Raw genomic sequence first — 41,745 nt, 5'->3', positions numbered from 1 at the left:
CCGCTCCAGTTGCTCGCTTTCCGCGGGGCTGGCGGTGAGCCTCCTCGGCTGCGCCTGCGGGGTCTCACCTGTCCAGCGTTTCCCGCAGGAGTCGAGCAACTTCCGCTACAATCAACTTTCGAAGCGTAAGTGTTTAACTATTATATTGTAGTGTCCACCATTGCATACACCAACTCTTATTCTATTAGTTGCAGTGATCGATTACCTTTACTTATAAAATAATCTTACTTACCTTATGCGAAAGACTCATTTACCTCTGACACACCCCAAATGACCCAACTTTCGAAAACTGTAGTCTGGGTATGAACAACAATCTTGGTGTTTTGCAAAAGCATATTCAAGGTATATAGCAGAATCTAGCTATTGATTGGAGTGCAAGACGAAGACTCCTACGGGAAAAGCTGAATAGGTAAGACCCCGCAGGAGCGAAAGCTGTGAGGAGGCTAGCCGAACGCCCGAGGAAAGCGAAGTCTTGCACGGAAATCAATAGCGGTGTATTAAGTGATCCTAACTAGTTACTTGATTGTTTTTCTTTAGAGGAGTTGGATTTACTTTTGTTACTGCCTCGTTTTTTATTCAATAAGCAACCACTTAAAGTGCTATTACTGTACGTGCCCCCTTTCACAGAGTAAAATGAGCTTGAAAGAAAATATGAGGAGGATCTGGCATGGAGAAAGAAATAAAGATCATTGAAGATATTCGTTCTGAATTATTAAATAGTGTGAATGACCTAACAGACGAGGAGTGTAACAAAGAGTTAGAAGAAGGTCGTTGGACGATCATGCAAGTATTGGATCATCTTTATTTAATGGAGAGATCTCTTACAAAAACGATCCAATTGACGCTCGAAAAAGGAAAAGAACAGCAAGTGGACTCGAAGCCGATTCACTATACGGTAAATCGATCGACCAAGGTAGACGCCCCTCCTTTTGTCGTCCCTTCAGAAGAAAAGCAGACCCTTCAACAAATGAACGATAAATTGGAAGCGTCACGAAAAGACCTTCTGATTTTCCTTGAAAAAACGAGTAAAGAAGCTCTACAGAAAAAAGCGTATCCTCACCCTATTTTCGGAGATATTCGATTAGATGAGTGGGTGCCGTTTATTGGTTATCATGAGAAGAGACATTTAGAACAGATCGAAGAGTTGAAAGCTAAATTATAAACCTGCTTGAATAGGATCTGTTTCTGATCGAAACAGATCCTTCTTTCATCAAACCAACCCTACACTTTCAGATCCCGTTTATCATAAAGTAAAAACGTCGCAACGGCCAAAACCCCTATCAACACGATTGAAATCCCTACAAAGGTGGACTCCAGTCCTCCCCCATACATCACATTTTCAGCTTCAAAATACTTGAATGGTGTGAGATATTTCATTGCCTCGATTTTTTCGTTCAAGTCAATGGCGAAAGACAGAATGAATGTAAGTAATAATACGCCAGTTGCGACTGCAGCTGACTTTCCAGGCTTATTACTATAGGCTGCCACGGCCGTGCCGATCATTAAAAATAGTACTTGTAAAATAATCATTCCGACTACCGTTAATCCAATATCCACGGCTACCGGCACATCACTATAATGACCAACAATCAACAAGGAGGAGGTCCAGGTAATCAAAGCGAGTATCCCAATTTGAGTCAAGGCAGCTGAAAGCTTAACCCCTATGATTTTCTTCCTTGTAAGGGGTTTGACAAATAGAAACTCGGCGGTTTTATCCCTTTCTTCCTTAGAAATGATGGTTGCACCGGTCAATGCCGCATGTATGGTTGCTAGTAAAACGATATATAGAAAGAGCACTCCGTAATATCCACTCGCTGTCGCCATATCAAGAGTACCGATTCCGAGAATGGCTTGCATAGACTTAGGCATCCCCTCCATCAACTCATTCATGGATTGACCTGACGATGAGAAGCCTGCATATTTCCCCATTCCAGATCCAATCAATGCAATCATTCCGATGGACCAGATGATAAGGGATTTACAATGGGCCCTCATTTCTCTTACATATACATTCATGTCATCCCCTCCTTCTATACCGTATGAACGTCTTTTTTATTATAAATGATAAAGCTTAAGGCGATTGCGACAGTGATCAGTGTGAACCCTACCACCAGGAATGACCACTCATATGCAGCGTGATCTATAATATATGTGTAGTCAAAGTACTTAAACGGTGTGAAATAACGCCCCGCTTCTTCATTTGCAGCCACCATCCCAATCATGAAGAAGGCAAACACGACACCAAGTGAGAGTGCAAGGACAGATTTCACCTTTGACCATACGACAGCGATGATCATTCCTATGGCAAACATGGTGAATTGTGTGATTATGAGAGTGGTTGAAATCAATAGGAATATATTCAGACTGAACGATTCCACCTTTACCAGGTTGGCGACAATGATTGCTGAAATCACGTAGACAATATTCGTAAGCAGGAGAGAAACTAGAGCTGCCAATACCTTCGAGGAAAGAATCTTCGTCCGGGTCACAGGTTTGGTTAGAAGAAAGTCCGCCGTCTTTTCCCTGATTTCCTTCGAACCGATCGAAATGGCCAGATTCATTGCCTGTATGGCACCGCATAATGTTATATAAAGGAAGAAATAAGAATAATAACCGTTTAGGGATCCTATGCTATCAATCTGTATTCCCAATGCTTTCCGAACCCCCTCCGGAAACCCTTCCAGGAGCTTTTTGAATTCGTCGATTTCTTTAGAAATGGACGGAAACATAGACATGAACAGAATCATCAATGAAACAAGGGCGAAAGTCCAAATTAGAGTCGACTTTCGATAGGACTTTAGCTCATAAAGAAAGATGTTCATAGAGCATCAAGCCTCCTTTTCATAATAGTGCATAAAGATTTCTTCCAGATCGGGCTCCTCGATCCATAGATTCATTATTTCGATATCAGCAATCTTCTTCATCACCTTATTGATATCCCCCCTGAACAAGAAGCTGACTTGGCGGTCTTTTATTTCCAGTTTGCTTACGCCTTCCATCTCAAAGTAAGAGGGTTCGACATTCCCTTTCGTCTCTACCTTGAATTTTTTATGATTATTTTCTTTTAACGTACTGATTTTCTCAACTTGAACGATCCTTCCTTCTTTGATGATTGCGACCCGATCACACATTCTCTGAACTTCACTTAATATATGTGATGAAAACAAGATGGTAGCTCCTTTCTTATTTTCAGCTTGAAGCAATTCAAAGAATTTCTGCTGCATGAGCGGATCCAAGCCTGAAGTAGGCTCATCCAATATAATCAGCTTAGGTTCATGAAGCAACCCCTGTATGATGCCGACCTTCTTCTTATTACCAAGGGAAAGATCATCAATCTTCTTCGATACGTCCAGATTTAACATATCGGCCAATTCCTTGATTCTTTTTGTACAATCCTTTTTATAAAAGCTTGCAGAATACGTAAGAAGATCCATCACTTTCATATTGTCATAATAAAACACTTCAGAAGGCAGGTAGCCCACTTCCTTGGCAATTTCAGGGGCAGATTCAATGCAATCCTTTCCGAAGATCGTTGCGCTGCCGCTCGTTGGACGAATCAATGAAAGAAGGGTCCGGATGGTCGTCGATTTCCCCGCACCGTTTGGACCGATAAATCCAAAGATTTCCCCTTCTTCTACATTAAAACTGATGTCGCTGATCCCCCTGGATTTTCCATAGTTTTTAGTCAATGAATGAATCTCGATCACATTCATCAAATGTTCCTCCCTTTTTCTTTCTATTTATAAAACGAAATCTTTAACAATTCGATATAGGCGTCAATTTCCGCCAGCACTTCTTCTTGATTAATTTCATCTACAGACAGTGACTTCGCTTTCTGCTGTTGTTGATTGGCCATGCCTTCGAAGGTCCAATAAATAACCTGTATCGATTTATTTACGTCAATCCCCTCTTTGAATTTGGAGGTATCGATGTTTGAGAATAAAGTGGCAAAGCTACTCTCCACCATTCTCGTTTTATACTTCTCAATTTCGTCTTTTACTTCTTGAGCTTCTTCTGAGAAGGCACTTGTAAGAAAATTGATCAGATCAGGATAGACATAAAATAATTCAAACTTGATCAATGTCACTGAGCGGATCGTAACGAAGATATCTTGCTCATTCCAGTCGAGTCTTTCATATATTTTTTCTGTAAACAAATTCGAGAGATGTTCATAAAGAGAAACATATAATTCCTTTTTGCTATTAAAATAATGAAAAAGAATACCCTTTGAAATCTTTGCTTCCTTTACGATGGCATTTGTCGAGGCTTTTTCATAACCATTTTCGGCGAAAACCCGGGTTGCGGCTCTAATGATTCGATCTTCTTTCTCTGGGTCGATGTTTAATGACTTAAACAATCTTTTTTGACCTCCTTTTAAAGGACAAGCGTTTGACCACTGTGGTCAATTCTATTTTAAACTTTTTGACCAGTGTGGTCAATATTATTTTTATATAATGGCTGACTCCACTAATTTTCTTCTTCTCCATTAGACAATATATATTCTTGGATTAAAAAAAGAAGCTGGGACAAAAGTGTTTAGTTAAAAAGAAAATCCGAACGATTATTCGAAAATCTTTTTGAAATTCGAGATCGTTCGGATTAATCATTTGGCTGTTTACGTACATATTTATGCTTAGGATTAGTGAGTAGTGGTTGATTCCCAAGCGTAAGGTCTCCCTATAACATAGTAATGTCTGCTGCACCATTGCATATGCCAACTCTTATTCTATTAGTAGCAGTGAAGGATTACAGTTAATCAACAAATACTCTTTCTTACCTGATGTGAATGATCTATACTGCTCCGACATACCGGGCTTATATTATTCTTGCTAAAGCAGTACGTGTATATAGCAGGTTCCAGCTGTTGATTGAAGTGCAGGATGAGGACTCCTACGGGGAAACGGAATGGAACGAAAAGCGGAGGCGGCTTGCTCAGCCCCGACAAGCATAAGATGAATGGGCTAAGAAGGCGTTATTTGACTTCTTGGACCATTTAGCTTATAACCGCGAGGGGCTAGCCGCCGGAGCTAGACAGGTATAATAGCCCCGCATGCGAAAGCTGTGAGGAGGATTGTCTTCCGCCCGAGGAAATCGAAGTCTTGAACGGAAATCGGGCAGCGGTGTAACAAGTGATCCTAACTAATTGTTTGATTGTTCGTTTTTAGAGGAACTGGAACTAGTTATGTCCCATCCTCTTCTTATTGATTCACCCATGCATTGCGTCTCTTTTATACCCTGCCTAAAGCCATCCCCAAAAATGCGAATAATATACCAATCGTGTAGCTGAGCAGTAAATAAGTAATCAGGGGCTTCCATTTTTTATTTGCATGAAGCTGAATGTTTTCCAATTTAAAAGTGGAAAAAGTCGTAAAGGATCCAAGAAAACCAGTCCCAATTAGTAGAATTCCTGGTTCTGGGATGTCCGAGCCGATTACGTATCCAAGAAGAAATGAACCTGCAAGATTGACAAATAAGGTGGCATATGGAAAATCAGACAGATAATATTTCTTGAATAAACGGCTGATCCCAAAGCGTGACATTGCCCCAAAGAACCCTCCGATTGCAACCATCATACCATGCATCATCATTAGACCCCCTTTCGTTTATACAGATCAAATTGTAGCTTACCTAGCCTAAAGCCCGCCCATGACAGGAATAGACCTCCGAACACACTTCCTAATACATAAATAAGTGCCAGAAACAAATGGGAATGAGTAAGAAGGTCGACGGTTTCGACACTGAATGTGGAAAAGGTTGTGAAAGATCCAATCATCCCTGTCCCAATGGCTGTGGCTGCCATTGAATGGATCTTCTTCATTTGAAATATGTACGTTGTGACATATCCCAACGTGAAGCTTCCAATCATATTGGCGAGAAATGTCCCCATAGGAAATGTATAATCCCACCATCCTCCTGCAAATATCCCAAGATAATATCGCAACAGGGCACCCACCATACCGGCTGCACCAACTAATATATATATCATATTTTTCACCTCTGTCATGCTATTTCTTTCATGAAAGAGACTCCTACTGATACATGTGTATCAGTAGGAGTCTTTCACTTTCAAATAATAAAGCTAACTCCCTTGACGATCACTGACCATTTTATCACAGGAAATAGTATCGCCAAATCCTTTACATCAATTTCGTAATAAACATGGTGGCAATTCCAAAATAGATCAGAAGGGAAAGGATATCATTGATTGTTGTGATCAACGGACCGGAAGCAACGGCAGGATCTACGTTAAACTTATAAAGGATGAGGGGGATGATGGTTCCTGCCAATGTCCCGATAATTAACGTAATCAGTAAGGAGCTTCCCACCACGAATCCAAGAATAATATTACCCTGCCACACAAAAGCGATCAGTGCAATCATGATGGCACAGGTCACACCGATGATGATACCTACCCATAATTCCCGGAAAACCAGCTTTATGACTTGTTTTACATCCAAATCATTCGAGACCAGTCCCCTGACGACGACGGCCAATGATTGCGTACCCGTGTTTCCGGTCATCCCCGCTATCATCGGCATAAAGAAAGCAAGTGCCACAACCTGTTCCAAGGTTGCAGAGAATCTGTCAATGATACTTCCAGAAACGAGTCCGATAAACAGTAATAGAACAAGCCATGGAAGTCGTCGATAAGCAGCAACAAAGGGTTTGGTCGTAAAGTCGATGGATTTACCCGATGCAGATAACTTCTCAATATCTTCATTAGCTTCCTGAATGACAACATCAATGATGTCATCGACGGTGATGACCCCGACAAGTCTTCCATCTTCCTCAATGACCGGCAGTGTGATGAAATCATAGCGGCTGATGAGTTTGGCCACTTCTTCCTGATCTGTATGAACATCCACTTTTACCACACGGCTGTACATGATATCTTCAATTTTATCAACTAACTCACTAAGTAATAAATCCTTGTAGGAAATGACCCCTAACAATTTCTTCTCTTCATCAATGACATAGAGATAGTTCAAATATTCGGCGAGTTCTGCGAAATGCTTAAGTTTATCCACTGCTTCACGGACCGTATAATGCTTAGGTATCCAGACGTAACGGTTGTTCATGATCCGGCCGGCCGTTTCCGGTCGGTAGGTCATGAGATTTTGAACCACCTGTGATTCTGCCTGATTCATCTCTGATAGCAATTCCTCTATCTTCTCGGGCTCTAAATCCGTCAATAATGTGGCCAGGTTGTCATTTTCCATCAAATCGAGGACCTTTGTTGATTTCTCTATCCCCAGCTTTTCTAATACGAGCAGCTGGTCTTCTCTTTCTATCTCCTGAATGAATTCCGTTAGTTCTTCAAGAGGCAAATACAGAAGGAATTTATTTCGGTGCTTGGGCGGGAGATGCAGATATTGCTGAGCGATATCGTACGGCTGAAGCTCTTCGATGATAGCTAAAAAAGTGCTTTTCTTCCCATCTTTCAAGCTTTGGATGATGGCAAGAGTGATTTCATTTTCCGTCATGGCTAATGTCATAGAGGGTGCTCCTTATAATATGTTTCTTTTTAGGATGACATGAGGAGATACCGAGAAGGGTACTCATCACCCTACTAGTATCTCCTGAATACTGTGTTAATGCTAATTTCTATTGTACTGTTTGTTGATCTAAAGATAAGATTTCTTTCAATTCCTCTTGGGTTAATGTTTGGACAATCTTTTCCCCAGGGTCCATGATATCCCGGATCAGATTTCGCTTTTTATCCTGTAGCTCATTCATCTTTTCTTCGATTGTTCCTTTGGCAATCAGCTTGATCACTTTTACCTTATTTTCCTGTCCCATCCGGTGGGCCCGGTCCGCTGCTTGTTCCTCTACTGCAGGGTTCCACCAAGTATCAAATAGGATGACCGTATCGGCACTCGTTAAATTTAGACCTGTCCCCCCTGCCTTGAGGGAGATGAGAAATAGGTTCCGTTCCCCTTCATTAAAGCTACTGCACATCTTTACCCTCTCTTCTGAAGGGGTCGCTCCATTCAGGTAAAAGTAGGATTGCCCTTTGAATGCCAGTTCTCTCCCTATCATCTCGAGCATTTTGGTAAATTGTGAAAAGACGAGTACCCTTCTGCCAGACAACCTGGACTCCTCCAATAACTCCATTAGTTTTATGAATTTTGCTGATGAACCCTGATAGCCATCTACAAATAATCCCGGATGGCAGCAGATTTGTCTTAAACGGGTCAATCCGGCAAGAATTTTTATTTTGTTTTTCCTCAGCGTGTTCTTATCCAAGTGTTTCATCGTATCGTGCTTCAGCTTGGCGAGATAAGCTGCATACAATTCTTTTTGCTGGGGGAGGAGCTCAGAAAAATCGATGATTTCTTCTTTTCCGGGAAGTTCAGTCAACACGTCTTCTTTCATTCTGCGAAGAACGAACGGCCTGATTCTCTTCGCTATATCTTTTCTCGTTAAACGACTGTAATCCTTAAGTCCATTGAATAATCCGGGAAATACAACGTGGAAGATGGACCACAATTCTTCAAGTGAATTCTCCACAGGTGTTCCTGTCAAGGCGAAACGATTATCCGCTTCTATATTCTTAACACTTCTTGCCGTTTGGGTGAGTGGATTTTTAAAGGCCTGTGCCTCATCAAAAAAGACCGTATGGAATTCCTGTAGTTCATACCATTTACTGTCGCTTCGCAGTAAAGGATAGGAAGTGATGATTACATCCGCATCCTTCATACCTTTCTGTTTTTTCTTTCGTACAGCCTGGTTACCGTCCATGATGAGGACATTCAGGTCCGGCGCGAATTTCCCACATTCGTTTTTCCAGTTATAAGTGAGGGAAGAGGGACAGACAATCAGGACCGGAAGCTTCTTTGCCCTGATTTCTTCCAGTTCCGATACGATAAACGCGATACTCTGAACCGTTTTCCCAAGTCCCATATCATCAGCCAAGATCCCTCCTAAACCATAATGGGAAAGTGTCTTCATCCAGCGAAAGCCTGACTTCTGGTAGTTTCTCAGCCGATCGTTTAATATGGCAGGCACTGAAATCCCACTCCTGTCGGGGTTCATGAGATGCCCGTAAAATTCATGGAAGGAATGTTCCAAAGTGAAAGAATGCCCACCATCAACTGTATCCAGGAGGTGCAGGCTTTGATGCAAAGGCAGTTCGAGCCCCTTCACGAGATCATTCTTCTCTGCTTGTGAGGTATGCATGAAGCGCTGAATATCTTGAAATTCCTTTGTTTCCAGTGACAACAGTGAACCGTTCCGCATCCTGTAATACTTCCGTTTTTCGTCCAGTGCCCCGAGGATGTCCATTACCTGTCTATCCGGGATGCCATCCATTTCAAATGTAAACTCCAGCCAGTTCATTCGTTCCTTTTTTACTTTGACCTTTATTTTGGGATGATGATTCCCTTTGGAAATCCTGTTTCTTACGGCGGTGGTGGCATAAATTTGAACATCCTTTTGAAGCTTGGTCACACCATAAGTTAAAAACTCATATTCCAAATCTTCATTGTGTAAGTAGTAACCACCTTCTGTTTTCCCGAAAGAAAACTCGTCCATCCATTCCAGAATGGTATTTTCTTTCTCTACATTTCGAATAAGCAAAGAACCTGATGGCGCCTCTCGGTTTTCAAGGGGATGAATAACGATTTGATCATAATGGAATTCAAGTCCAGCTAACAATCGATTCTTAACCCGGTCAAGGTATAGCTTCGCAACAAGAGGTGCCGTTTCCAGCCTTTGGGCAATGCCTTCTGATATTTGTACCTCCCCTAATTTCTTCAATCCAAGAGCCACTTTTTCAAGGAAAAAGCCGATCTGATCTGGTGAAATGGGGATGAACTGAGCCCTTGAATGGTCTAACAGTCTCTTTAATTCAGTAAGTCTTTTACCATTCATGCTGTCAAGCTCTGTAAAAATGCCATTATGAATAACGGTTTGATACTCTTCCATGACCTTCATCTCATCTAGTCCCGAGATGTATAACCTGTAACCCCCTGCGTCGGCCTGCTTAAAATGGAACTTTAATGGAAGAGGCAGTTCTCCTTGCCGAAAGCCTTCACAGACTCTTGCGCTATGTTGCACTTTGACATCTTTAGCACGTTTAAGCAATGGTATGAGGTTCTCCCATGATGAAGGAGGGATAAGCAAATAGTCATCGTCGTTTTTCTCCAATACAGACCCCTTTGACACTTTCACAAGATATTGAATGACAGCTGCCGTATCATTTTCAAAACAATGAAACTCAGGGTTGAATATGAATGAGTCTGAAATATGAAAGGGTTTCCCTTCATTTATATATTCCAAAAAAGATCGAACCGGGTTTACCTTACTTCCCTCTATTGTACATTCAATTCCAATCATGTCTCCCCCGTAATGCGTGGATATGGATTTAATCTGAAATTCACAGGGCACAATCTGCCTGTTTTCAAAATGACGAAGCTTGGCGGGGGAACGAAAGGATTCTTCCTGGAACAATGTGAAAAATTCCTCTGCCACGTCTTCTTCATTCCTTTTCATCTTTCGCTCTTCATTCTCCATTTTCAAAAGTACAGCAGCTATATGCTGACAATCCTTATCAAATGATGCGAGCTTGGGACAGCTGCAATAGGCTTCGATTTCACCTTTTGCATCCTCTTGAATGGTAACGTGGAATTCTTCTTCCCCCATTACAGTCCCTCGACAAGAATGTCTCGTATATTCCTTTAATTTCACCTTATTGGAGCGATAATATGTCTCTCCCCGTTTGAAAGAAACGGTACCGCAGCGATCTTTTATGAGTGTTTGATTTATAGCCTTCAAGGGTCTGATTCCTTCCATGAATATGTATAGTCCTGACCGATCAATTTTTTATGTTTAACATTCTAATGATAACAACAATTTCGGGATTTAGAAACATCCTGAGAGGATTAGTATTTTCATAGAAACGTATAATAAAGAGTAAAGCGACATAGAATATAAGGGAAACAGAAAAAAATCCGCACTATGAGGCCAGTCATAGTCCGGAATACCTTCATGTCTTTTTCTACTTATCAAGGTGGTTCAATAATGAGATGAAGAAACTGCCGGCTTGAAAAATGAGCATGAAAATGAAATATTGTTCCATCAGTGTCACCTCCTGCAGAGAGAAGAAATTTGTCCCCACTTGATATCTATGTAAGATTGACTCAGTTCATGCGTTTTTTGGTTGTGAATTGGATATTCTGATAGGGGAAATCGAAATCCTGGATGATCTTTTAGAGATTATCCGGGAGTTTTTGTTTTGAGGTGGTGCGGTGTTTTTAATGATAGAGGGATAAAATGGAGGATACATTTTTTGTTGATATTTTCGTTTTATCAACTAAATTCCGGATTTATCGACGAATAACTATTTCAGGGCCAGATACCGATTATTTATGAAAGTTTCGCTTACATGATATTTTCTATTGCATACCCACACTTTTTTATGTAAATTAGTCAAGTATGTTTAATAGGAGGTATCATCATGAATCACACACAAACCACTCAACGGATTCAGATTACGACAGCTGATCCATCTGCACTTGGACTTTTCGGTCTGGCTATGGTCACACTCGTCGCTTCTTCTGCCAAACTCGGATGGACAGACGGCGTGTCGTTCGTCCTGCCTTGGGCGATTTTCCTCGGAGGCATCGCTCAATTGATGGCAAGCTTTGGAGATGCAAAGCACAATAATACATTTGGTATGACGGCATTCGGTGCGTTCGGATTATTCTGGCTGGGGGTTGGGACTTCCTGGTTGATTTCATTCGGGGCCTTAGGAGAAGCCGCGGCGGCTGCAGTTGATCCAAGTCAGCTAGGCATTGCCTATATCGGCTATCTGATATTCAGTATCTTCATGACAGTCGGTGCCATGGAGACTCATAAGGTCTTATTCATCATTTTTGTCCTGATCGATTTCTTATTCATCGGCCTTTCCCTGTCTACACTGGGAGTCGCTCCAGAAGCCACGCACAAATTAGCAGCGATCTCTGAATTATTCATTGCCATTTTCAGCTTTTACGGTTCAGCTGCTAGCGTATTGAATACACACTTCGGGAAAGAAACGCTCCCGGTCGGAAAACCATTCGGGATTTTCAAATAAGCACAAAGAAGAGATAGATGAGCGACTCATCTATCTCTTCTATTTCTTTACATTGTTATACTGTACTTCTTATACTTATTAGATATCGGGGCTTTATCATCTTGCTAATCCTCTCTCAAATGCAGATAAATGGTTCTGTGAAGCACTTCTCAATTGTGTGAAGACACTCCTGACATCTTGAGGAAGATTAAATGTCAGAAACCGATCATACATAGCAATATTATCAATCTCCCCCTGGACCCCTGCTGCATAGGCACTTTTTAGTGAATCCGGTGTGGTTGTATACGATTGTGATTGATCAACGGGAAGCGGCAATCCGTAACGTTGGAACAAAGTCTGCAATGCGTTAATATGACGCAACTCTGCTTCTTTAACTTGTAAAAAAGTGCGGACATTCCCGAAACTTTCTAAGATCCGATCGTATCGTGCCTGGGCAAGGTATTCGTCCTGCATGGCATAATTGAGCATCTGGGGAACGGAAAGTGTTGATGCAGTAAGTGCTCCTTTTGCACCGTAATCCACTTGTCTTGATGCTCGCCTGCTTCCGTTATTCTGCATTTTATAATATAAAAACCATACGGCGTGATTCTGTTCATCAACAGCTGCCCGACGAAATGTATCCTTTATGAAGGGATCCTGTACCCCATCAGAAACACTATAATAAAAATCCACCGTCTCCTGCTCATCCCGAAAGGCAAATTTCAATCCTTTTTTGTACGAGTTTGGACAACCTTCCTGCAATTGAGGGCTAGGCTCCATCCCTGTCAAATTTCGATAGATGTCAGTGAATGACTTCAAATGTCTTTTTTCGTCACTGCGAATTTCAAGTATCCGTTGTCTTTCATCCTCTGTAGGTGCCAATTTCGCAAGTTTTTCATAACAGATTATGGCACTATATTCACCATTAATGGCTTTTTGAAGATTCGACTCCAAAGATTGATTCCCTGGAGTCCGGGAATAGCCATCAAGATAAAACGGTTTAAATTGACGGTAAAATTGATATGGGTTCATTCTAAGTAACACCTCTTTTATTCAGTCAATACATATGATATGACTGACTTAAAGATGGGTGTCTGTATAGTTTATTCCTCCCTTTTACCCTGCACTGAATTGTATGCTTCCATAAGATCTTCCACCGAAATGCCATTGATCTTCATACCTGTTACATTACTGTTTGAGATTTCAACATGATTCAAGTCGCAGTTTTCAAACTTACTACCATGAAAGTCGCTTCGTTCAAACATGATCGGCTCATTTTTTTCACCGAGGTTTGTGTCATGAACATGTAAGCCACCCAAAGTGACATGTCCCATTTCACTTTGGGACAAATCTAGGTCTGCGATCAACGCTTTTTGTAGATTGATATTTTGAAAGCGGGATTCACTGAGTTTGCAATTGTTAAACTGAACGCCACTCAGGTTGCTGTTGCTGAAAGTGGAGTAGCTTCCATTGATTCCATAGAAATCGATGTTTTTCAGGTTGCTGTATTCCACCTGTAGTTCAGAAAGGTCTCCGTCTTTTAATGTATCACCATGAATGGTAATCTCCCTTGACTCCCAATCAACAATAGACTCTTCTTTCAATTTTTTCTCATAGCAGAATTCATCATCCGATTCGAAGATTTTTTTATAACCCATTTTCTCATAAAAATAATGATTATCCAGCTGTCGACTTGAGGTCTCAAGCTCCCATGTCATCACTTCGGGATACTCACATTCCATTAATCTCATTACCTTAGAGCCGATTCCCTTTCCTTGATATAAGGGATCAACGAATATCCGGTCGACTCTTCCGTGGCGTTTGCCGACCACTGTTAGAATCAATCCCCCTACAAGCAATCCTTCATAGAGGATATTAAAATAATTCAATTCCCTGATCATGTATCTAGTCTTTTCGATTGAATCGTAGCCTGGTGGCTGGATATTATGATCCACGATATCTGCCTGCCCACGTAGCCATTTCTCTTTTTCCGTGTCGAAAACGTTCTTTTTTAGTCCGGTAAGGATGAAAGCATCTTCTATATTAGCCTTTTCTATTTTAACAGTACCCATTGAGGTTCCCCTTTTTATCTTTTGAAATAACTTTCTATCAATTTCATTACTGCGAAAGCACCTGAGCTTTCGTTTGAAAGGATAACAGTCTTTATATTCTCTTCCGGATAATAGGCAGAATGGAAGCTCACCCCGGGATCATACCCCATCACGTGATGCTTATAGGGTGGATTCAACCACATTCCATACCCATAGTTCACTCCTTCTTTGACTTTAACATGGGGTTGTGAAATGAGCCTTGTACTCTCTTCATTAAGGAACTTATTTGTTAAAAGAGCTTCCCAAAATGAAAGCATATCAGGACCTGTAACATATGCCCCGCCGTCCGCCCCACCCTGTATGGGTATGGAATACATATTGGTTCTCCATGAGCGATCTGGCTCATCAATGTACCCGTAAGCCGTATACTCAGGTAATCGATCCAGTCGAAAATACCCAGAAGCGCTCATATTCGCAGGTTCAAAGATATGCTTTTTGATGTACTCTTGTACCGTCATCCCTGTAAGCTTCTCGATCACCAACCCCAGAATGATGTATCCGGCGTTGTTATAATGAAACCTTTCACCGGGAGAAAACTTCATATGGCCATTTTGAAATAAAGGAAGAAAATCTTCCCCTTTTCTCATTAAATACATTGGGGTCTGCTTCCATAAATCTTCAAAATCGTCCATCACTTCCTCATCAAAATAATCTGGAATTCCCGAGGTGTGGGTAAGTAAATGATGGATAGTCACACTCTCATCAAAAAGTGGGAATGTGCCTTCAAAATATTCTTTTATGGGCGTATGAAATGAAACTTCTCCCTTTTCTATAAGTTGACAGATGGCAACAGCAGTAAACAATTTACACCCAGATGCAATTCCAAATCGTGTATCTGGGGTGTTTTCTCTTCCTTCACTGCGATCGGCAAACCCAAATGCCGATTCTAAGAGGCTCTCACCGCCTCTCTTTACCAAAACCGTCCCAGAAAAATGCTCTGTTTTTGCATGTTCTATGATCATGTTATGTAATTCGTTCATCTTAAACACCCATTCTATTATTTGTCTATGTGGAAAATTATAGCATAACTGATTAGTCATGAAGAGTCCCTATCTTACTCCCCATGACCATGTTTCCAGCTGGGTCTGATTATTTCAATCTTACATTTTGTTTTGAACTCTTACCCTTATGAACTTCCTCTTCCCTACCTGCAAAACCATCCCATCGTTAATCTCCACGTTAGACTGCACATCCAGAACCTTTTCTGAATTGATCCTGATGCCTCCATTCAGGATCATCCGGCGTGCCTCACTCTTAGAGCTTTGCATGTTTAGGGCTACAAGTAGATCGACTATCGAAATGTTCTCTTCTCCTGTCCACTCTTCCTCAGGAATATCTTCAGGAAGTGCCCCCTTCTGAAAGACCTCCTTGAACTGGTTCTCAGCCTGTTCCGCTGCTACTTTTCCGTGATACATCCTGACAATCGTTTTTCCTAACAGAACTTTGGCATCCTTCGGGTGAAGGGTACCCTTTTCTATTTCAAGAGCTAACCTCTCCTTTTCTTCTAGGGATAAATCGGTGATCAAATTGAAGTATTTTGTTATCAACTCATCAGGTATCGACATCGTCTTCCCAAACATTTGATTGGGTTCTTCATCAATTCCGATGTAATTATGTTTCGATTTTGACATTTTATCGACACCGTCAAGTCCTTCAAGTAACGGCAGTAATATGACCACTTGTTTTTCCTTGTTGTAATGTTCCTGCAGATGTCTCCCCATCAGGACATTGAATTGTTGGTCCGTGCCACCAAGCTCCACATCGCTTTCAAGGGCGACGGAATCATATCCCTGCATCAAAGGGTAGAACAGCTCGTGAAGAGAAATCGGTTTCTTTTCTGATAATCGTTTGGAGAAATCGTTTCTCTCAATCAACCGCGCGACTGTGATCTTTGAAGATAAGTGCATCACATCTTCAAGGTTCAAGGAGGATAGCCAGCTTGAATTGTAGTGCAGCTCAACTTTTCCCTTCTCCAGGACCTTTCCGAATTGTTCAAAATATGTCTGGGCATTTCTTTTCACTTCTTCATCCGTCAGCTGTTTCCTTGCAACAGACTTCCCTGTGGGATCACCGATTTTACCCGTGAAATCCCCGATTATCAGCTGTACCATATGACCGTTTTCCTGAAACTGTCTTAATTTATTCAGTACAACAGTATGACCGACATGAACATCTGGAGCAGTTGGATCCAGCCCCAGCTTGATTTTTAAAGGAATTCCGGTCGATATTGATTTCACCAGTTTGTGTTTCAACTCTGCTTCCGGAATGATCTCATGCACTCCATTTTTATATTGTAGGAGCTGCCTTTCGACTTCAAGCTGTTGAACTTTTGAAAGTGATTCCCATTTGTGATCCATGATCTTTCCTCCTTGATTGATGGTCGAAACATGCAGATTTTTGGATTTCTACTTTATATTTTGGATTTCGCCATTAAAACGAAAATGTCGCCGACAAATTACCTGGTTTACCCTCTTCCATTATCATAAACAAAAAACCACGCCCCCTAATTGAAGGGACGTGGTTTACGCGGTACCACCCTCATTGAAGATCTCTCTTCCACTCGATTCGGATAACGGACCGGCCGTTCTCTGCTACTGTTGTTTTCACAAAGAATGTTCAAGGAGGTAATTCGCGCTTATCTGTGTACTGATTTCCACCAACCATCAGTTCTCTAAGACAGGGAGATAAGTCACTACTGAGTCCTATCATGACATGTAGGATTTAGAATTTTCATTAATTTTACAGAAAAAAGGTGATCATTACAATAGAAATCTTTATTATTTTTTCACTATTCCGATTACAAATCCATCATAACCCTTCGATCCAACTGTCTGAACCACTGTTGAATCGATTCTGTCCTCTTGAGATAGCATCTCGGCAAATGTTCTCACACCTTGAATGCTTTCATCTTCACTGTGTTCGTCAATCACCCTTCCTCCACGAACCACATTATCCGTAATGATGACCGCACCAGGCTGTGCCAGTTGAAGTGCCCACTTTAAATAATTGGCATTGTTTTGTTTGTCGGCGTCTATGAATATGAAATCAAATGTACCTTCGAGAGACGGCAGTGTATCAAGAGCAGCACCTACCTTGATTTCGACCCTTTCATCTACGCCAGCATTGCGAATATTTTGGGCCGCGACCTTCGCATGCTTTTCACTGAACTCAAGGGTGACAAGATGTCCATCTTCCGGCAGGGCCCTGGCAAGCCAAATCGTGCTGTACCCGCCCAGGGTTCCTATTTCTAAAATGCTTTTTGCCCCTTTTAGCTGAGCAAGTAAGGAAAGGAATTTCCCCTGATTCGGAGAAACATCGATTGCAGGAAGTCCGGCTTCACTATTTTCTTTCAGGACAGCCTCCATAATGGGATCCGGTTTTTGTAGTTTACCAGCATAATATTGATCGACTTGTGTCCAAGTATTGGTTGACAATATCCTATTCACTCCTTATAAAAATTCTCTCGTCATTATAGCATGATTTTCCATATCAGAATAATGAATCTTTTTTAATTCAACAATTTCACCTGTCAATTTTGGGACTATTTCATTCTTCTTTAAAAACAAAATTCTCTATTCCTCTAATATTTGTCTTTAAGGTGAACACCCCACCCGCAAGTGGATATTCATTCAATTGTTCCTCTGTCATTCTCGTCCTTGCTGTGGTAATGTGTAAGTCATTTAGTTCTGGTCCACCGAACGCACAGGACGTTACATTCACAGCGGGGACCGCTATGAATTCAAGCTGTTTCCCGTTATGGGGATTCCATCTCGATATCCCGTTTCCACCCCAATGGGCAATCCAAAGCATTCCATCCTCATCGATAGTCATGCCATCCGGAAACCCTGCACCTTCAGGAAAGTGTATTACCACCTCCGGGCGTTTAATATGACCCGTAGTTACATCATATTGATATCGAACGACTTGCTTCGTAGGAGTATCGATGAAATACATAAATCGGTTGCACGGTGACCAAGCCAGACCGTTAGAAGTTCCCACGTTTTCAATCTTTTTCGATATATGTAAAGGTAAGTCTAAAGAATATAGAGCACCCTTCTCGCTTATACCCCCTGTTGTATCCGTCGTTCCTGCCCAAAACCTTCCTGCAGGATCGCATTTCCCATCATTGAATCGATTTTCTTCCAAATGGCTTTCAGGGTCACCTACTTTCTCTAGAAGACCCGACTCCCAGTTAAAAAAATATATACCTTGTTGAAGACCAAGGATCAATCGTCCCCTGTCTGTCAGAGAAAGACAGCCGACAAATTGATCCACTTTAAAGGAATGTAATGTTGCATCCATTGGGTTAAATTGTAAGATTTGTTTCTCCATGATATCCACCCAATATAGTACATTCCTATTGGTATCCCAACAGGGGCTCTCTCCTAATGTGTTTTTTGAATCAACAAACAATTTAACTGCCATAGATAATCTCCTTTGTGAGAATAGTTTCCCTGTATCTACTTCTAGGAAGATACAGTAATTCCCTTCCATATAATAAGTCTGATTGATAGACAGGCATTTTTAAATCAATTGGAAACTGAATTCTCTAATTGAAACAATCTCAGTCGGGAATAGTAAGAAAAACTTGTCTTGGAGGGTTCTTTCTTGGAAACTAATGAACACGCTTTGACCATTTTTGCACTGGGTGGACTGAATGAAATCGGAAAAAACATGTATGTCATCAAATATGGTGACGATATCGTCATCATTGATTGCGGGGGGAAATTCCCAGATGAAAGTCTTTTGGGAATCGATTTAATCATTCCAGATGTGTCGTATCTTGAGAAGAATAAAGATAAAATACGGGGACTCATTGTCACGCATGGTCACGAGGATCATATTGGAGGGATTCCCTATCTTCTCAAAAAAATCAACGTCCCTATTTATGCTACTCATTTTACACTGGGGTTAATTGAATTAAAGTTAGAGGAACATAAACTCCTCCGGGATACGAAACTTTTCACGATTGATTCTGAGAGTTCAATCCATTTGGGCTCAATCGGCGTATCCTTCTTCAAGGTCAGTCACAGCATCCCCGATTGTCTGGGAATTGTCTTTCATACACCAGAAGGGAATGTCGTACATACAGGCGATTTTAAATTTGACTTGACCCCTGCCAATCACCAATATGCAGATATTCATAAGATGGCACGAATTGGCGAAGAAGGTGTCCTTGTACTGCTTTCTGAAAGCACGAATGCAGAAAGGAGCGGGCTGACGCCTTCCGAACAAATGGTAGGCAACCATATGGATGAAGCATTTTTTAAAGCGAGTGGCAAGATCTTTGTCTCCACTTTTGCTTCCAATGTGAATCGTGTACAGCAAGTGGTGGACTCTTCCATCAAGACGAATCGGAAGCTGGCGCTATTAGGTCGCAGCATGATCAATGTAGTGTCTGTCGCGATGGACCGAGGGTATTTGAAAGTTCCCGAGGGAATGCTGATTGATCCAGGTGAAATCGATGCACTGCCTCCAGAGAAAGTAACCATTTTATGTACGGGAAGTCAAGGGGAGGCCATGGCTGCCCTCGGCCGGTTATCCGGTGGTAACTTCCGGGGTGTAACCATTTATCAAGGTGATACGGTCATTCTCGCTGCTTCCCCCATACCTGGTAACGAAAAAGACGTATCCCGCATCATCGATAACCTCTTCAAGCTTGGTGCCTACGTCATTTATGGAAGTGGAAGTTCAACAGGAATGCATGTTTCTGGCCATGGCTATCAAGAAGACTTAAAACTCATGCTGACATTGATGAAACCAACTTACTTTATCCCCATTCATGGTGAATATCGAATGCTTCACCATCACCGTTTACTGGCAGAATCGGTGGGAGTGGAGAAAGGGAATACGTTTCTTATCAAAAACGGTGAAGCCGTTGATATTAAGAATTCCATCGCTCGTCAAACCCGATCTCATCCGGCAGGTGATACCTATGTGGACGGCTTGAGTGTCGGGGATATCGGTTCCATTGTCCTGCGCGACCGCAAGCAGCTTTCAGAGGATGGGATGCTGATTATCTTCGTAACCCTCAATAAATCGGATCATACGATAATTTCAGGTCCCGATACGATTTCAAGAGGATTTGTATTTGTACGTGATTCAGAGGAACTTCTTAAAGAGATTAATCATTTAGTGAAAAAAGTAGTTGATGAGTTGACCGAAGCGAATATACGGGATTGGAAAGAAATGAAGCAAGCAATCAAAAAAGACGTTGGTCAATTTTTATTCAAGCAGTTAAGAAGAAAGCCTGTTCTATTGCCGATTATTATTGAGATTTAGCTTTTTTAATAATGAAAAAAAGCACCCAGTTCATACCGGGTGCTTCTAAAACAATTATTTTTCTACTTTACTTCCATTATAAATTTTCACGTCTAAAGGTGCCGATAAATACTCAGGTGCCCTTCCGACGAATGAAGTGAAATGTTCGCTCGTATTATGACTTTCAACAGCAGACGGATCTTTCCACACCTCTACCATTGTATAGACACTTTCCCTCTCCGTATCCTTCATTAAATCATAAGAAATGTTGCCTTCCTCTGCTCTGGATGAAGCGACAAGTGGGCGGATCTCCTCTAAAAAGGCCTGTTCTTTCATTGGATTGATTTGAAATTCTGCATGTATAATAATCATTTCATTACTCCCCGTTAATTTATTTCCATTCCGTGATGGATTCAATTGGCAATCTGACTGATTTGTAACCCGCATCGACGGCTTTCCCGATTGAAATCAGCATGACAGGATAATAACGTTCTTTGTCCATGCCATAAGCTTCAGCAATTTGATCTTTTTCATATCCACCTATCGGATTTGTGTCATATCCGTGGGCACGTGCAGCGAGCATCAATTGCATGGATACTAATCCTGCATCGATAAGGTTCATTTCCCTGAACTGATCAATAGGCATCGTTTCAAGTAAACCTTTAATGGCTGGAAGCTGTCTGTCTCTTACTTCTGCAGGCATAAGTCCTTCTTCGACCGCTTTGTTGTAAATTTCATCCGCATAGTCAAGGCTGTTCATATCAACAAATACAGCGATGACTGCAGAGGAGGTTTGCACCTGGGTTTGATTGAATTTGGCAAGTGGTGCAAGCGTTTCTTTTCCTTCAGCACTGTCGATTACAACAAAACGCCATGGTTGCAGGTTAACAGAAGACGGTGCAAGTGTCGCCTCCGTAAGGATTTCTGTCATTTCTTCTTTGCTGATTTTCACAGATGGGTCATAGTTTCGGATGGAACGACGACCTGTGATAATTTCATTGAAATCATTGATTTTTGTTGTATTCATGATGCATTCTCCTTCATGTGTTTTTATTTAGTATTCAATGTCCTGGACATTATCCTGAATTCGATTTAGCATTCCCGATAAAATCGAACGTTCTTCTTCAGTGAATGTCTTGAAGACTTTAGAAATGAAAATCTCTTTCTCTTCCCTGTACGCTTCAATCTTCATTCTTCCTTCTTCTGTCAGTCGAACATAGGTAAAACGGTTGTCGGCAGGGTTCTTACGACGGGAAACCATTCCTTTTCCCTCAAGCTGTTTCAGGTGCCTGGTCACAGCAGCACTGTCAATATTCACTTCACGCTGAAGTGCGGTCTGACTGATTTCTTCCACTTCAAACAGTTTGTGGAGCAGGTCCAGGCGAGATTGACTGATCCCTGTACAACGCTCAAATTTCGGACTCATTTGCTTATATATATCATTGAGTTGAACAATGATCTTCTCTTCTTCTCGGCACGAGTTGGACAAAGCATCCTCCTCCTTTCCGATAATTGACAGGTCAATTGTTGACCCGTCAATTAATATAATATATTTAATTCTGATCGTCAATCATTTGGTTTCCGACGTAAAAAAGCCGGCTAAAAGGATTTCTCCTTAGCCAGCTTACTTCCTTCCTATAGTGATTTCATTATGTACTAAGGTCAATTCCTTCAACTTCCTAATGATTTCCCCTTCAAAATCTCCAGTAAGCGGGATTTGTTCATCAGCAAAGCTCGAAAGTCCTTCATGATACCCTAACATGACAGCATGTTTTGCTTTTTGGAACATACTGATGTCATTGGCATCATTACCAAATGCAATAAAGTCTCCTTCACCCACTCCAAATCGCGAAAGTGCGCTCCATTTATGAATATTGGAAGGGCTGATATCCACTACATTTTCATTCATATGTATGTTCACGACGATATCCAAGGCTTGCAATTCATCAATTAATTTCTGAAAGTTAGTAGTTGTTAACAATAATATCTTCACAATTGAGTTCAGTGAAGTGACGGGAAGCATCTCGGCAAGATGGTGAGGATCAAGGAAATCAAGAATTGGATGATCGGCAGCACCTGTATAAGCGTAATCCCACTCGCTATCAATCAAATAGGTTGCCTCATATTGATCGATGAGGTGATGGATCCTCTTAAGGTCTTCTTCATGAAAAGAAGATGCATGAATCACTTTTCTTTGATGATAAAGAAGAGAACCGTTCCCACCAATCAAAGGGAAGGAATGTAATCGTGCATCCAGGACAGGAAGCATATCCCGAATCGGTCTGGCGGATGCAAAAATCACTTCGTGGCCATTCGTTTTCATTTCCAGTAAACATTGGACGATTCTTTGTGAAATCGGTTTTCCTCTGAAGCAAATCGTTCCATCTAAGTCAAATACAAATTTCATATATACACCCCTCATAATATGTATGATTTTACCATATTAAATAAAAGCGAGGAACCATTTCCACAAAAAAAAGACTTACTCCTTTGGTAAGTCCAGTGCCTGATACGCAGCCTGATATTTTCCGCCATCCGCCACCTCGGAATGATAGAGGGCTTTAAGGGCAAATGTTCTCTCTAAATTCATGTCTTCCATCAATACTTTCAGTCTTCCTTGTAATTCTTTATTATCCCTGACTAACAGTTTCATTTGTGACTTCATATATCTCATACAGCTTTCATTCCTCTTTTCCAAATATGCATTCCATCAAGTATATCACCGATGGTCTTCGTACTAAAGGAATTTCTGTTTGAACCCCCTGTTTAGATCCTTCTCAAACCCCTAGCCAAAGTCAGGTATGCTGGGATCACTCCCTACATCATTTAAACCACTCATCCCTCACTAACCAGTTATATGAAAAGAATTCTAACATCTAATCAACCTGCCCTTCAAACTTCATGTGTTTAACTCCCTTATTCCAAAAACAGCCCAGTCACAATGACCCCTACTCCATTCAAAGCAAAAAACGCACCATAAATCATCATTAGCATTCCTGTTCCAAATCCATAAGGGTCAAAAGGGCTTACCGATAAACCGGTCAATATAATAACTACTGGTGTGAGTAATAAACATGCGACACCAGACCAAATCCTCTTCTTTTTATTTTTCCCTGAAATCTTTATGACCATAATGTTAGTCACAGCTAAGATGGTCATAAAGATGGCAACTAAGAGAAACAATACACCCCAGTCAGACAACCTATTTCCCCCTCATGATTTAATAATATGCCATGTAAAATGAAATCCCCCAGCTTAATACAAGAAACAGCACACTTGCAATCAAATAAGGACTCTTATTAGAAGTACTTGCAGATTCATATTCATACTTAAATTGGTTATTCGTTATGAACTTAGCAGCCGTAGATGCCTGATTGATTCCAGCCCTTTTTGAAATATTGGTGAACCATCCCAGTGCAAAAAAACAGAGACTTGAAATGAAAGCCGTATCCATTAGCCTAAACCCCGTTAATGAACTGATCATCACTGTAGCGGTTGTCATAAGTGTAAACAGAATAACGATGACCGTAAGGGATAAAAACTTTGGAGGGATCCACTTCTCTAGTAGTTTACTGAATTGATCAATGAAAAATGCCACTCCGGTTCCTGCGATGAGGATGATGATCGTTAACAAAAGATTATAATAATGATACATATAGCAACCTCCAGTCAAAATCTTTTCAATCTAGAGTGAAAAAACAAATAGGATTCCATCGACTACAGAGAGACATACTAAAGTGATCAATACTCGTTTTCTTCCCCACATTTTTTTAAAATATAAAAATAGTAATCCAAAATAAATGATCCCAACAGTGATCAGACAAAAAAAGAATTCCCCCATCACCGTTCCATTTATATGAGTGCCATTCACATGAACCCATTCAAATTTTTCATTTAAATCCAATGGGACAGTGAAGAACATGACACCCCACCCTAAGAAAATAAAAATCCCCAGCAATCGGAGGAAAGAATACATACTCAACTGTTGTTTTGATTGATTGTATACTTCCTCCTCATGGTTAGTAACAGTTTGACCTACTCTCAATTTCATAAAAAATCCTTTCTGCCTGTTCTTTTCTACTAATACGAAAAAACAGGCAGAAAGGTTTCAATTTTTCCTAATTTTATCATTTGCTGGAAGTCTATTGGACGAAATATTCTCCTAGATATACACCGCTTGCCGCTGCCTGGGACAGGGAATGGGTTTCTCCCGAACAATCACCAATCAAAAACAGGTTTGATATATCTGTTTCAAAGTTCTCATCCGTCGGTAATATTGGTTCATGGAATTTCGCATCCAACCCGTACAGAAGCGTATCAGGGTGGATCGGTTCCCCAATAAGATTTTCAAGAGAACCTAAAAACTCGATAAACGCCATCCCATACACTGCTGGGACCTCTCCTCTCACATTTCCGCATTCCGCATGGAGGGACGGACCTATCAAATTCCCCTCCAGCGATTCAGTAAGTCTATGAAATTTAAAGTCTTGCCATCTCTGAACGACTATCCTCCCCCGTCCTTGATTGATCCCACCTATGACGTCCCCTGCATACTTCATTGCTTCATCATGGGATTGAAAATAACGAGGAACGAATAAGCTGAAGTTCAGGTTCGCACTCGGTGTATCCTCTTCACGGGCATTTTGTCCGTCCGGCATCACTAAGCCATGCTGATGTTTCCGAATGATCCTTCCTTGTGGATTCATACAATAGGTTGTAGCACTGAATGAATCCCTTTCGATCTGCAACTTTGTTTCAAACGTATCTTGTAATATCGATTGAAGCTGGTCACCTTTCATTTCTACGCGAATCCCCATATCGAGACGCGTCTTTCCTGGAAATAGTCCAAGTGATGCTACTTGTTCTTTAAGCCATTTGCTTCCACTCATGCCTGTGCCGATCACTAATTTTTCTGTTGTGAATTGACCACTTGTCGACTTTAGGTGAAAGGTATCACCCTTTTTTGAAATGGTCTCGACACGAGTTTTAAAGCTGAAGGTTACTCGGTATTTCAGGACTTCATACAACTTCTCAAAAATATCACCCGCCAGTCGTGTTCCTAAATGACGGACCTCCGTGGAAAGAACCTTCAAGCCAGCATCAGCCCCTCTACTTGAAAGCTTCTCATTTTTCGTACTATATGGGGGGATGCTATCACCGCCAAATTCACAGAGAATGTTGTCTACTTCCCTCATCAAAGCAAGTGTATTTTGCTCTCCGATTTTCCTGCCAAGCCCCCCGCCAAAATCATTCGTATAATTAAATTTCCCCTCGGATTTCCCAAGACCTGCAAAACCTATGTATTTACTGCACACACCTTCACACGTACAGATTCCTCCCTCATCTAAGCCACATGTACGTTCACTCAGTTCCTTGCCGAGATCGATCATATGGATGGAGACATGTTCATTATGCTTCATCAAGGTGTAAGCAAGAAAAATACTGCTTACTCCTGCTCCGATGATGGTGATGTCATGGTGATTTGATTGCATCCCCTTCTCCCCTTTCTAAGTTGTGACTGTTCCACATTATGTCATAACGATTATTATCTTCCTCAATAAACTTTCACCAATTACACGCTACTCCCATCCTACCATAGTGAACGTTGGAGGTCCGTCCCTCTAGTAATCTTTCAAACTATGGTGCAGGTAAGGGATGGAGGCGAGTGTCGAAATCGCTCCGGCCAGTACGATGGTCAGGTTGGTTCCCATTGCTTGAGCCAGTATTCCTGCCAGAAATGCGGCGATGGGCATGAGTATCCACGTCATGAGACGGCTCGTGGCCTGCACCCTCCCCAATAAGTGATCGGGAGACAGCGTTTGGCGGATCGTAATGATGCAGGGACTCATCATTGAAGCACAGAAGGTCCCTACTGCATTCATGATCACGAGCCAGAAATAGGTTTCCATCAATCCGAAAAACAAAATAGAAAGTCCTCCAACAACAGAGGCAGTAAATAATAAACTTCTATAAGAAAACCATCTCCGAAAGAAGTTTGACATCACCGCACCTAAAATGGCACCCACTCCGCCAGCTGATAATAACCACCCTATCATAACCGTATTTATATCCAGGGAATCTTTCAAGTGAAACACTAATAATGTGAGGAACAATGTTGTTCCGAATACAGAAGATACCATCGCCAGATTTGTGTAGAAAATCGGTTTGGTCTGTAGAACGAATTCAAATCCCTCCCTGATTTCTCTCCATATGGAGGCACTTGATGAATCTCTCTCATTCCTCTTCATCCTGAGACTCGCAATGGCTAGAAAAGAGACGAGGAAGCTGACGCTATTCACCAACAGGGCGTATCCTGGATTAAGAAAAGAAATGATTAACCCACCTAAACCTGGTGCGAAAAAGACAGCTAAATTAAACATCCCGGAGTTCAGTGAATTCACAGCTTGAAGGTCTTCTCTTCTCACCAGACTTGGTACGGAAGCAAATTGAGAAGTATTATAGATTTGACTTAATGATCCAATACCAAACACCACGGGATATACCATCCACATCTCCAGAATACCCATTATAAATAAAATCCCGATTATCCCGACAAGGATGGATCGTCCTAAATCGCATAAAAGGAGCAGACGCTTTCGATTGAAACGATCAGACAGGATGCCCGCGAAAGGCTGCAACATAATCGGTAACCGCTCAAGTGCCGCTGCAATTCCCATACTCACAGGTGAACCCGTAATGGATAAAACCATGAGTGGAATGGCAATTAAATAGATCTGATCTCCGAAAAATGAAATCAAATTTCCACCCATAAACCTGAAAACAGGATAATTTTTCTTTAAAGGCGGGAAATCTGCCAATTGACTCAGCTTGACCGCACGTTCTCCCATACTCGACACCCCTTTATACCCCTTTTAAATAATGATTCAATTCATTCGATAATGATTGAACGCCATTCTCTTTCAGACGATACTTCCCATCCTGGGTTTCGACGAGCCTGGCAGATCTGAGAATTTTCAAATGATGGTGGACGGTGGATTTCCCCATGTTAAGTTCATTGGTGATTTCCTGGAGAGTCCTTTCTGTTCCCTTCAAGAATTTCACCATTCGCAGGCGGGCTTCATCCCCAAGTGCCTTATACTTCTGGACGAGAAAATAGCTTGGCATATTCTTATCATGTGGATAGATGCTTTCGTTGGCTACAGGGTAATAAAACACCTTCACTCCTTCCACATCCCCTTCTACATTCCAAGGGCGGTAAATCGACTGGGGAATGAGAAGTACTGTGTGTACAGCCGGCTCGGGTAGATAGGTTATACCGCCGGTGGCCCATTCCACCAAAGCCTCGGGATTGAGCTTTTCACTCATCTCTTTCTTAGACTGTCTATCCCTTGTCAATATCCCATTTAGGTTCTCTTGTTCAGGTCGAATCACTTCTTCATACCATCTGGTCATTACACTCATTAAGTGCTTCTTAAGTTTGTGGACATTTGTCGTGCAGATGAATTCAATATAGCCTGGATAATAAGGATTATCATCCGTCTGTTCCTTTAATCTATTCCGTGATGCTACTTCCCCTTCTGATGCTAGTTTTCGAAGTTCCTGAAATTTAGCCCCTATGTAGGGAATGCAATGATATTTGATTTCTTCTTCTTCCAATTCATCCATATAGGTGATGAACTCTTGTAAGGTTCCAAATTCTCTTTGATGCAATAACAGAAGAAGGGATTTCCACGTATTATTCTTTTCTACATACTCCAAATCCTGGATCAGGCAGTCAGTTAGAGACTTTTTCAACTTGTCCCATGATTCTTTTGGCCTCTCTAACGTATCTATAAGCCTGGTGTTGGTGATTGCAGCAATCCCTAAAGCACATTCCCATAACAGGGAAGCTTCGATCCTTACATCATATGTCTCTCTTTTACGACTGGTCATATGGAGCACATCCATACTCACACACCTCTTTCACAAAAATTTCTTCCTTAATAGGTATTCTATATTTATAGAACTGTAAATTCAATATTATTTGAACTAATTTCCAAAAAAGTTTCCAGTTTTTCTTAGAACATGGCTTTTCATTGTCTTTTTTTAGAAACTACAAACAGTCATACACAACAAAAAAGCACATGAATTCCCGATCAGGAATTCATGTGCTCCATTATTACGATTTCACTTTATCTTTCTTGATTTGCTTACTTCTCAACTGACCGCATGCTGCGTCGATATCTGTACCCTGCTCCACTCGAACTCCACAGTTGATTCCATGTTCCAGTAAGGTACCGTAGAATTCAACGATTGCTTCTTTCGTACTTCTTTGATACTGGTTGTGTTCGTCGACCGGGTTATATGGAATCAGGTTGACGTAAGAAAGGTGCCGTTTGTTCTTCAGCAGTTTGGCCAACTGAATGGCCTCTTCTTTATGATCATTGACATCACTCAACAAGATATACTCAAACGTGATGCGTCGATTTGTTTTTTCTAAATAGTAATCAATAGCCGGCATTAGTTTCTCGAGCGGATACGCACGGTTGATCTTCATGATCCGTGTACGCAATTCGTTGTTCGGTGCGTGAAGAGAAACGGCCAGGTTGATTTGGATATTTTCGTCGGCAAACTTATAAATCTTATCAGCCAGTCCACTTGTGGAAACAGTAATATGGCGCGCTCCGATGGAAAGACCTTTCTGATCATTTACAACACGGAAAAAGTCCATCATGTTATCGTAGTTATCGAACGGTTCACCAATCCCCATCACGACGATGTGACTGACACGTTCCCCGTTCCCAGCTTCATCGAGATGATGCTGAACATTCATAATCTGTTCGACAATCTCGCCGCTGGATAAATCACGGTTCTTTTTCAACAGTCCACTTGCACAGAATGTACAACCGATGTTACAGCCTACCTGTGTTGTGACACATACACTCAGGCCATAGTTGAAACGCATCAGAACGGTCTCGATTAGATTACCATCTTCAAGTTTGAACAAGAATTTGATTGTACCGTCCTTCGATTCCTGTTTAACCTCTTGGGTGAGCGTATGAAGATAGAAATGATCGTCCAGCAGCTGTACACAGTCAGTGTTCAAATTCTTCATATCCGCAAAGGTTGTCACTCTCTTTTTATATAGCCAATCCCAGACTTGAGCCGCGCGGAATTTCTTTTGCCCGTTTTCAACCAGCCAAGTTGTCAGTTGATCTAATGTTAATCCATATATGGATTTCTTTTCCATTTAAAACCCTCATTTCGAAACTATACAATTTTCTACTTATCTATACTACTTAAAGTATGGGAATGTTTCAAGGGATTTATAAGTGTTGAGAAGAATTGGAATTCCGTAATATAGTATAAAAATAAAAAATTTAAGCCGTGGAAGTTGCCCGGCGTATGGTCTTAATGAGTGATCCGTTGAACGAAATCATCCAAGTTATCTTTATCTTTCAGATTTTCATTACATTCATCACTGTCCTGACAAATATGATTGTGGTAACACGTTTTCTGCTTTTACATATTTCATTTCAGTGAGCTCCTTATCTTCTATCTGAATTCAGTCAATAAGGTGCAAAGCCGACTTACTAGAAATGAACTTTCAGGGCGATCAAATTAGATACCATCACATGCAAAGTGTCGCCTTTCTAATAATAGGCTATGCATGAGACGCTTGGGACTCTGGCAATATCTTACTCCATACCATGTCACCACCTCCTTCAACTATTTTCTTCTATTATAAGAAAAATCCCCTTTCTTCTCAATTATTTGAACCGAATCAACGCCTTATTCATGGTATAATCTTCTAAATGCAATGAAGGAGATGTTCAGATGTTTTCATTTACAGTAGATAAAGAGATTTCAATCGACCTATTTCAGCAGCACCATAAGGAGGAGTTATACGAGCTGATTGATTCGAACCGGGATCATCTTCGCAAGTGGCTTCTATGGGTGGATAAACGCCGATCACCAGAGGATTTAGAGCCAATCATCCCAATTTGGATCCGGAATTACGCTGATAACAACGGATTCGACGCCGGGATACGTTATCACGGGAGATTAGTCGGTATGGTCGGGTTGCATTATATCGATTGGAAAAACCGAAGCACGAGCATTGGGTATCTACTCAGTGAAGAAGCTCAAGGAAAAGGGATCATCACACGTGCCGTTTCTTCCTTGATATACTATTTATTTAACGAATTGGATCTTAACAGGGTGGAAATCCAATGTGCCGTCAGCAATGAGAAAAGCATAGGGATCCCGATACGTTTAGGATTTACAGAAGAAGGCATCACTCGGGATGGTCAATGGTTATATGATCATTATGAAGACCTTGTGACCTATAGTATGTTGAAAAAAGATTGGCCGCTTTCATGAAATCACATGAATAAACAACCAGTTTACTTGAAGCAAACTGGTTGTTTATTTTCAAATCATATTATTAACTCTCTTCAAGCCTTAAACGTTCCTATCTTAGCTTCCGGCGATTAATCCATACACACATGTATCGGTTAATCGTTCCCCATCGACTGACAGGTCTTCATTTCGAAGGATCCCCTCCAATTCATAGCCGAGTCTTTCAGGAATCGCCCTGCTTTTCTCATTCGTCGATTCACATCTTATCTCGACTCTTTTTCCACCTAGCTCATTCAGAGCGAATTCGGTTAGTTTCCCGACCGCTTCGGCCATATATCCATTTCCACTCATTCGGGTGTCGATCCAATATCCGATTTCAAATTTCGGAACACTCCAATCGATATTGTGAAAACCTGTTGAGCCGACGAATTCATTGGTATCTTTCAAAAAAATCAAATACCTTAAACCTTCCCTGGTAACAAACTTGGCGTGTGCTTGACGGGTGTTCGTCTCCGTTTCTTCTACAGAGGGGTTACTCCGGGCGAAACCAAGCCATGGCTGTAGTTCAGGTAGGGAAGCCTTGATCGCTGCATTGACTGCATGGCCGTCACCAGGCTGAGGCATCCTTAGTTCCAGTCTTTCTGTTGTAATCACTGCAGGAACATCAATTAATACGGGATTCATTGCAAAACACTCCTTTAAAATCAAAAACCCTCCTCCTCAAGAACTGAATCTTTAGGACGAGAGTCACCACCTCAGTTATCTGCATTGTACGATTCCAGCCTTAATGAATGATCGATAAGGGGATTTCACGACACAATTTTTGTAAATATAAGATTCATGCAATGCCCTGATCATTTCATTTTAAATGGAAATATTTTAAATTATTGAAATTATAAGGGAATACTAACCCGTTTGTCAATATACCTGGTATACTATTATTCGCCTATACTAAATATGAATAATCCTCTATACTAGAGGAAAAAGATTCAATTGGAGGATGAAAATGACTCACCACACAATCACCACTTCCGTAGGGGATCAATTGATTGAAAGAAAACGAGAAATCGCCAATTCGATCTTCTCTGAACTTGCAACATCGTACCCCGACCTATATGTCGAAGAAAGAAGAAATGGCAGTCTGCCATATTTTGTTCAACTGATTGAACTCATTGGCAATGGATTGCTGAAAGGAGAGAGCTTTAAAATTCAGTCAAAGGACTGGGGAAAAGAGGTTGGAAGACTTGCTTCCGGTCAAGGAATCCCTCTCAATATGTCAATAAGCAAAGTTTCTCTCTATAAGAAAGTGGTATTAGAAGATATCGTCCTTCATAATGATGACACTCTGACGAAAGAGATTTTTCTCCAGCTTACACATGATATCGACGAATCCTTCACGACGATGATTTCCGCTTTTTGTGAAGCGTATAGTGAATATGCAGATGAGCAGTTGAAGATCTCGGAAGAAAAATATCTTTCCCTGTCTACACCGGTCGTCCCCATCTTCTCGGATCTGGCTGTACTGCCTTTAATAGGTCAAGTAGATGAAGTTCGTGCAGAAATGATGGCAGAACATGTTCTGCTCGAGTGTAAAAAGCTATCCATCCATCAATTGATCATCGACCTTTCCGGAGTATATGAAGTGAATCCTTTGTTCCAACAAGGAATCATGAAACTGATTGACAGCCTTAAATTACTTGGAATCGAACCGATTTTATCAGGAATGCGTCCAGAAATGAGCATTGAATTTGTTCAGATGGGTATTAATATTTCAACCATCAAAATCTATCAAACACTTAATAAAGCGGTAGAAGCTCATTAATTGCTTCTATAACAAGAAAAAGGACATCATAAGCTGAAGTCCTTTTTTTATTTACATGAGATATCTGGAGTAAGTGTAGATTAGCCGATCAGTCTGTTTTCCTTGATTTAATAATAAGGAATGATGGTCTTCTTTCTTCATTTTTTAAATCAGGCATCAGATTAAGTCCTTCCTTAGTGGACAGGGGCTCAAGCATTCTTTCTAGCATGAAACCATGACCAATAAGCCCATTAACCAAGGTCTGTAGTGTTCTGTGATATTTAATCACCCCGTCCACATACCAATGCTGTTCCCGTTTCCCTTCTTCCCGGTAGTGATCAAGCGCCCAGTGCAGGCGTTCGCCGTTTTCATTTTTCCACCAATTTCTCATGTCCTTTCGTGCGGTTACGACAGGGTGCTCAATCGAATAGATCAATATTCCGTTCGGATTCAGAAGTGTGTGGAGCTTGCGGATCAGAGATTCATAGTCTTCAATATAATGGATCGCCAGAGAGCTTACTATCAAGTCAAAAGGTTCTATTGGATAGGATAGGTCTTCAATCGGACTGCAAACGTATTTAATGTTTTCGTCATTATTTTCTACTAATGCCCTGGAAATCATCTTTTCAGAAATATCCACCCCTACGACAGCTGATGCACCCATTTCAATACAATATTTCGACAACCCGCCGGTTCCGCATCCAAGATCCATTACCCTTTTGCCCTTCAGATCTGGAAGGGCATCTTTCATTGCAGGCTGTTCAAGAAAATCATTATAGGTCATTTTGGAATCGCGCAATTTCATATATCCTTCAAAAAATGTGGGATTGTCATAAATATTTTGTTTCATTGTTCCCCTTCTTTCTATTATTATTCATCGGCTTTCAGATAAATCGACCAGGATCATAAACCTGTTTTATCAGATCCCTATCAAAAACATAGGCGGGCTTTGTACCCAGCACTTCCATTCTTCCACTCAGGATTTTCAAACCGGTCTCTTCACTCAGGGCTATGACAGGCTTACGGTATACCTGAATAAATTGATGAATCAGTGGGTCATTTTTTTCCTGATAATGACACCATATAGAAAAGTCATTGAGGAATGACAATCCATCTCTCGTCTTCAACTGGACATCATTATCATCCATATGGATGCACGTTGCTATATCACTGCCCATGACAATCGCTCCGGCACTGCCGCCGTAGATCGTTCCTCCTTCTTCTTTGAAAGCCGACAAATGAACGTGGAAATCCGATTGAAGAAAGTTGTGCATTAATCTGAACGTGTTTCCACCCCCTATATACACAGCAGAGTACCTCTTAAGGTCCTCCAGGGTCTTATCCCTAAGATCCAACCACATCGCAATGTCTTTAACCCCAAAAGGTGCAAACACACTCTTTATCCACTCATAACATGCCTCATATGAAATCTCACCCGGATTCATAGCCACCGGCAGATATAACAATGACTTCCCCCCGGTCAATTCACCTGCAAACTCCCTATCAATCGCCAACGTCTGATCACTATCCCCACCGCCAGAAAGATACAATACACCCAAATAACCACCCCTTCCTACTGGAGGGACGGACCTCCAATTTCTCCCACCTTATTACCTTAATTATAGCAATAATCAGGGTTCGTTCAATCATCTATCATAAAATTGGAGGTCCGTCCCTCTCTTGGTTTAGAGGCTGCTCCAAATATGTAAGTCTTCTTCAATCCTTGAACAAGTAATCGAAAATCATCGGTACCCTTTTTCTCCATGCAACTTCGTTGTGCTCCGCACCATCAACTATTTCAAAACGGCAGTCCTGAACTTTTTCTTTAAGTATACGATAGACATCCCGACTTGAATCGATGTAGGTCAAATCATCAATGGTTTCTGTATTTTCTTTTGTTCCGATATCCATGTAAAAACGCTCCAGCTTTGACAGGTCACTTTCTTTGATTAAGTTCTCGATTTCCAATTGATTGAACCAATAAGCAGATGAAATGGATGCCACTTTTTTAAAAATATGAGGATACTTGCACGCGGCATAGGTAGATATCAGTCCACCCATAGAACTTCCTGCCATGCTTGTATCCTCTGGATTCGTCCGGTACGTACGATCCACCAGAGGCTTTAATTCATTTACGATAAATTCGATATACTTCTTTCCCTCTCCACCTATGGATGTGCGATCTGCTGAAAACACATCAGTCATTTCCGTACTTTCCCATGGCCCATATTCGTCCAACCTCTTTAATCCTTCATTGCAGTCAATCCCTACTACAATGAGATCCATCTTTTCCATTTCTAAATACTCTCCAATTCTCCAAGCCATCCCATAACCAGCATCTTCATCCCGGTAAAGATTTTGCCCATCATGCATATAAAGTACGTTGTACCTTTTAGTTTCCATTACATGATAATTCTCAGGTAAATAAACACGTACTATTCTTTTTCGATTCAATGGGGTTATGGTGACTTCAAAGTGCTCATACATTCTTTTATTCCTCCACTTTTTTATATTTAGTGTAGCATGAGTAGCATGCTATCTGATGAAATGTCTAAAAATTATGTAAAAATAGAGAAGCTCCTCATGAGCTTCCCTAATGAGTGTACTTATTATTGACCGTATACCTTCCCAGTTGCATCAACATAAATCGTTTTGATGAGAGTCCGTTTGAATCTCTTTTTACCTTTTGCAGCGTCTATATCGATTGTTACATTGTAAACGCCTTCGCCCAGTTTCGGAAGTTTCAGTGTACCTTCCTTAAGTTTCAGCTTGCTTTCTTTTAACTTGCCGTTCCTGTAAAATTCGATTGTGGTTTCTTGTTGAAGTTTGATGTTACTGTCCTGTTTCTTCAAGCTGATCTCATTCCTATCTAGGTTCACCATCACAGCATCATTCACTGTACTCTCGAATGAAACATTCATAAGATATTTCTCTGAATTTGGAGAGGTTGATTGGAGAGTCCATTCGCCAGGAATAGGGTTTGGTATCGTAAGAGTATAATGATAAGCCCCGTTAAAATACTCCCCTTCATCTTTTTTAAGTTTGAAGGAAGAATGGATTTTCCGATTCGGATCTTCCAGTGTCAACCGAGTGGAAGGACTGTTACTTATCCAATCAAAGGTCACCGACTCTGCTCCCTCTTCAACCAGGACTCTTTCTTGTTTATTTCCGTTCGTTTCCCCACCTCTGATGTACGAGGACGCATCCGTATTGTAGGACGAAGATTGCTCACTGCTTTGAATCTTTGTACCTGATGAATTGAGGTTGCTTTCATTTAAATAATCCCTGAATAAGTTGAAAGTGGAGGAGCCTTCTTTAATGGTGAAATGATTCCAGTCCCCCACCCTCAACTCGGTGGAATAAGGTAGTCTGGAACTATTAACCGTAACCGCTCCGTCATTGCTTCCATACCCCCAAAGATATAATCCTCCCCAGTAAAGAGAACTTCCAAACCCTCCCCACTTAGTTCCCCCAAAAGTATAGATTGGATTCTTATTTACATTTACGTGCTGATCGGTTTCGGAGCGAAAGTATGCCATATACCCCGTTTGCAGGGAGTAGGTGGCATCATTCTTACTACCAAGGATTCCAGCAAGCCAACCCGCCCAGCTGCTATAAGCCAAGTCAGCTAATTGTGAGCCGTGATGAGGTGCAGAAAGGGTGATCACTCTTGAAACATAAGGAAAGGCACCATAGTGGACGAGAGCCGATTGGGTATCGATTCCTCCTTTACTATGGGCGACAACCACCACTTTCTCTCCGTAGTAAGTGTAGATCTCCCGTATTTTCTGCGCCAGGAGCGCGCCGTTGTCCCACATATTCTTTGTAGGATACAGGTCGATGAAAGCCGTTTCATAACCATTTTGATAGGCGGTGTCGTACATATTGTTTTCATTCCACCATGTATTAGAAGAGCTGTTTAAACCATGAACAAAAAGGATCGGTTGCTTTGAAGGAGCCACATACGAAGGAGTCGTACCTACATACCACTGCCCTGGGACTCCTGAAGGATCATCATTTCCGAAAGATCCCGCCTGACTCCATGATGGCAGGAGTAAAAACAGTGCCAAAATCGTCATACTAATCTTTTTGATCATATCCTCTCTCCTTTACCATTGAACTAAACCTGTAAAGTATATCGACATGATTCAGAAGATATGCCCGAATTGAGTAATATGTGAAGATAGGTCTAAACGGTGATGCGAGATTAGTAAGAATGACTCAGGTGGTTAATTTCACAATAAAAGGTCCATCACTCCACTTATATTAAACTTGAGTAAATCTATGTGTTCATTCTTTTATTATCGTAAATCCTGTGATAAAGTATGATCAAACGATTTCGCTTATCGATATCGCATATCGATATCAACTGGAGGTGACTATAGTGGAAGAGAAAGTTTTACGGAAACTATTCCTCGGTTTCATTCAAATACATATTCTTCATCATGCCAAAGAAGAGCCCATTTATGGGACATGGATGCTGGAGGAACTGAGAGAGCATGGATACAGCATCAGCTCGGGTACCTTATATCCTATCCTGCACTCGATGGAAACCGACGGACTACTAATAAAAGAAAGTAAAAACGTAGAGGGAAAAATCAGGAAGTATTATTCCATTACGGATAAAGGAAATGCCGTTTTGATTGAGGCACGTAACAAAGCGTTCGAGCTCTTTAAAGAGATTAAAGATTGATAAGAAGGTGAATAACAATGAATCTTAAAACACTAATGGAAATCTTAATTATTTCAACCAGGCTTGGCTTCACCTCATTTGGAGGACCGGTTGCCCATCTTGGTTATTTCCACGAAGAATATGTTCGCAGAAGGAAATGGATGGATGAAAAAAGCTATGCTGATCTCGTTGCCCTTTGTCAGTTCCTGCCTGGACCGGCAAGCAGTCAGGTTGGGATGGGGATAGGCATTATGCGGGCAGGAGTGCTTGGGGGTATTGTTTCTTTTCTCGGATTCACTCTGCCATCTGTCGTTGCGTTAGTTCTCTTTGCACTCGTCCTTCAGGGAATGGGGGTGACGGATGCTGGATGGATACATGGATTGAAAATCGTTGCAGTGGCAGTAGTGGGTCATGCAATCTTAGGAATGGCACAAAAGTTGACGCCGGATTTAAAGAGAAAAGCCATTGCCCTGTTCGCTCTGGTTGTCATTTTGATTTGGCAGACCGCCATCTCCCAAGTTGCAGTTATCCTTCTTTCTGCTCTTATCGGCTTTCTACTCTATAAACGTCATGCTTCAGATCAGGAATCAAAAGTGAAGATCCCGATTTCCCGCAGATTAGCGGTGATTTGCCTAATGATATTCTTTGGATTATTAATTCTTCTCCCGATTATGCGGGAAGCAACCACATCGGAATGGGTGGCACTCTTTGATAGTTTCTACCGATCAGGTTCACTGGTCTTTGGAGGGGGGCATGTTGTACTGCCGCTGTTAGAACGTGAATTTGTTCCGACTGGATGGTTAACCGAAGAACAGTTTCTAGCAGGATATGGTGCAGCCCAGGCGGTGCCGGGTCCCCTTTTCACCTTTGCAGCTTATATTGGAGCTGTTATCAGCGGGTGGAAAGGTGGGATGCTTGCAACTGTTGCTATTTTCCTGCCCGCATTTCTGCTGATTACTGGGGCCTTGCCTTTCTGGGATTCCCTTAGGCGGAATCCAAAGATAAAAGGCGCATTGATGGGAGTGAATGCAGCAGTCGTCGGAATACTGACAGCGGCTTTCTATCACCCGATCTTTACATCATCGATCCTCGTACCTGTCGATTTTGCCTTTGCAGCGATTCTGTTCAGTATGCTGGTGTTCTGGAAACTCCCGCCTTGGATGGTCGTGATTGCAGGGGCACTTGGTGGGCTTGTGATCAAAATGTTGTAATAGAATACAGAAATGAGCCAGGCAGTCATTGCCTGGCTCATTTCAAATTATTACTATCTTCTGTCTCTCGAATGTAAGTGAAAACTTATCTTCTTATAAATCGGTACGCCAGATAAGCAATATACAAAGGAGTTGCTATATAAATTAAATATGGGAATTCTTCATATGTACCTTTGAAGATTACATACAATAATGCCCCGATAAAGATTGTCACAATCGTCCCGTATTTAGGTAACGGAACTTCTTTCAGACTCGGTATCCTGATCCTGCTCACCATCAGAAAGCACATCGCTGTAAAAATGACCGTCGTCACGATATTCGGAATCCAGTTACCGAATAATGTTAGAATCGCCAGGATTCCACCCGCAGCCGTTATAGGGACACCTACAAAATAGTGAAGTGATGATTTCGGAGGACTTGTGTTGAACCGTGCAAGACGGTACGCACCGAATAAAGGAAATAAACCAGCCACAATGAACCCTAATAATCCAAATTGAAAAAAGTATGTATAATACACAAGAAATGATGGTGCAACCCCGAATGTCACGATGTCGGCCAATGAATCCAATTCCTTCCCAAGAACACTGTCTGCATTGAGCATCCTCGCAAGTCTACCGTCCATACTGTCGAGCATCATGCCAATAATGATTAATACTGCTGCATTTTTAAATTGTCCACTTGCTGCAAATCCGATGGATAAGAATCCGCAATATAAATTCCCCAAGGTCACCATATTGGGGATTTTTTTTGTTAGTTTCATTTTTAGTCCTCGCTCTGCCAAATATTCTATTAGTATTAGAATACCATTTTATTCATACTCATAAAGCTGTGTCTTAAAAAAAGTTCAATAATTCCTATAAAAAAGTCCATTTTTAATTTACAAAGCTCAAAATTAGACATACTATAAACAAGGATGATAATAACACATATGAACGGAATCACATTCTCATAATATATGGTGATGATTACATGATTAGAAAAAAACTAAGAGAATTAAAGTGCCTGACTTTAAAACTATTGCGGCTTAAAGATAACGCCCATAGCATCGCATTAGGATTCACGGTTGGCTTATTGATTAATTTCGTGCCTTCCTTCGGCATCGGTCCTGTCATTTCTACAGCCAGTGCAAAGATATTCAAAGGAAACCCGTTCGCCGGATTAGTTGGCGGGGTCTCTTTAATCTGGGCTTTCCCTTTCTTCTTCTACTTGAATCTTGTCGTAGGACATCTTTTCTTTCCGCTTGATTCCTCCGGTGATGCAGTAGGGGTCGGATTGCAAATAGGAAAAGCTTTCTTTACAGGAATGATCATTAACATTCCCTTATGCGGAATCCTAACCTATGCCATCATGAATTCTGCTGTAAAAAAATACCGAGGGACATTGCTGACATTCGTCCAAAGGAAATGGAACGTATAAACCACCCTTTTTTACTGATAAACGGGTGGGTTCCTCTCTATTACTTTCAAAGTTTTGAAACTCTTTCACGGATTCATTCGTATATACTTTTATAACGGTTTCTGACTTATGATTACCACATTTTATACTATTTCATCTCGCACTTTGTTATAATTTAACTATTACAAGTCGAGCATAAAATGAGAAAGAGGAGGATTGAAATGACTGGAACCATAGCTGTAATCATGATTTTTTCCATACCCATTCTTGGTATCATTACAGACCATTTCCAAAAACAATCCAAGCTGAAACAAAAAATGATAGAAGATGAACTCGAACTTGAAAAACTCAAACATGAAAATTTCGTCATAGAAACCCAGAAAATGAGGCTTGAATTAGAAAAAATGAACCTCGAAGAACCCAAGGGGAAAACGCATACGATTTAAAGATAAGTAGTGCAAGAGCCGGTCATATTCTGTCCGGCTCTTTTCCATGATTATGTTAAATATTCCTCCTCAAGGGATGGGTTGAGATACCTTGCCATTCCGGTCTTCAAACTTTTCATACCGTGTTTTCTATAAAAAGCTTCATTACCCGTAGTCGAGATCAATAAGACACAAGATACGTCCGCCAGTTGCTCCAATAAATCCTTCATGATAAGAGTTGCAATCCCCTTGCGTTGATAATCCCGGTGAACGACCACATCATAGATCGTCGCATTGAAGATTCCATCCGTCAGGGCTCTCCCCACTCCAACAATACGCCCTTCTAAAACTGCCAAGGATACGATATCACTCCTCAGAAATATTTTGGAGACCACCTCATTTGTATGCTTAAACCACCCCACTGAATGGTATACCTCTCTCATTTCGTTCAGCCTATCCGGTTCAAAATGGTTCAGGAGCTTGACGTTCACCTTTCCCCCTCCTTACTCTCTGTTATGAAGATCATATTTCATTTTCAGGAATTCATAGCGGCTTCCATTCGTTTCTTGGGTAAATGTTTCAAGGGCTTTGAAGCCCACCTTCTTATATACGTTAATTGCACGTTCATTGAAAGTGGCCACGGATAGACTGAACGCATCTGGTGAATATTTGGCTTGGGCGAACTTTAATCCGGATTCAGTAAACCTTTTTCCATGTCCTTTTCCTGTGATACTCGGTTCCATTCCGAGTCCAATATCTACAGTTCCATCCGGCAAAACTTGAAAGGAGTAGAAACCAACCTTTTTCCCCTCTTGAAAAACTGAAAATGTCGAGCTGCCACGCTGATTTTCATCCAAGAATTCTGCTAAGTCTTCTTCATCCTCCGTCAGGTCATAGAACGAATACTCCCCATCATATTTCCATGTATTTGCTATATGTTCCGCTTGCTTCTGGGTCATAACTTGAAATGAATAACTCATACAAAACCCCTTTTGGTATAAATTTCTATTTCTCTTATAAATTATTGTCTTTAAACAAAGTAAGTTGTAGTTGATTCCTGCTCACTGTCTAGTAATAGGTTTTTCCTATAAAAAAATAATTCTATAAGCTGAGATTGATACCCGTTACAGTTACATTCATTTCGTTTATAATTTTGTCTCTTCGTGATTAATCAATGTTCCCCACTTCTGTCCTGAGCATATTTTTTTCATGATTCCCACCTGGTCAAAGTTAAAGATATGAACAGGTAATTTATAATCACGCGCTAGCAGGAGTGCTGACTGATCCATGATTTTTATATTATTTAATACCACGTCATCGTAGTTTAAATTCTGATACATCTTCGCCTCTTTATCACGTTTGGGATCAGAGGTGAATACACCATTTACTCCCTGTTTTGCTACAAGGATAGCATCACTGTTTGTTTCAATCGCACGTTGGACACTGGGATAATCGGTCGTGACAAAAGGCTGCCCGTTACCCCCTCCGAAGATGACAATATACCCTTTGTCC

General features: G+C 41.2%; 45 protein-coding genes and 1 other annotated feature (1 of these 46 cut by a window edge). Of the genes, 10 read left to right on the top strand and 35 right to left on the bottom strand.

The annotated features are described in order from the left end of the window. Nucleotides 1-667 precede the first annotated feature (667 nt). Nucleotides 668-1,162: a DinB family protein gene (locus NQ095_RS18360; RefSeq protein ID WP_258264881.1), complete on the top strand. Its 495-nt coding sequence runs from the start codon at nt 668-670 to the stop codon at nt 1,160-1,162. A 59-nt stretch (nt 1,163-1,221) separates the two neighbouring features. Here NQ095_RS18360 and NQ095_RS18355 read toward each other — a convergent pair whose 3' ends face one another. Genes NQ095_RS18355 through NQ095_RS18340 form a run of 4 tightly spaced genes read right to left on the bottom strand, consistent with a single transcriptional unit; the run spans nt 1,222 to nt 4,357 of the window. Further along, on the bottom strand, nt 1,222-2,016 hold the full coding sequence (locus NQ095_RS18355) for an ABC transporter permease (RefSeq protein WP_258264880.1): 795 nt from the start codon (nt 2,014-2,016) through the stop codon (nt 1,222-1,224). A 14-nt stretch (nt 2,017-2,030) separates the two neighbouring features. Beyond that, complete coding sequence (locus NQ095_RS18350) at nt 2,031-2,822, bottom strand: ABC transporter permease subunit (RefSeq protein ID WP_258264879.1); 792 nt, start codon at nt 2,820-2,822, stop codon at nt 2,031-2,033. A 6-nt stretch (nt 2,823-2,828) separates the two neighbouring features. After that, nucleotides 2,829-3,713: an ABC transporter ATP-binding protein gene (locus tag NQ095_RS18345; protein ID WP_258264878.1), complete on the bottom strand. Its 885-nt coding sequence runs from the start codon at nt 3,711-3,713 to the stop codon at nt 2,829-2,831. A 23-nt stretch (nt 3,714-3,736) separates the two neighbouring features. Beyond that, the gene (locus NQ095_RS18340) at nt 3,737-4,357 is read right to left on the bottom strand and encodes a TetR/AcrR family transcriptional regulator (protein ID WP_258264877.1); all 621 of its coding nucleotides are present in this window, start codon (nt 4,355-4,357) and stop codon (nt 3,737-3,739) included. A 429-nt stretch (nt 4,358-4,786) separates the two neighbouring features. Between NQ095_RS18340 and NQ095_RS18335 the strand changes: the two genes are divergently transcribed. Then, nucleotides 4,787-4,951, top strand: coding sequence for a hypothetical protein (locus NQ095_RS18335; protein WP_258264876.1), 165 nt, complete (start codon nt 4,787-4,789; stop codon nt 4,949-4,951). A gap of 277 nt (nt 4,952-5,228) precedes the next feature. On the opposite strand, the gene crcB (NQ095_RS18330) is transcribed toward NQ095_RS18335, so the two are convergent. The 4 genes from crcB (NQ095_RS18330) to NQ095_RS18315 all read right to left on the bottom strand — a co-directional run bounded on the left by crcB (NQ095_RS18330) (nt 5,229) and on the right by NQ095_RS18315 (nt 10,644). Further along, nucleotides 5,229-5,585 carry a fluoride efflux transporter CrcB gene (crcB, locus tag NQ095_RS18330; protein WP_258264886.1) on the bottom strand — a complete coding sequence of 119 codons (357 nt, stop codon included), beginning with the start codon at nt 5,583-5,585 and terminating at the stop codon, nt 5,229-5,231. 2 nt (nt 5,586-5,587) lie between these two features. Further along, nucleotides 5,588-5,986 carry a fluoride efflux transporter CrcB gene (gene crcB / locus NQ095_RS18325; RefSeq protein ID WP_258264875.1) on the bottom strand — a complete coding sequence of 133 codons (399 nt, stop codon included), beginning with the start codon at nt 5,984-5,986 and terminating at the stop codon, nt 5,588-5,590. Nucleotides 5,987-6,137: 151 nt separating this feature from the next. Further along, the gene (gene mgtE / locus NQ095_RS18320) at nt 6,138-7,496 is read right to left on the bottom strand and encodes a magnesium transporter (RefSeq protein WP_258264874.1); all 1,359 of its coding nucleotides are present in this window, start codon (nt 7,494-7,496) and stop codon (nt 6,138-6,140) included. A gap of 109 nt (nt 7,497-7,605) precedes the next feature. Continuing rightward, complete coding sequence (locus tag NQ095_RS18315; protein ID WP_309137665.1) at nt 7,606-10,644, bottom strand: SNF2 helicase associated domain-containing protein; 3,039 nt, start codon at nt 10,642-10,644, stop codon at nt 7,606-7,608. Between the two features lie 814 nt (nt 10,645-11,458). On the opposite strand from NQ095_RS18315, the gene NQ095_RS18310 reads away from it, so the two are divergent. Next, on the top strand, nt 11,459-12,076 hold the full coding sequence (locus NQ095_RS18310; protein ID WP_258264872.1) for an acetate uptake transporter: 618 nt from the start codon (nt 11,459-11,461) through the stop codon (nt 12,074-12,076). Between the two features lie 96 nt (nt 12,077-12,172). Here the strand turns inward: NQ095_RS18310 and NQ095_RS18305 are convergent, their stop codons facing one another. The 6 genes from NQ095_RS18305 to NQ095_RS18280 form a co-directional block, all read right to left on the bottom strand. After that, entirely contained in the window at nt 12,173-13,087 is a 915-nt protein-coding gene (locus NQ095_RS18305; RefSeq protein ID WP_258264871.1) for a ferritin family protein, read from the bottom strand. Between the two features lie 71 nt (nt 13,088-13,158). Continuing rightward, on the bottom strand, nt 13,159-14,127 hold the full coding sequence (locus NQ095_RS18300) for a GNAT family N-acetyltransferase (protein WP_258264870.1): 969 nt from the start codon (nt 14,125-14,127) through the stop codon (nt 13,159-13,161). A 14-nt stretch (nt 14,128-14,141) separates the two neighbouring features. Then, nucleotides 14,142-15,146 (bottom strand): serine hydrolase domain-containing protein, encoded by a 1,005-nt coding sequence (locus NQ095_RS18295; protein WP_258264869.1) that lies wholly within the window; start codon nt 15,144-15,146, stop codon nt 14,142-14,144. A 120-nt stretch (nt 15,147-15,266) separates the two neighbouring features. Then, complete coding sequence (tyrS, locus tag NQ095_RS18290) at nt 15,267-16,523, bottom strand: tyrosine--tRNA ligase (RefSeq protein WP_258264868.1); 1,257 nt, start codon at nt 16,521-16,523, stop codon at nt 15,267-15,269. A gap of 151 nt (nt 16,524-16,674) precedes the next feature. After that, nucleotides 16,675-16,884: a binding site (T-box leader), on the bottom strand. 59 nt (nt 16,885-16,943) lie between these two features. Continuing rightward, nucleotides 16,944-17,600: an O-methyltransferase gene (locus NQ095_RS18285; protein ID WP_258264867.1), complete on the bottom strand. Its 657-nt coding sequence runs from the start codon at nt 17,598-17,600 to the stop codon at nt 16,944-16,946. A gap of 112 nt (nt 17,601-17,712) precedes the next feature. Further along, nucleotides 17,713-18,591 carry an SMP-30/gluconolactonase/LRE family protein gene (locus NQ095_RS18280; RefSeq protein WP_258264866.1) on the bottom strand — a complete coding sequence of 293 codons (879 nt, stop codon included), beginning with the start codon at nt 18,589-18,591 and terminating at the stop codon, nt 17,713-17,715. Between the two features lie 183 nt (nt 18,592-18,774). Between NQ095_RS18280 and NQ095_RS18275 the strand changes: the two genes are divergently transcribed. Continuing rightward, nucleotides 18,775-20,448: a ribonuclease J gene (locus NQ095_RS18275; RefSeq protein ID WP_258264865.1), complete on the top strand. Its 1,674-nt coding sequence runs from the start codon at nt 18,775-18,777 to the stop codon at nt 20,446-20,448. A gap of 54 nt (nt 20,449-20,502) precedes the next feature. Here NQ095_RS18275 and NQ095_RS18270 read toward each other — a convergent pair whose 3' ends face one another. The 12 genes from NQ095_RS18270 to rlmN all read right to left on the bottom strand — a co-directional run bounded on the left by NQ095_RS18270 (nt 20,503) and on the right by rlmN (nt 29,617). After that, nucleotides 20,503-20,799 carry a putative quinol monooxygenase gene (locus NQ095_RS18270; RefSeq protein ID WP_258264864.1) on the bottom strand — a complete coding sequence of 99 codons (297 nt, stop codon included), beginning with the start codon at nt 20,797-20,799 and terminating at the stop codon, nt 20,503-20,505. A 19-nt stretch (nt 20,800-20,818) separates the two neighbouring features. Next, on the bottom strand, nt 20,819-21,454 hold the full coding sequence (locus NQ095_RS18265) for a nitroreductase family protein (protein WP_258264863.1): 636 nt from the start codon (nt 21,452-21,454) through the stop codon (nt 20,819-20,821). A 27-nt stretch (nt 21,455-21,481) separates the two neighbouring features. Further along, nucleotides 21,482-21,916 carry a MarR family winged helix-turn-helix transcriptional regulator gene (locus tag NQ095_RS18260; protein WP_258264862.1) on the bottom strand — a complete coding sequence of 145 codons (435 nt, stop codon included), beginning with the start codon at nt 21,914-21,916 and terminating at the stop codon, nt 21,482-21,484. 135 nt (nt 21,917-22,051) lie between these two features. After that, the gene (locus NQ095_RS18255) at nt 22,052-22,834 is read right to left on the bottom strand and encodes an HAD-IIB family hydrolase (RefSeq protein ID WP_258264861.1); all 783 of its coding nucleotides are present in this window, start codon (nt 22,832-22,834) and stop codon (nt 22,052-22,054) included. A 75-nt stretch (nt 22,835-22,909) separates the two neighbouring features. Next, complete coding sequence (locus tag NQ095_RS18250) at nt 22,910-23,101, bottom strand: hypothetical protein (RefSeq protein WP_258264860.1); 192 nt, start codon at nt 23,099-23,101, stop codon at nt 22,910-22,912. 242 nt (nt 23,102-23,343) lie between these two features. Then, nucleotides 23,344-23,628, bottom strand: coding sequence for a hypothetical protein (locus tag NQ095_RS18245; protein ID WP_258264859.1), 285 nt, complete (start codon nt 23,626-23,628; stop codon nt 23,344-23,346). Between the two features lie 19 nt (nt 23,629-23,647). Further along, nucleotides 23,648-24,082 (bottom strand): hypothetical protein, encoded by a 435-nt coding sequence (locus NQ095_RS18240; protein ID WP_258264858.1) that lies wholly within the window; start codon nt 24,080-24,082, stop codon nt 23,648-23,650. 30 nt (nt 24,083-24,112) lie between these two features. Then, nucleotides 24,113-24,478: a hypothetical protein gene (locus tag NQ095_RS18235; protein ID WP_258264857.1), complete on the bottom strand. Its 366-nt coding sequence runs from the start codon at nt 24,476-24,478 to the stop codon at nt 24,113-24,115. 91 nt (nt 24,479-24,569) lie between these two features. Next, entirely contained in the window at nt 24,570-25,919 is a 1,350-nt protein-coding gene (locus NQ095_RS18230; protein ID WP_258264856.1) for an NAD(FAD)-utilizing dehydrogenase, read from the bottom strand. 129 nt (nt 25,920-26,048) lie between these two features. After that, complete coding sequence (locus NQ095_RS18225) at nt 26,049-27,275, bottom strand: MFS transporter (RefSeq protein ID WP_258264855.1); 1,227 nt, start codon at nt 27,273-27,275, stop codon at nt 26,049-26,051. Nucleotides 27,276-27,288: 13 nt separating this feature from the next. Continuing rightward, nucleotides 27,289-28,335, bottom strand: coding sequence for an ArsR/SmtB family transcription factor (locus NQ095_RS18220; RefSeq protein WP_258264854.1), 1,047 nt, complete (start codon nt 28,333-28,335; stop codon nt 27,289-27,291). Nucleotides 28,336-28,546: 211 nt separating this feature from the next. Continuing rightward, nucleotides 28,547-29,617, bottom strand: a complete 1,071-nt coding sequence (gene rlmN, locus NQ095_RS18215; protein ID WP_258264853.1) for a dual-specificity RNA methyltransferase RlmN — start codon at nt 29,615-29,617, stop codon at nt 28,547-28,549. Nucleotides 29,618-30,204: 587 nt separating this feature from the next. On the opposite strand from rlmN, the gene NQ095_RS18210 reads away from it, so the two are divergent. Then, the gene (locus tag NQ095_RS18210; RefSeq protein WP_258264852.1) at nt 30,205-30,750 is read left to right on the top strand and encodes a GNAT family N-acetyltransferase; all 546 of its coding nucleotides are present in this window, start codon (nt 30,205-30,207) and stop codon (nt 30,748-30,750) included. A 96-nt stretch (nt 30,751-30,846) separates the two neighbouring features. Here the strand turns inward: NQ095_RS18210 and NQ095_RS18205 are convergent, their stop codons facing one another. Then, nucleotides 30,847-31,413, bottom strand: coding sequence for a GNAT family N-acetyltransferase (locus NQ095_RS18205; protein WP_258264851.1), 567 nt, complete (start codon nt 31,411-31,413; stop codon nt 30,847-30,849). Nucleotides 31,414-31,735: 322 nt separating this feature from the next. On the opposite strand from NQ095_RS18205, the gene NQ095_RS18200 reads away from it, so the two are divergent. Beyond that, on the top strand, nt 31,736-32,551 hold the full coding sequence (locus NQ095_RS18200; RefSeq protein WP_258264850.1) for an STAS domain-containing protein: 816 nt from the start codon (nt 31,736-31,738) through the stop codon (nt 32,549-32,551). Nucleotides 32,552-32,639: 88 nt separating this feature from the next. On the opposite strand, the gene NQ095_RS18195 is transcribed toward NQ095_RS18200, so the two are convergent. From NQ095_RS18195 to NQ095_RS18180, 4 genes are all read right to left on the bottom strand, one after another. Continuing rightward, complete coding sequence (locus NQ095_RS18195) at nt 32,640-33,380, bottom strand: class I SAM-dependent methyltransferase (protein ID WP_258264849.1); 741 nt, start codon at nt 33,378-33,380, stop codon at nt 32,640-32,642. 34 nt (nt 33,381-33,414) lie between these two features. Continuing rightward, nucleotides 33,415-34,089: a Type 1 glutamine amidotransferase-like domain-containing protein gene (locus tag NQ095_RS18190; protein WP_258264848.1), complete on the bottom strand. Its 675-nt coding sequence runs from the start codon at nt 34,087-34,089 to the stop codon at nt 33,415-33,417. A 157-nt stretch (nt 34,090-34,246) separates the two neighbouring features. Beyond that, nucleotides 34,247-35,017, bottom strand: a complete 771-nt coding sequence (locus NQ095_RS18185; protein ID WP_258264847.1) for an alpha/beta hydrolase — start codon at nt 35,015-35,017, stop codon at nt 34,247-34,249. Between the two features lie 122 nt (nt 35,018-35,139). Next, on the bottom strand, nt 35,140-36,627 hold the full coding sequence (locus NQ095_RS18180; RefSeq protein ID WP_258264846.1) for a lipase family alpha/beta hydrolase: 1,488 nt from the start codon (nt 36,625-36,627) through the stop codon (nt 35,140-35,142). A 287-nt stretch (nt 36,628-36,914) separates the two neighbouring features. On the opposite strand from NQ095_RS18180, the gene NQ095_RS18175 reads away from it, so the two are divergent. Next, nucleotides 36,915-37,223 (top strand): PadR family transcriptional regulator, encoded by a 309-nt coding sequence (locus NQ095_RS18175; protein ID WP_258264885.1) that lies wholly within the window; start codon nt 36,915-36,917, stop codon nt 37,221-37,223. A 17-nt stretch (nt 37,224-37,240) separates the two neighbouring features. Next, nucleotides 37,241-38,413 (top strand): chromate transporter, encoded by a 1,173-nt coding sequence (locus tag NQ095_RS18170; RefSeq protein WP_258264845.1) that lies wholly within the window; start codon nt 37,241-37,243, stop codon nt 38,411-38,413. 85 nt (nt 38,414-38,498) lie between these two features. On the opposite strand, the gene pssA is transcribed toward NQ095_RS18170, so the two are convergent. Beyond that, on the bottom strand, nt 38,499-39,173 hold the full coding sequence (gene pssA / locus NQ095_RS18165; RefSeq protein WP_258264844.1) for a CDP-diacylglycerol--serine O-phosphatidyltransferase: 675 nt from the start codon (nt 39,171-39,173) through the stop codon (nt 38,499-38,501). Between the two features lie 209 nt (nt 39,174-39,382). Here pssA and NQ095_RS18160 point away from each other — a divergent pair, with 209 nt between their 5' ends. Then, nucleotides 39,383-39,829: a DUF2062 domain-containing protein gene (locus tag NQ095_RS18160; protein WP_258264843.1), complete on the top strand. Its 447-nt coding sequence runs from the start codon at nt 39,383-39,385 to the stop codon at nt 39,827-39,829. 200 nt (nt 39,830-40,029) lie between these two features. Then, nucleotides 40,030-40,254, top strand: a complete 225-nt coding sequence (locus NQ095_RS18155; protein ID WP_258264842.1) for a hypothetical protein — start codon at nt 40,030-40,032, stop codon at nt 40,252-40,254. A 50-nt stretch (nt 40,255-40,304) separates the two neighbouring features. Here the strand turns inward: NQ095_RS18155 and NQ095_RS18150 are convergent, their stop codons facing one another. The 3 genes from NQ095_RS18150 to pyrH form a co-directional block, all read right to left on the bottom strand. Then, nucleotides 40,305-40,724 (bottom strand): GNAT family N-acetyltransferase, encoded by a 420-nt coding sequence (locus NQ095_RS18150; RefSeq protein ID WP_375162859.1) that lies wholly within the window; start codon nt 40,722-40,724, stop codon nt 40,305-40,307. A gap of 12 nt (nt 40,725-40,736) precedes the next feature. Further along, a complete protein-coding gene (locus NQ095_RS18145) occupies nt 40,737-41,213 on the bottom strand; it encodes a GNAT family N-acetyltransferase (RefSeq protein WP_258264841.1) in 477 nt (158 codons plus the stop codon). Nucleotides 41,214-41,378: 165 nt separating this feature from the next. Beyond that, nucleotides 41,379-41,745, bottom strand: the 3' portion of a protein-coding gene (gene pyrH, locus NQ095_RS18140) for a UMP kinase (protein WP_375162858.1). Its footprint extends 362 nt past the window's final position; only the last 367 of its 729 coding nucleotides appear in the window; its start codon lies off the right edge, out of view — the gene reads right to left on this strand; it ends in the stop codon at nt 41,379-41,381.

The organism is Rossellomorea sp. SC111 (assembly GCF_024733565.1).
Taxonomy (GTDB): domain Bacteria; phylum Bacillota; class Bacilli; order Bacillales; family Bacillaceae_B; genus Rossellomorea.
This window is presented reverse-complemented; position numbering and strand designations above follow the sequence as displayed.

Coding starts and splice junctions, on each gene's coding strand:
- rlmN (WP_258264853.1), bottom strand. CDS start 29,617: ATGGAAAAGAAATCCATATATGGATTAACATTAGATCAACTGACAACT.
- NQ095_RS18160 (WP_258264843.1), top strand. CDS start 39,383: ATGATTAGAAAAAAACTAAGAGAATTAAAGTGCCTGACTTTAAAACTA.
- NQ095_RS18210 (WP_258264852.1), top strand. CDS start 30,205: ATGTTTTCATTTACAGTAGATAAAGAGATTTCAATCGACCTATTTCAG.
- NQ095_RS18235 (WP_258264857.1), bottom strand. CDS start 24,478: ATGAAATTGAGAGTAGGTCAAACTGTTACTAACCATGAGGAGGAAGTA.
- NQ095_RS18345 (WP_258264878.1), bottom strand. CDS start 3,713: ATGAATGTGATCGAGATTCATTCATTGACTAAAAACTATGGAAAATCC.
- NQ095_RS18310 (WP_258264872.1), top strand. CDS start 11,459: ATGAATCACACACAAACCACTCAACGGATTCAGATTACGACAGCTGAT.
- NQ095_RS18145 (WP_258264841.1), bottom strand. CDS start 41,213: ATGAGTTATTCATTTCAAGTTATGACCCAGAAGCAAGCGGAACATATA.
- NQ095_RS18315 (WP_309137665.1), bottom strand. CDS start 10,644: ATGGGGGAAGAAGAATTCCACGTTACCATTCAAGAGGATGCAAAAGGT.
- NQ095_RS18350 (WP_258264879.1), bottom strand. CDS start 2,822: ATGAACATCTTTCTTTATGAGCTAAAGTCCTATCGAAAGTCGACTCTA.
- NQ095_RS18155 (WP_258264842.1), top strand. CDS start 40,030: ATGACTGGAACCATAGCTGTAATCATGATTTTTTCCATACCCATTCTT.
- NQ095_RS18195 (WP_258264849.1), bottom strand. CDS start 33,380: ATGAAACAAAATATTTATGACAATCCCACATTTTTTGAAGGATATATG.
- NQ095_RS18265 (WP_258264863.1), bottom strand. CDS start 21,454: ATGAATACAACAAAAATCAATGATTTCAATGAAATTATCACAGGTCGT.
- NQ095_RS18335 (WP_258264876.1), top strand. CDS start 4,787: ATGATCTATACTGCTCCGACATACCGGGCTTATATTATTCTTGCTAAA.
- NQ095_RS18355 (WP_258264880.1), bottom strand. CDS start 2,016: ATGAATGTATATGTAAGAGAAATGAGGGCCCATTGTAAATCCCTTATC.
- NQ095_RS18255 (WP_258264861.1), bottom strand. CDS start 22,834: ATGAAATTTGTATTTGACTTAGATGGAACGATTTGCTTCAGAGGAAAA.
- NQ095_RS18280 (WP_258264866.1), bottom strand. CDS start 18,591: ATGGCAGTTAAATTGTTTGTTGATTCAAAAAACACATTAGGAGAGAGC.
- mgtE (WP_258264874.1), bottom strand. CDS start 7,496: ATGACATTAGCCATGACGGAAAATGAAATCACTCTTGCCATCATCCAA.
- NQ095_RS18180 (WP_258264846.1), bottom strand. CDS start 36,627: ATGATCAAAAAGATTAGTATGACGATTTTGGCACTGTTTTTACTCCTG.
- NQ095_RS18185 (WP_258264847.1), bottom strand. CDS start 35,017: ATGTATGAGCACTTTGAAGTCACCATAACCCCATTGAATCGAAAAAGA.
- NQ095_RS18300 (WP_258264870.1), bottom strand. CDS start 14,127: ATGGGTACTGTTAAAATAGAAAAGGCTAATATAGAAGATGCTTTCATC.
- NQ095_RS18305 (WP_258264871.1), bottom strand. CDS start 13,087: ATGAACCCATATCAATTTTACCGTCAATTTAAACCGTTTTATCTTGAT.
- NQ095_RS18230 (WP_258264856.1), bottom strand. CDS start 25,919: ATGCAATCAAATCACCATGACATCACCATCATCGGAGCAGGAGTAAGC.
- tyrS (WP_258264868.1), bottom strand. CDS start 16,523: ATGGATCACAAATGGGAATCACTTTCAAAAGTTCAACAGCTTGAAGTC.
- pssA (WP_258264844.1), bottom strand. CDS start 39,173: ATGAAACTAACAAAAAAAATCCCCAATATGGTGACCTTGGGGAATTTA.
- NQ095_RS18205 (WP_258264851.1), bottom strand. CDS start 31,413: ATGAATCCCGTATTAATTGATGTTCCTGCAGTGATTACAACAGAAAGA.
- NQ095_RS18200 (WP_258264850.1), top strand. CDS start 31,736: ATGACTCACCACACAATCACCACTTCCGTAGGGGATCAATTGATTGAA.
- crcB (WP_258264875.1), bottom strand. CDS start 5,986: ATGATATATATATTAGTTGGTGCAGCCGGTATGGTGGGTGCCCTGTTG.
- NQ095_RS18240 (WP_258264858.1), bottom strand. CDS start 24,082: ATGTATCATTATTATAATCTTTTGTTAACGATCATCATCCTCATCGCA.
- NQ095_RS18250 (WP_258264860.1), bottom strand. CDS start 23,101: ATGAGATATATGAAGTCACAAATGAAACTGTTAGTCAGGGATAATAAA.
- NQ095_RS18170 (WP_258264845.1), top strand. CDS start 37,241: ATGAATCTTAAAACACTAATGGAAATCTTAATTATTTCAACCAGGCTT.
- NQ095_RS18225 (WP_258264855.1), bottom strand. CDS start 27,275: ATGGGAGAACGTGCGGTCAAGCTGAGTCAATTGGCAGATTTCCCGCCT.
- NQ095_RS18360 (WP_258264881.1), top strand. CDS start 668: ATGGAGAAAGAAATAAAGATCATTGAAGATATTCGTTCTGAATTATTA.
- NQ095_RS18220 (WP_258264854.1), bottom strand. CDS start 28,335: ATGGATGTGCTCCATATGACCAGTCGTAAAAGAGAGACATATGATGTA.
- NQ095_RS18295 (WP_258264869.1), bottom strand. CDS start 15,146: ATGAACGAATTACATAACATGATCATAGAACATGCAAAAACAGAGCAT.
- crcB (WP_258264886.1), bottom strand. CDS start 5,585: ATGATGCATGGTATGATGGTTGCAATCGGAGGGTTCTTTGGGGCAATG.
- NQ095_RS18270 (WP_258264864.1), bottom strand. CDS start 20,799: ATGATTATTATACATGCAGAATTTCAAATCAATCCAATGAAAGAACAG.